This is a genomic window from Bradyrhizobium sp. WSM1253 (assembly GCF_000244935.1).
GTDB lineage: Bacteria > Pseudomonadota > Alphaproteobacteria > Rhizobiales > Xanthobacteraceae > Bradyrhizobium > Bradyrhizobium canariense.
The window spans coordinates 595,306-646,986 of the sequence record NZ_JH600073.1 but is presented as its reverse complement, the minus strand read 5'-3'; the positions used below and the strand labels follow the sequence as shown (position 1 = coordinate 646,986).

The 51,681-nt window shown below is 64.4% G+C and carries 64 protein-coding genes and 1 pseudogene (2 of these 65 cut by a window edge); 36 read left to right on the top strand and 29 right to left on the bottom strand.

Going from position 1 to position 51,681, the window contains the following annotated elements; all coding sequences use genetic code 11:
- Positions 1–153 carry the beginning of a DUF2336 domain-containing protein gene (locus tag BRA1253DRAFT_RS05000; protein WP_007591766.1) on the bottom strand. 954 nt of this gene lie to the left of the window's left edge, so only the first 153 of its 1,107 coding nucleotides appear in the window; it begins with the start codon at positions 151–153; its stop codon lies beyond the left edge, outside the window.
- A 302-nt stretch (positions 154–455) separates the two neighbouring features.
- Between BRA1253DRAFT_RS05000 and BRA1253DRAFT_RS04995 the strand changes: the two genes are divergently transcribed.
- A complete protein-coding gene (locus BRA1253DRAFT_RS04995) occupies positions 456–1,403 on the top strand; it encodes an AraC family transcriptional regulator (RefSeq protein ID WP_007591765.1) in 948 nt (315 codons plus the stop codon).
- Positions 1,404–1,453: 50 nt separating this feature from the next.
- Positions 1,454–2,044 carry an NADPH-dependent FMN reductase gene (locus BRA1253DRAFT_RS04990; RefSeq protein ID WP_007591764.1) on the top strand — a complete coding sequence of 197 codons (591 nt, stop codon included), beginning with the start codon at positions 1,454–1,456 and terminating at the stop codon, positions 2,042–2,044.
- A 104-nt stretch (positions 2,045–2,148) separates the two neighbouring features.
- Here BRA1253DRAFT_RS04990 and BRA1253DRAFT_RS04985 read toward each other — a convergent pair whose 3' ends face one another.
- A complete protein-coding gene (locus BRA1253DRAFT_RS04985) occupies positions 2,149–4,230 on the bottom strand; it encodes a methyl-accepting chemotaxis protein (RefSeq protein ID WP_007591763.1) in 2,082 nt (693 codons plus the stop codon).
- An 87-nt stretch (positions 4,231–4,317) separates the two neighbouring features.
- The gene (locus BRA1253DRAFT_RS04980; RefSeq protein WP_007591762.1) at positions 4,318–4,758 is read right to left on the bottom strand and encodes a DUF1810 domain-containing protein; all 441 of its coding nucleotides are present in this window, start codon (positions 4,756–4,758) and stop codon (positions 4,318–4,320) included.
- A 222-nt stretch (positions 4,759–4,980) separates the two neighbouring features.
- Here BRA1253DRAFT_RS04980 and BRA1253DRAFT_RS04975 point away from each other — a divergent pair, with 222 nt between their 5' ends.
- The 3 genes from BRA1253DRAFT_RS04975 (at position 4,981) to BRA1253DRAFT_RS04965 (ending at position 7,529) form a co-directional block, all read left to right on the top strand.
- Positions 4,981–5,931, top strand: a complete 951-nt coding sequence (locus tag BRA1253DRAFT_RS04975) for a DUF2778 domain-containing protein (RefSeq protein WP_007591761.1) — start codon at positions 4,981–4,983, stop codon at positions 5,929–5,931.
- A gap of 94 nt (positions 5,932–6,025) precedes the next feature.
- Entirely contained in the window at positions 6,026–6,283 is a 258-nt protein-coding gene (locus BRA1253DRAFT_RS04970) for a hypothetical protein (RefSeq protein ID WP_007609546.1), read from the top strand.
- 154 nt (positions 6,284–6,437) lie between these two features.
- Complete coding sequence (locus BRA1253DRAFT_RS04965) at positions 6,438–7,529, top strand: TRAP transporter substrate-binding protein (protein ID WP_007591753.1); 1,092 nt, start codon at positions 6,438–6,440, stop codon at positions 7,527–7,529.
- A 122-nt stretch (positions 7,530–7,651) separates the two neighbouring features.
- Here BRA1253DRAFT_RS04965 and BRA1253DRAFT_RS04960 read toward each other — a convergent pair whose 3' ends face one another.
- The 6 genes from BRA1253DRAFT_RS04960 to BRA1253DRAFT_RS04935 all read right to left on the bottom strand — a co-directional run bounded on the left by BRA1253DRAFT_RS04960 (position 7,652) and on the right by BRA1253DRAFT_RS04935 (position 12,863).
- Positions 7,652–8,434 (bottom strand): ABC transporter ATP-binding protein, encoded by a 783-nt coding sequence (locus BRA1253DRAFT_RS04960; RefSeq protein WP_035992801.1) that lies wholly within the window; start codon positions 8,432–8,434, stop codon positions 7,652–7,654.
- Complete coding sequence (locus tag BRA1253DRAFT_RS04955; RefSeq protein WP_007591750.1) at positions 8,422–9,477, bottom strand: dihydrodipicolinate synthase family protein; 1,056 nt, start codon at positions 9,475–9,477, stop codon at positions 8,422–8,424. The genes BRA1253DRAFT_RS04960 and BRA1253DRAFT_RS04955 overlap by 13 nt, the downstream gene beginning before the upstream one ends.
- A 6-nt stretch (positions 9,478–9,483) precedes the next feature.
- Positions 9,484–10,305: a GNAT family N-acetyltransferase gene (locus BRA1253DRAFT_RS04950; RefSeq protein WP_007591748.1), complete on the bottom strand. Its 822-nt coding sequence runs from the start codon at positions 10,303–10,305 to the stop codon at positions 9,484–9,486.
- Positions 10,292–11,329, bottom strand: a complete 1,038-nt coding sequence (locus BRA1253DRAFT_RS04945) for an NAD(P)-dependent oxidoreductase (RefSeq protein ID WP_007591746.1) — start codon at positions 11,327–11,329, stop codon at positions 10,292–10,294. Before BRA1253DRAFT_RS04945 ends, BRA1253DRAFT_RS04950 begins: the two co-directional genes overlap by 14 nt.
- 31 nt (positions 11,330–11,360) lie before the next feature.
- On the bottom strand, positions 11,361–12,131 hold the full coding sequence (locus BRA1253DRAFT_RS04940) for an ABC transporter permease (RefSeq protein ID WP_035994923.1): 771 nt from the start codon (positions 12,129–12,131) through the stop codon (positions 11,361–11,363).
- Between the two features lie 84 nt (positions 12,132–12,215).
- Complete coding sequence (locus tag BRA1253DRAFT_RS04935) at positions 12,216–12,863, bottom strand: TetR/AcrR family transcriptional regulator (protein WP_007591743.1); 648 nt, start codon at positions 12,861–12,863, stop codon at positions 12,216–12,218.
- 101 nt (positions 12,864–12,964) lie between these two features.
- Here BRA1253DRAFT_RS04935 and BRA1253DRAFT_RS04930 point away from each other — a divergent pair, with 101 nt between their 5' ends.
- The 5 genes from BRA1253DRAFT_RS04930 to BRA1253DRAFT_RS04910 all read left to right on the top strand — a co-directional run bounded on the left by BRA1253DRAFT_RS04930 (position 12,965) and on the right by BRA1253DRAFT_RS04910 (position 16,390).
- Positions 12,965–13,981: an ABC transporter substrate-binding protein gene (locus BRA1253DRAFT_RS04930; RefSeq protein ID WP_007591742.1), complete on the top strand. Its 1,017-nt coding sequence runs from the start codon at positions 12,965–12,967 to the stop codon at positions 13,979–13,981.
- 235 nt (positions 13,982–14,216) lie between these two features.
- On the top strand, positions 14,217–14,915 hold the full coding sequence (gene minC / locus BRA1253DRAFT_RS04925; protein ID WP_007591741.1) for a septum site-determining protein MinC: 699 nt from the start codon (positions 14,217–14,219) through the stop codon (positions 14,913–14,915).
- A gap of 19 nt (positions 14,916–14,934) precedes the next feature.
- On the top strand, positions 14,935–15,750 hold the full coding sequence (minD, locus tag BRA1253DRAFT_RS04920; RefSeq protein ID WP_007591740.1) for a septum site-determining protein MinD: 816 nt from the start codon (positions 14,935–14,937) through the stop codon (positions 15,748–15,750).
- Entirely contained in the window at positions 15,747–16,028 is a 282-nt protein-coding gene (gene minE / locus BRA1253DRAFT_RS04915; protein WP_007591739.1) for a cell division topological specificity factor MinE, read from the top strand. Before minD ends, minE begins: the two co-directional genes overlap by 4 nt.
- Before the next feature lie 176 nt (positions 16,029–16,204).
- Positions 16,205–16,390 carry a hypothetical protein gene (locus BRA1253DRAFT_RS04910; protein WP_007591738.1) on the top strand — a complete coding sequence of 62 codons (186 nt, stop codon included), beginning with the start codon at positions 16,205–16,207 and terminating at the stop codon, positions 16,388–16,390.
- A 28-nt stretch (positions 16,391–16,418) separates the two neighbouring features.
- Here the strand turns inward: BRA1253DRAFT_RS04910 and BRA1253DRAFT_RS04905 are convergent, their stop codons facing one another.
- The 4 genes from BRA1253DRAFT_RS04905 to BRA1253DRAFT_RS04890 all read right to left on the bottom strand — a co-directional run bounded on the left by BRA1253DRAFT_RS04905 (position 16,419) and on the right by BRA1253DRAFT_RS04890 (position 18,892).
- A complete protein-coding gene (locus BRA1253DRAFT_RS04905) occupies positions 16,419–16,670 on the bottom strand; it encodes a hypothetical protein (RefSeq protein ID WP_007591737.1) in 252 nt (83 codons plus the stop codon).
- A 110-nt stretch (positions 16,671–16,780) separates the two neighbouring features.
- The gene (locus BRA1253DRAFT_RS04900) at positions 16,781–17,170 is read right to left on the bottom strand and encodes a hypothetical protein (protein ID WP_007591729.1); all 390 of its coding nucleotides are present in this window, start codon (positions 17,168–17,170) and stop codon (positions 16,781–16,783) included.
- Positions 17,171–17,262: 92 nt separating this feature from the next.
- Entirely contained in the window at positions 17,263–17,493 is a 231-nt protein-coding gene (locus BRA1253DRAFT_RS04895; RefSeq protein WP_007591727.1) for a hypothetical protein, read from the bottom strand.
- Positions 17,494–17,866: 373 nt separating this feature from the next.
- Positions 17,867–18,892, bottom strand: coding sequence for a hypothetical protein (locus tag BRA1253DRAFT_RS04890; protein ID WP_007591726.1), 1,026 nt, complete (start codon positions 18,890–18,892; stop codon positions 17,867–17,869).
- A 355-nt stretch (positions 18,893–19,247) separates the two neighbouring features.
- On the opposite strand from BRA1253DRAFT_RS04890, the gene BRA1253DRAFT_RS04885 reads away from it, so the two are divergent.
- A complete protein-coding gene (locus BRA1253DRAFT_RS04885) occupies positions 19,248–19,865 on the top strand; it encodes a L,D-transpeptidase (protein ID WP_198288227.1) in 618 nt (205 codons plus the stop codon).
- 6 nt (positions 19,866–19,871) lie between these two features.
- On the opposite strand, the gene BRA1253DRAFT_RS04880 is transcribed toward BRA1253DRAFT_RS04885, so the two are convergent.
- Positions 19,872–20,300: a hypothetical protein gene (locus BRA1253DRAFT_RS04880; protein ID WP_007591722.1), complete on the bottom strand. Its 429-nt coding sequence runs from the start codon at positions 20,298–20,300 to the stop codon at positions 19,872–19,874.
- A 120-nt stretch (positions 20,301–20,420) separates the two neighbouring features.
- A complete protein-coding gene (locus tag BRA1253DRAFT_RS04875; protein ID WP_007591720.1) occupies positions 20,421–20,885 on the bottom strand; it encodes a MarR family winged helix-turn-helix transcriptional regulator in 465 nt (154 codons plus the stop codon).
- 103 nt (positions 20,886–20,988) lie between these two features.
- Here BRA1253DRAFT_RS04875 and BRA1253DRAFT_RS04870 point away from each other — a divergent pair, with 103 nt between their 5' ends.
- From BRA1253DRAFT_RS04870 to BRA1253DRAFT_RS04860, 3 genes are all read left to right on the top strand, one after another.
- Positions 20,989–22,911 (top strand): FAD-binding monooxygenase, encoded by a 1,923-nt coding sequence (locus BRA1253DRAFT_RS04870; RefSeq protein WP_007591718.1) that lies wholly within the window; start codon positions 20,989–20,991, stop codon positions 22,909–22,911.
- A gap of 162 nt (positions 22,912–23,073) precedes the next feature.
- Entirely contained in the window at positions 23,074–24,084 is a 1,011-nt protein-coding gene (locus tag BRA1253DRAFT_RS04865; RefSeq protein ID WP_007591716.1) for an SH3 domain-containing protein, read from the top strand.
- A gap of 174 nt (positions 24,085–24,258) precedes the next feature.
- Entirely contained in the window at positions 24,259–24,537 is a 279-nt protein-coding gene (locus BRA1253DRAFT_RS04860; RefSeq protein WP_007591715.1) for a hypothetical protein, read from the top strand.
- A gap of 19 nt (positions 24,538–24,556) precedes the next feature.
- Here BRA1253DRAFT_RS04860 and BRA1253DRAFT_RS04855 read toward each other — a convergent pair whose 3' ends face one another.
- The gene (locus BRA1253DRAFT_RS04855; RefSeq protein WP_007591714.1) at positions 24,557–24,835 is read right to left on the bottom strand and encodes a DUF3551 domain-containing protein; all 279 of its coding nucleotides are present in this window, start codon (positions 24,833–24,835) and stop codon (positions 24,557–24,559) included.
- Between the two features lie 139 nt (positions 24,836–24,974).
- Here BRA1253DRAFT_RS04855 and BRA1253DRAFT_RS43395 point away from each other — a divergent pair, with 139 nt between their 5' ends.
- Positions 24,975–25,154 (top strand): hypothetical protein, encoded by a 180-nt coding sequence (locus BRA1253DRAFT_RS43395; protein ID WP_035992796.1) that lies wholly within the window; start codon positions 24,975–24,977, stop codon positions 25,152–25,154.
- Positions 25,155–25,179: 25 nt separating this feature from the next.
- Positions 25,180–25,539 (top strand): hypothetical protein, encoded by a 360-nt coding sequence (locus tag BRA1253DRAFT_RS04845; RefSeq protein ID WP_245285862.1) that lies wholly within the window; start codon positions 25,180–25,182, stop codon positions 25,537–25,539.
- A gap of 66 nt (positions 25,540–25,605) precedes the next feature.
- Here BRA1253DRAFT_RS04845 and BRA1253DRAFT_RS04840 read toward each other — a convergent pair whose 3' ends face one another.
- Entirely contained in the window at positions 25,606–25,950 is a 345-nt protein-coding gene (locus tag BRA1253DRAFT_RS04840; RefSeq protein ID WP_007591712.1) for a multidrug efflux SMR transporter, read from the bottom strand.
- A gap of 184 nt (positions 25,951–26,134) precedes the next feature.
- Positions 26,135–26,800, bottom strand: a complete 666-nt coding sequence (locus tag BRA1253DRAFT_RS04835; RefSeq protein ID WP_007591711.1) for an O-methyltransferase — start codon at positions 26,798–26,800, stop codon at positions 26,135–26,137.
- A 97-nt stretch (positions 26,801–26,897) separates the two neighbouring features.
- On the opposite strand from BRA1253DRAFT_RS04835, the pseudogene BRA1253DRAFT_RS04830 reads away from it, so the two are divergent.
- From BRA1253DRAFT_RS04830 to pdxY, 3 genes and pseudogenes are all read left to right on the top strand, one after another.
- Positions 26,898–27,541 (top strand): annotated as a pseudogene (locus tag BRA1253DRAFT_RS04830) (TetR family transcriptional regulator).
- 92 nt (positions 27,542–27,633) lie between these two features.
- Positions 27,634–28,275, top strand: coding sequence for an FMN-binding negative transcriptional regulator (locus tag BRA1253DRAFT_RS04825; RefSeq protein ID WP_007591710.1), 642 nt, complete (start codon positions 27,634–27,636; stop codon positions 28,273–28,275).
- Positions 28,276–28,324: 49 nt separating this feature from the next.
- On the top strand, positions 28,325–29,137 hold the full coding sequence (gene pdxY, locus BRA1253DRAFT_RS04820) for a pyridoxal kinase (protein WP_007591709.1): 813 nt from the start codon (positions 28,325–28,327) through the stop codon (positions 29,135–29,137).
- A gap of 10 nt (positions 29,138–29,147) precedes the next feature.
- Here pdxY and BRA1253DRAFT_RS04815 read toward each other — a convergent pair whose 3' ends face one another.
- Positions 29,148–30,458 carry a hypothetical protein gene (locus tag BRA1253DRAFT_RS04815; RefSeq protein ID WP_007591708.1) on the bottom strand — a complete coding sequence of 437 codons (1,311 nt, stop codon included), beginning with the start codon at positions 30,456–30,458 and terminating at the stop codon, positions 29,148–29,150.
- Between the two features lie 327 nt (positions 30,459–30,785).
- Here BRA1253DRAFT_RS04815 and BRA1253DRAFT_RS04810 point away from each other — a divergent pair, with 327 nt between their 5' ends.
- The 3 genes from BRA1253DRAFT_RS04810 (at position 30,786) to BRA1253DRAFT_RS44310 (ending at position 31,791) form a co-directional block, all read left to right on the top strand.
- Entirely contained in the window at positions 30,786–30,989 is a 204-nt protein-coding gene (locus BRA1253DRAFT_RS04810; RefSeq protein WP_007591707.1) for a hypothetical protein, read from the top strand.
- A gap of 151 nt (positions 30,990–31,140) precedes the next feature.
- Positions 31,141–31,395, top strand: coding sequence for a hypothetical protein (locus BRA1253DRAFT_RS04805; protein ID WP_007591705.1), 255 nt, complete (start codon positions 31,141–31,143; stop codon positions 31,393–31,395).
- 249 nt (positions 31,396–31,644) lie between these two features.
- A complete protein-coding gene (locus BRA1253DRAFT_RS44310; RefSeq protein WP_007591703.1) occupies positions 31,645–31,791 on the top strand; it encodes a hypothetical protein in 147 nt (48 codons plus the stop codon).
- A 4-nt stretch (positions 31,792–31,795) separates the two neighbouring features.
- Here BRA1253DRAFT_RS44310 and BRA1253DRAFT_RS04800 read toward each other — a convergent pair whose 3' ends face one another.
- Complete coding sequence (locus BRA1253DRAFT_RS04800; RefSeq protein WP_007591702.1) at positions 31,796–32,344, bottom strand: bifunctional transcriptional activator/DNA repair enzyme AdaA; 549 nt, start codon at positions 32,342–32,344, stop codon at positions 31,796–31,798.
- A 354-nt stretch (positions 32,345–32,698) separates the two neighbouring features.
- On the opposite strand from BRA1253DRAFT_RS04800, the gene BRA1253DRAFT_RS45045 reads away from it, so the two are divergent.
- Positions 32,699–32,917, top strand: a complete 219-nt coding sequence (locus tag BRA1253DRAFT_RS45045; protein WP_245285861.1) for a nuclear transport factor 2 family protein — start codon at positions 32,699–32,701, stop codon at positions 32,915–32,917.
- An 80-nt stretch (positions 32,918–32,997) separates the two neighbouring features.
- Complete coding sequence (locus tag BRA1253DRAFT_RS04790) at positions 32,998–33,915, top strand: DMT family transporter (RefSeq protein ID WP_007591700.1); 918 nt, start codon at positions 32,998–33,000, stop codon at positions 33,913–33,915.
- Positions 33,916–34,042: 127 nt separating this feature from the next.
- Here BRA1253DRAFT_RS04790 and BRA1253DRAFT_RS04785 read toward each other — a convergent pair whose 3' ends face one another.
- Complete coding sequence (locus BRA1253DRAFT_RS04785; RefSeq protein ID WP_007591698.1) at positions 34,043–34,393, bottom strand: zinc ribbon domain-containing protein YjdM; 351 nt, start codon at positions 34,391–34,393, stop codon at positions 34,043–34,045.
- A 214-nt stretch (positions 34,394–34,607) separates the two neighbouring features.
- Between BRA1253DRAFT_RS04785 and BRA1253DRAFT_RS04780 the strand changes: the two genes are divergently transcribed.
- Entirely contained in the window at positions 34,608–35,144 is a 537-nt protein-coding gene (locus BRA1253DRAFT_RS04780; RefSeq protein ID WP_007591691.1) for a helix-turn-helix domain-containing protein, read from the top strand.
- A 301-nt stretch (positions 35,145–35,445) separates the two neighbouring features.
- Entirely contained in the window at positions 35,446–36,093 is a 648-nt protein-coding gene (locus BRA1253DRAFT_RS04775) for a hypothetical protein (RefSeq protein WP_007591689.1), read from the top strand.
- Positions 36,094–36,096: 3 nt separating this feature from the next.
- Here BRA1253DRAFT_RS04775 and BRA1253DRAFT_RS04770 read toward each other — a convergent pair whose 3' ends face one another.
- Complete coding sequence (locus tag BRA1253DRAFT_RS04770) at positions 36,097–36,342, bottom strand: hypothetical protein (protein WP_007591687.1); 246 nt, start codon at positions 36,340–36,342, stop codon at positions 36,097–36,099.
- 284 nt (positions 36,343–36,626) lie between these two features.
- On the opposite strand from BRA1253DRAFT_RS04770, the gene BRA1253DRAFT_RS41115 reads away from it, so the two are divergent.
- A complete protein-coding gene (locus BRA1253DRAFT_RS41115) occupies positions 36,627–36,902 on the top strand; it encodes a hypothetical protein (RefSeq protein ID WP_083869795.1) in 276 nt (91 codons plus the stop codon).
- A gap of 107 nt (positions 36,903–37,009) precedes the next feature.
- Here BRA1253DRAFT_RS41115 and BRA1253DRAFT_RS04765 read toward each other — a convergent pair whose 3' ends face one another.
- Entirely contained in the window at positions 37,010–37,804 is a 795-nt protein-coding gene (locus BRA1253DRAFT_RS04765) for a transglycosylase SLT domain-containing protein (protein WP_007591683.1), read from the bottom strand.
- A 204-nt stretch (positions 37,805–38,008) separates the two neighbouring features.
- Between BRA1253DRAFT_RS04765 and BRA1253DRAFT_RS04760 the strand changes: the two genes are divergently transcribed.
- A complete protein-coding gene (locus tag BRA1253DRAFT_RS04760; RefSeq protein WP_007591681.1) occupies positions 38,009–39,019 on the top strand; it encodes an acyl-CoA desaturase in 1,011 nt (336 codons plus the stop codon).
- Between the two features lie 177 nt (positions 39,020–39,196).
- Positions 39,197–39,667, top strand: coding sequence for an SMI1/KNR4 family protein (locus BRA1253DRAFT_RS04755; RefSeq protein WP_007591679.1), 471 nt, complete (start codon positions 39,197–39,199; stop codon positions 39,665–39,667).
- Positions 39,668–39,769: 102 nt separating this feature from the next.
- On the opposite strand, the gene BRA1253DRAFT_RS04750 is transcribed toward BRA1253DRAFT_RS04755, so the two are convergent.
- Positions 39,770–40,825, bottom strand: coding sequence for a hypothetical protein (locus BRA1253DRAFT_RS04750; protein WP_007591677.1), 1,056 nt, complete (start codon positions 40,823–40,825; stop codon positions 39,770–39,772).
- 345 nt (positions 40,826–41,170) lie between these two features.
- Between BRA1253DRAFT_RS04750 and BRA1253DRAFT_RS41110 the strand changes: the two genes are divergently transcribed.
- Positions 41,171–41,461 (top strand): hypothetical protein, encoded by a 291-nt coding sequence (locus BRA1253DRAFT_RS41110; protein WP_007591676.1) that lies wholly within the window; start codon positions 41,171–41,173, stop codon positions 41,459–41,461.
- A gap of 380 nt (positions 41,462–41,841) precedes the next feature.
- Entirely contained in the window at positions 41,842–42,348 is a 507-nt protein-coding gene (locus BRA1253DRAFT_RS04745) for a hypothetical protein (protein WP_007591674.1), read from the top strand.
- 135 nt (positions 42,349–42,483) lie between these two features.
- Here the strand turns inward: BRA1253DRAFT_RS04745 and BRA1253DRAFT_RS04740 are convergent, their stop codons facing one another.
- From BRA1253DRAFT_RS04740 to BRA1253DRAFT_RS04715, 5 genes are all read right to left on the bottom strand, one after another.
- Complete coding sequence (locus tag BRA1253DRAFT_RS04740) at positions 42,484–42,999, bottom strand: ParB N-terminal domain-containing protein (RefSeq protein ID WP_007591672.1); 516 nt, start codon at positions 42,997–42,999, stop codon at positions 42,484–42,486.
- Positions 43,000–43,291: 292 nt separating this feature from the next.
- Positions 43,292–43,540 carry a DUF2442 domain-containing protein gene (locus BRA1253DRAFT_RS04730; protein WP_007591670.1) on the bottom strand — a complete coding sequence of 83 codons (249 nt, stop codon included), beginning with the start codon at positions 43,538–43,540 and terminating at the stop codon, positions 43,292–43,294.
- Positions 43,521–43,766: a DUF4160 domain-containing protein gene (locus tag BRA1253DRAFT_RS04725; RefSeq protein WP_007591667.1), complete on the bottom strand. Its 246-nt coding sequence runs from the start codon at positions 43,764–43,766 to the stop codon at positions 43,521–43,523. Before BRA1253DRAFT_RS04725 ends, BRA1253DRAFT_RS04730 begins: the two co-directional genes overlap by 20 nt.
- Before the next feature lie 31 nt (positions 43,767–43,797).
- Positions 43,798–47,562 (bottom strand): vitamin B12-dependent ribonucleotide reductase, encoded by a 3,765-nt coding sequence (locus tag BRA1253DRAFT_RS04720; RefSeq protein WP_007591665.1) that lies wholly within the window; start codon positions 47,560–47,562, stop codon positions 43,798–43,800.
- 61 nt (positions 47,563–47,623) lie between these two features.
- On the bottom strand, positions 47,624–47,818 hold the full coding sequence (locus BRA1253DRAFT_RS04715) for a hypothetical protein (protein ID WP_007591663.1): 195 nt from the start codon (positions 47,816–47,818) through the stop codon (positions 47,624–47,626).
- Positions 47,819–48,322: 504 nt separating this feature from the next.
- On the opposite strand from BRA1253DRAFT_RS04715, the gene BRA1253DRAFT_RS04710 reads away from it, so the two are divergent.
- The 5 genes from BRA1253DRAFT_RS04710 to BRA1253DRAFT_RS04690 form a co-directional block, all read left to right on the top strand.
- Entirely contained in the window at positions 48,323–49,219 is an 897-nt protein-coding gene (locus BRA1253DRAFT_RS04710; RefSeq protein ID WP_007591662.1) for a DMT family transporter, read from the top strand.
- Positions 49,220–49,380: 161 nt separating this feature from the next.
- Positions 49,381–49,734: a hypothetical protein gene (locus BRA1253DRAFT_RS04705; RefSeq protein WP_007591660.1), complete on the top strand. Its 354-nt coding sequence runs from the start codon at positions 49,381–49,383 to the stop codon at positions 49,732–49,734.
- 92 nt (positions 49,735–49,826) lie between these two features.
- Complete coding sequence (locus BRA1253DRAFT_RS04700) at positions 49,827–50,234, top strand: FixH family protein (RefSeq protein ID WP_007591658.1); 408 nt, start codon at positions 49,827–49,829, stop codon at positions 50,232–50,234.
- Positions 50,231–51,646, top strand: a complete 1,416-nt coding sequence (locus BRA1253DRAFT_RS04695) for an efflux RND transporter periplasmic adaptor subunit (protein ID WP_007591656.1) — start codon at positions 50,231–50,233, stop codon at positions 51,644–51,646. Before BRA1253DRAFT_RS04700 ends, BRA1253DRAFT_RS04695 begins: the two co-directional genes overlap by 4 nt.
- A protein-coding gene (locus BRA1253DRAFT_RS04690; protein ID WP_007591654.1) for an efflux RND transporter permease subunit crosses the window boundary here: on the top strand, positions 51,643–51,681 show its start. The gene runs 3,147 nt beyond the window's last position; 39 of the gene's 3,186 nt are visible here — the first part of the coding sequence; its start codon is at positions 51,643–51,645; its stop codon lies beyond the right edge, outside the window. Before BRA1253DRAFT_RS04695 ends, BRA1253DRAFT_RS04690 begins: the two co-directional genes overlap by 4 nt.

Below are 51,681 nucleotides of genomic sequence, written 5' to 3'. Positions count from 1 at the left end.
GACCACGTTGACGAGCAATTCCCGGCACTGGCCGCGGCTACCAGTGAGCAACTGCACCATGCCGGAGAGAATGCGTGCGCAACGCTCCGCCGGGCACGTTGCGACCGTCTCTTCCAATTCAGCGAGAATATCAGCAGGCGAATTTGCCATCATGGCAGGGGCCTGACCTAAAATTAATTTGGACTATCGAACTGCTTCTATTCCGCTCGACAAACGTTAATTTGAAATTTTGATTTTGCTCGTCTAGGTATATGTGCACCGCTGGCCACACGGGAAACGCTATCGAAAATTGGCGAGATTTGATGCGCCGGCTTGTCCTTGGACTTCGACGCTCGCCAACTGGTCAACATAGTTCGAAGTGATTCTTTCAGACTTAAGGGACACCGGAACGGGGAAGTTGGGCCGGCATCGTCGCCGGACGCGCGTGTGTTGCGACGCGAAGTTTCACATTTGCCATGAACAGAACTGATGATGCGCCGACGCTAGCGCCGAAGGTATTTCGTTTCACCGACGTCGATGAATTTCGAAGTGCCATACGAGGCCTGAACTTCGAGTTCACGCCTTTCGTACGGAGGATTTCGGCCGAGCAGACCATTCTGTCGCTGCCCGGCTGCGACGTGAACTTGACGCGGGCATTTCCGCGGGTCGTCGACGCACAGCTCGTCGAGAATTGTACCGCGATCGGATTCACGATGGACGATTTGGACGTGCCGGTTCGATTCAACGGCACGCAGCGCACACGACCCGTCATCGTCATGGGCAGCGGCGGCGCAACCTACACCACCATCGAGGAAGTGCCGCGGCAAATCGGCTCGGTGGTGTTCAGGCCGGAGGTGACGGATCGCGGCTGGCCACAAGCAGCCCTCTGCTTCAACATCTTCGAAACGACCGCCGCGGGCTTGAACCGGCTCCGCGGTGTGGTTCGGGAGGTGCTGGCAGCCGCTTCGGGGCCGGTCGATGCACCCGACGTGCCGCTGAAGGCTGCCGCCATGAGGGAGACCTTGCTCGGCGCTGTGGACGCAATTTTCCACAATATGGGTCCCGCGCGATGGACCCTGCGCCCCAATGACGAGCGCAACTTCAAGGTCTTTCAGGACATCCGCGCGCTGCTTTCCGACGACATCTCCCAGCCCATCTACAGCGACGAGATCGCGCGCAAGCTCGGCTTGTCCGTTCGCACCATGCACGATGTCGTCCGCCGCTATCGCGGCATGAGCCTGCACCGCTATCTACGTCTGCGGCGGCTGTGGCTGGTGCGTCAGCGGTTGCTCGCCGGTGCCGACAGCGTCAAGGCCGTCGCGCTGGCGTTCGGCTTCTGGCATCTCGGCGACTTCTCCAGAAGCTATCGTGACAGGTTCGGCGAGACACCGTCGCAAACGCTCGAGCACGGACGGCGAACCTAGCGCGTCAAAACGTTGAGGCCGGCCTGCTGATCCGTGCTATACTACCGGCCATGAGCAATCGCATCCTCGTCCTCTACGGTTCCTACCGTTCCGATCGCATGGGCATACGCCTTGCGAATTTCGTCATCGATCGCCTGCGCGGTCGCGGCGACGACGTCGTGTTCATCGACGCCAAGGCGATCGGCCTGCCGATGCTCGATCGTATGTACAAGGAATATCCCAAGGGCTCCGCACCTGAGGCGCTGGAGAAGCTGGCCGGAGAGATCCGCGGCGCCGATGGCTTTGTCTTCGTCACCGGCGAGTACAATTGGGGCATCCAGCCGGGCCTGAAAAATCTCACCGACCACTTCCTCGAGGAGTGGTTCTGGCGTCCGGCCGCGATCGTGAGCTACTCGGCCGGCCGCCTGTCCGGCGCGCGTGCCTCGACCGCCTGGCACGGCACGCTGTCGGAGATGGGTATGGTGGTGGTGTCGAGCACCATCGGCGTCGGCCCGATCGCACAGACGCTGTCGGAGGCGGGCGAACCGATCGGCGAAGGCGGCAAGGCGTTGGAACGCTCGTTCCCGCGCTTCGCCGACGATCTCGCGTGGTGGATCGAGGCCGCCAAGGCGCAGCGGGCGCGCAAGGCGCCGCCTTATTGACGGTCCCGTAGCCCTGATGGAGCGCAGCGCAATCCGGTGCCGTCGGTGTTTGCGGCACGATTCCCGGATTACGCTGCGCTCCATCCGGGCTACGAATTTGGATGCTACGCCGACCTGACCTCGCCGAGGAAGCGGTCGAACTGTCCGGCGAGATCGCGCGACTGGGTCGAGAGCTGCTCGGCTGCGCCCAGCACCTCTCTTGCGGCCGTGCCGGTATCGCCGGCGGCGCGCTGCACGCCTGAAATGTTGGTGTTGACCTCCTGGGTGCCGCGCGCGGCCTCCTGGACGCTGCGGGCGATCTCCTTGGTCGCCGAGCCCTGTTCCTCGATCGCGGCCGCGATCGCGGTGCCGATCTGGTCGATTTCGCCGATGACGTCGGCGACGTTGCGGATCGCGGTCACGGTCTCGTCGCTCGCGGCCTGGATCGCCGCAATCTGCTCGGAGATTTCGGTGGTGGCCTTGGCGGTCTGGCCCGCGAGCGATTTCACCTCGGCAGCAACCACCGCAAAGCCGCGGCCGGCGTCGCCGGCGCGGGCAGCCTCGATGGTCGCGTTGAGCGCCAGCAAATTGGTCTGCTCGGCGATGCTCTGGATCAGCGTGACGACGTCGCCGATCTTCTGCGCGCCCTCGGCCAGCGCACGGGCGGTGTCGCCGGTGCGGCGGGCGTTGTCGACGGCGCGGGCGGCGATCTCGGTGGATTGGGCCACTTGACGGCCGATCTCCGAGATCGAAGAGGTCAGCTCTTCGGTGGCGCTCGCAACAGTCTGCACGTTGCTCGATGTTTGCTGTGAGGCGGCGGCGACGACCGCGGCCTGGCTGTTGGTCTGGGCTGCCGTCGAGGTCATCGACTGCGCCGTGCTTTCCATAGTGGAGGAGGCTTTTGACAGTCCGCCGACGAGCTCGGTGACCTTGGCTTCGAACGCGCGGGTGATCCCGTCGAGCGCCTGTGCGCGGCGCATCTTGCCGTCGTTCTCGGCCTGCTTTTCGGCCGCGAGGCTGTCAGCCCGGATCATGTTGTCCTTGAAGACCCGGACAGCCGCGGCCATCGCGCCGATTTCATCGGAACGTTCGGCGCCGGGAATCTCTTCCGCGACTTCGCCGTCGGCGAGCCGCGACATCCGCGTTGTCAGATTGACGATCGGGGCGCAGACGCGGCGGCGGACCGTGACGATGAGGCCGGCGCTGGCGATCAGCACGGCGAGAAGGCCCGCGAGAGCGATGGTGAAGCTGGTGTGGGCCGCAGTGGAGGCACCGGCGAGAATGTGCTCGGCGTTGTCGTAGAAGGCGTCGCGGACCTCGATGATGGTGCCGAGGCCGCGCTGCGTGGCGGTGTAATAGGTGTCCATGTCGTGTTCGTACTTGCCGCTGACCGCACCCTCCTTCACCAGCTTGAGCTCGCGGCCGAACTCTTCGATGTAGATCGCGTTGAATTTCTCCAGTGCGGCGGCGATGTTCGCCGGCGTTGCGGGATTGCCGCGCAGCTCCAGCAGCGACATCACGATCTGATCGTTGCGGCCCTGCGAGCGGCTGATCTCGGCCTTCTCGGTATCGGTCGCTGGTTTCTTGCCCCCGACGAGGTTCTTGTGCAGGCTGGAGTTGAAGCCGCCGACGTCGCGCAACGTCATCGCGATGTTGGCGTAGCTGGCCTGCCGGTAGGCGTCGCCATTGAGGATCGCCATGCGGCGGACCTGCTCGTTGAGCAGCGCAGTCACGCTGGCGTTGAGCACGGCGTTGTCGGCGACGATCTTCTTGGCGGCGTCCTTGCGCGCCTCAGGCGGGCCCGACATCGCCTTGTCGATGGCCTCGCGCAGCGACGTGAATTTCGAATTGATGGCGTCGATGTTGCCGCCGGTGGTGTTGCCGTCGTCGAACGGGCCCGGCAGGTCCTTGCGCAGCGCGTTCATCCTGTCGCGGGCGGCATCGGTCTGCTTGCGCAGCTTGTGCTGTTCGGCCAGCAGCGCCGGGTCGACGGCGGGAGGGCCATAGAGGATGTTGGTGGAAAAGCCGCGCTCGGGATTGAGGTAGCGCGGGATGTCGCTGACGGCGCGGACGGTCGCCAGCCGCCCCTGGGCTTCGGTGATTCGCTCCATCGTCTGGTATTTCGTTACGGCGACGTAGACGGCGAGGCCGCCGCCCACGGTCGAGAGCGAGACGATCGCGGTGGTCAGGAGCGTACCGATTTTCATGAGTCTGTCCGGCAACTGGCGCGGGAAATAATTTGCACGGACAATAGGCAGGCGATGTTAATCCCGGGTTTACGCTGGTGGCCGCGGTCACTTGGGCTGTCGGTCGAGGACCGCGAGGATATCGAGCGTTGCCTGATCGCGCTTGCCCGAAAAATACCGGGCGAGCGCCTGGTCGAAAACGGGTTCGTCGGACACCGCGTCGAACAGCGTCATCGACGAGCGGAATTTGGCATCATCGGGCGCGCCGAGGATCGCGTTGATGGTCCGGCCTTCGACGGCAAGCACGAGGCGGGTGCATTCGATCAGGCGCGGACCGAGGATGGGGTGGGCGAGATAGGCCTTGGCCTCCGCGCGGGAGGCGATGGCGTAGCGCTGCGACATGGCGCTGAAGCCGAGGCCGGCGACCTGCGGGAAGACGAACCACATCCAGTGGCTCTGCTTTCGGCCCCGGGTCAGCTCCCCCTGAACGTCGCCATAGACCGGGTCCTGGGCCCGGACAAAGCGTTCTAGATCGAACGGATCGGTCATAAGATACCTTGGAATACCCCGGAATGGCTTGCCGGAGCCTTGCCAGACGCCTGCCGGCCCCGATTATGCCTAACTTTTGGCTCCCAATGTGGTAGCTGGTATAGAGTCTCCGGGTGGGGGTGGGTCCCCCCGGGGGTCGATTTTGGGGAGCTGATGGTTTCCGACCGGGCACAAGCCGAGAGGCTATTGTCGCGCCGCCGTATTGGGCGAGCCGAGACGATATTGCTGTCTCTGGCCGCCGTCGCGCTGGCACTAGGCGCTGCCGCCTGGGTCGCGGATATCGGCGCTCCGGCCTCGCTGGTCACCGCCGCACTGCCGCCGGCCAATGCGCCTTCGTTCGATGATCGTTTCGCTTCGGCGTCCGGCAATCCGCCCGCCCGCGAGCTTGGGCTGCGGACGCTGGAGCGCTCCGCGGTGAGTGCAGTCCAGCTCAAATTGCGCGACGCCAAGGCGATGCTCGCCCAGAAGCTCCAGGGCGATGACTGGCGCTCCACTCTGACCGACGACGACCGGCATATGTCCGAGGAGACGAGACAATCGCAGCGTGCTGACGCCATCCCGATGCCGCGCTCGCGCCCGCCCCAGGCCGACATCTCCGCCCAGATCGCCTCGAGCCAGGCTTATGCCGAGACCAACCCCAGGGTCGACAACCGCAACTTCTTCGAAAAATTCACCGACAAGATCAAGCTGGCCTCGCTGACGCCCGACAGCGGCCTGTTCGGCAAGGCGCCGGATCTCGCCGCGCTCGGTTACGATTCGCGCACCGCGGTCTACGACATCTCGGCCAAGGCGCTTTACCTGCCGAGCGGCCTCGCGCTGGAAGCGCATTCAGGCATGGGCGCGCTGATGGACGACCCGGAGCACGTCGACCAGCGCATGGTTGGCGCGACCCCGCCCGCGACCTACGACCTGAAGCCCCGCGAAAAACTGTTTCACGGCGTCCGCGCACTGCGCTTGACCCCCACCGAGGGCACCAGCGCGCTCGGCCGCGTCGGCCTGCTCACCCACAATTACATGCTCGGGCCCCGTGGCGACTCCAACGGCTGCGTGTCGATCAAGGACTACGATCGTTTTATGAAGGCCTACGATAACGGTGAGTTCAACCGTCTGGTCGTGGTGCCGAAGTTGAGCCCATCGGCGACCGCCTCGCAGCGCGCGAGCACCGAGTCCTGATATCTGCTCCTGATATTTGCCTGCCACGGCGGGCTGCCGTTTTCCCTTCGTTAAGCCGTCATCGTGCAGAAGCAGCCCATGAGTGATCCGCAAAGTGAGTGATCCGCAAAGTTCCGAGACCCCGCTGCGCACGACGTTCAAGATCAAGCTGAACGGCGACACGCTGGCGATTGCGACCGTCGGCCAGGCCTATCAATTCCTCACCAATTTCAAATCGGTCGAGTGGATGGAATTCCGCTCCTTGCATGAAGATGCGGTCGCAGCGCTCGAAGGCGCCGCCGAGAACGCCATGCTCGTGGTGCAGGCGACCAACGCCGTGCGCGCGCTGTTCGTGAGCGCCAAGCTGCTCTGAGAGTGACGCGGTAGATATTTGGGGGATCCCGGGATTGCGCTGCGCTCCATCCGGGCTACCGCTCACAACTTGAACTCCGCTATAGGAACGGCAATAGCTCGCGAAGATCGCGCTCAAGCCGAGACGTTGAAACATAGTTCAGGGAGAGACCATCATGAAACGCCGTACGTTCCTCAAGGGCGGCGCCATGGCCGGCGCGACGACGCTGGTTGCCGCACCTGCGATCGCGCAAGGCGCGCCCGAGATCAAATGGCGCCTGACCTCCAGCTTCCCGAAGTCGCTGGACACCATCTACGGCACTGCGCAGACCTTTGCGAAATATGTTGCCGAGGCCACCGACAACAAATTCCAGATCCAGACCTTTGCGGCCGGCGAGCTCGTCCCGGGCCTGCAGGCGCTCGATGCCGTCAGCACAGCCTCTGTCGACATGGCGCAGACCCCGCTCTATTTCTACATCGGCAAGGAGCCGGCGCTGGCCTATGCGACCGGCGCGCCGTTCGGCATGAACCATCGCCATCAGGAATCCTGGTGGCACTTCGGCGGCGGCGCCGACCTCACCAACGAGGCGCTGAAGCCATTCAAGGCGCACGCCATCCTATGCGGCAATTCCGGCACCCAGATGGGCGGTTGGTTCCGCAAGGAGATCAAGACGGTCGACGATCTCAAGGGTCTCAAATTCCGCATCGCCGGCATGGGCGGTCATGTACTGGCGCGGCTCGGCGTGGTCCCGCAACAGATCGCGGGCGGCGACATTTATCCGGCGCTGGAAAAGGGCACGATCGACGCGGTCGAATTCGTCGGACCCCATGACGACGAAAAGCTCGGCTTCCAGAAGGTCGCAAAATACTACTACTTCCCCGGCTGGTGGGAAGGCGGCGCCATGCTGCACATGATCGTCAACGACGAGAAGTGGGCGTCGCTGCCGAAGCAGTACCAGGCGATCGTCAACCAGGCCGCGTCGGCCGCGGGTGCCTGGATGCTCGAGAAATACGACAGCGTGAATCCGGCAGCGCTGAAGCGGCTGATCGCCAATGGCGCGGAGCTGAAGGCGTTTCCGCAGCCGGTGCTGGAGGCCTGCTACGCCGCGACCCAGGAGCATCTGAACGAGCTCGCCACCAAGAGCGACCTGTTCAAGCGCACCAAGGAAAGCCACGACGCCTATATGAAGGAGCTGCTGTTCTACACGCAGATCGCGGAGAATTTTTACGATAATTATCTGCTCGGCAAGATGCGCAACAAGACCTGATCGCGCAAACTCCCGTAGGGTTGGCAAAGGCGCACTTGCGCCGTGCCCACCACTGCTTGCATGACTCGCCATGGTGGGCACGCTTCGCTTTGCCCACCCTACAGCATCTATCGTGCGGTGAATTAAGCCGCGCCCAGACCCAGCTTCTCGTAAATGCGCCTTGCATAGGCGCCGAACGCGTCCGTCGTCTTGAGCGGCAGAGCCCGCGGGAAGGGCAGGTCGATCGGAAAATAATCGGCCATCTTTGCCGGGCCGGCGGTCAGCACGGCGCAGTGCGAGGACAGGAACACGGCTTCCTGAATCGAGTGCGTGATGAAGATGATGGTCTTGCCGCTCTCGCGCCAGATCCGCAGCATCTCCAGATTCATCTGCTCGCGCGTCAGCGCGTCCAGCGCGCCGAACGGCTCGTCCATCAGGATCAGTTTCGGGTCGTGAATGAAGGCGCGCGCGATCGCGGTACGCTGCTGCATGCCGCCGGACAGCGCTCGCGGATATTTCTGCTCGTAGCCGGCAAGACCCACCAGATTGAGCAGATCGCGCGCCCGCTCGCGCGCGGCCCTCATGGGAAGGCCGACGATCTCCGCCGGCAGCAACACATTGTCCAGGATCGTCCGCCATTTCAGCAGCAGCGCCTGCTGGAATACCATGCCGATGTCGCGGGTCGGATCGAACGGGCTTTTGGCATTGCCGATCTTCACCGTGCCGCCGTCGGCGCCGTGCAGGCCGGCCAAGATCTTCATCACTGTGGTCTTGCCGCAGCCGGACGGGCCGACCAGCGAGACAAGCTCACCCTCCTGCACGTCCATGGTGACGTCGGACACCGCCAGGAATTCGGCGCCGCCGCTACGATAGACCTTGCGGACGCCTTGCAGGCTGATGAAGGGGTTTGAGCTCATGCCAGCCATTTGTTCAAGTTTGCGGCCACGAAGGCGTCGTCGCTGAGATCTGAATGCTCGCGAGTGACGCGGTCGATCTCGTCCTTCTGGCCGGGACTCATGCCCTCGTTCGGATCGAGGCACCACAAGCCCTGCATCAGGCCCTGCCGTCGCAGCACCTCATGGCAGCCGGCGATGCAACCGTGAAAATCGTTGGCGACGTCGAAGAAGGCGCTGTTGCAATCGGTGACGCGGGCATCGAGCGCGAGCAAATCGGCCGGGACGCTGTCCTTGTGCCGTGCCGCCTTGCAGCGCTCGAATTGCTTGATCGCGCTCGCCGTCCAGACCGACCAATGGCCGAGCAGACCCCCCTTGAAGTAGGTCCGCGTGGTGATGCCGTTGTCGCGGAGGTCGAACGGCAGCATCAAATCGAGCAGGATGTGGTCGTCATTGCCGGTATAGAGCGCAACGCGGTCGAGCGCGCCAGCCGCCGCGACGCCGCGCAGAACATCAAGGGTCCTGTAGCGGTTGAACGGCGCGATCTTGATCGCGATGACATTGTCGATCGCGGCAAAGCGCTGCCAGAACCGGCTCGACAGGACCACGCCGCCGACTGCCGGCTGAAGATAGAAGCCGACCAGCGGAATCTCGGCCGCGACCGCTGTGCAATGCGCGATGATCTCGTCTTCGGACGCGCTCTTCATCGCAGCGAGACTGAGGAGCCCTGCGTGGTAGCCGATGTCGCGCGCGGTGCGGGCTTCAGCGGTGGCCTGCTGGGTCGGGCCGGCAAGGCCCGCGACCAGCGCCAGCGGACGCTTGGTCCAGTCCGCCGCCGTCTCGGCAGCGAGCTCCAGCACGGGACGATAGAGGCCGACATCGCGGATCGCAAACTGCGTGGTGTGCACGCCGACGGCAAGGCCGCCGGAGCCGGCGTCGATGTAATAGCGCGTCAGCGCGCGCTGATGCGTTTTGTCGAGCTGGCGTTCGGCGGTGAGCGCGAGGGGATGCGCTGGCAGCACGGTGCCGTCGGCGATCAGCTTGCGGATATCGCTGTTGATCTGACTGTGGTGCATGATGTCCTATCCGAATTCAGGGCCGGCGACGGCGAATGGCATGTCCTCACCCGCGGCTGTGGCGGGGCCGAACCGCATGCGCTGGAACGGCCGTTCGATGCTCCAGCCCGACGCGGTCAATCCGTCAGGGAACGCGGCTTGCGACGCGACGGCGTCGAGCAGCAGCGGCCCGGTTTCCGATCGTGCGATGGCATCCACCAGGGTCAGCGCTGCTGCCGTGTTGTCGGCAAATAGCGGGCCGATATGGCGCGCGGTGCGTCCGTCGCGAACCAGCGCGATGGCTCCGTTCGCGGAGACGATGCGTGAGCCGGGACGCCGAGCGAAGTTGGAGAGCAGGGCGGTTCGATCGAAACCAGTGGCGCGCCGGTCACGCATGCGGAGCGCGTCGAGCGTCGCGGATGAAGGTGCCTGCCCGGACGTTGACGCGGGTTTCACCAGTTTGAGGCGGCGCAATTGCAGGGTCGGCGTGAACCCGAGCGGCCCATAGACGGCAGCACCATCCGGCGTTGCGTCGAGCCAGCTCGTCAGGCCGTTCCTGCGGGCGGTTTCCAGGCAGGCATCGACGAGGCGCGTTGCAAGGCCGCGGCGGCGATGGGTGCCTGATACCAGCACCATGCTGATCCAGGCATTTTTGCTGGAGTAGGGCAGCAGGGCCGCGGTTGCCACCAGCCGTCTGCCGTCACGGATGCCGAACACGATTCCATCGTGCAGGAAGATGCGCCAGTCCTCCTCGGTCTGGTTCCAGCGTGCTTCCGTCGACAGCACGAGCCCGGCGATCGCATCGTCGACGCCGAGCTTGATGATGGCCGGCTCGTCAGTAGCGTCCATCGCGCACCTCGTATTTGGTGGGCTTGCCGAGGCTCGGCATGGCGCGGGACACCCAATCCGCGGTCCAGGCGATCAGCTGCTCGGTGTCGACGACCGGCAGGCCGAACAGCTCGACGGCCTTGGACGTGTCCGTCAGCCACGCCGTCGGCTGTTCGTTTCCTGTCAGCACCGGCGCGCGGCCGAACCTGGCGCCGAATCGTGCTGCGAGGTCGCGTACCGCCAAGATCTCGTGGCCGCTGACATTGATCGGCGAGGTCGGCGTCGTGCAATGCGCGAGACAGCGCAGCGCCTGGGACGAGGCATCGCCCTGCCAGATGAAATTGACATGACCGATGCTGACGTCGATCGGCGTGCCCGTGAGCACCTTCGATGCGATGTCGTGGAGCACGCCATAGCGCATGTCGATCGCGTAATTGAGGCGGAACAGCCGCCCGGGCGTTCCGAATTTGCGCGAAAAAAACTCGAACATGCGCTCGCGGCCGACGCAGGATTGGGCGTATTCGCCGGGCGGGTTCGGCGCCATGTCCTCGCGCGAGCCTTTGCCGTCGACGGGGACGAAGGGATAGATGCAGCCGGTCGAGAACGCCACGATCCGCGACGAGGGGAAGGCCTGCGCGACCAGCGCCGGCACGTGCGCATTCATCGCCCAGGTCAGCGACAGATCGCCCTCCGCGCCGAATTTGCGGCCGGCCATGAAGACGATATTGGGCGCCTTCGGCAGCGTCTGAATCGCGGTCTCGTCCATCAGGTCGCAATTGATGGTCTCGACGCCACGCCCGTGCAGCCAGTCCTTGACGCCGGCGTCGCTGAAGCGGGCGACGCCAATGACGCGGCGATCGGGCGCTGCGGCTTTGGCAAGCCCCGCCAGCGTCGGCCCCATCTTGCCGGCGACGCCAAGGATCATGATGTCGCCCTCGACCCTGGCGAGGTCGTCGATCAATGCCTGGGTCGGCCGGCACAGGAGATCGTCGAGCGCAGCGATATCAGGGATGGTCTTCGGCAGTGTCTGGCGGGTCAGGAGCATGGTTGTGGTCCCTGGTCTTGGCTTTGACGTTTCAGGTCGGTGTTGCGTCACCGACCACGAATATGCGTTCGAGGGCGAGCACGAAGCCGTAAAGCGCGACGCCGAGCAGCGTCAGCAGCACGACGGCCATCACCATCGCGGGCGTGTCGAGCGATGACTGCACCTGGATCATGAGGTAGCCGAGCCCGCGCTCGGAGGCGATGAACTCGCCGACGATGGCGCCGGCGACCGCGAGGATGGCGCCGACTTTCATGCCGGAGAAGATGTAAGGCAGCGATCCCGGCAGCTGGATCTTGCGGAACAGCGTCCAGCGCGAGCCGCGCAGCGATTTGACCAGGTCGAGCAGATCCGGCTCGACCTCGCGCAAGCCCCGCGCGGTGGTGAGCAGGATCGGGAAGAAGCAGATGCTGAAGGCGATCAGGATGTTCGGCACGATGCCGTAGGAGAACCAGACGATGAGGAGCGGGCCGAGCGCGACCTTCGGGATCATGTTCAGCGTCACGAACAGCGGCAGCAGCACGAGGCTGATCAGCGGCGCCCAGCTGAAGATGACGGCCAGCGCCACGCCGACGAATGCGCCGAGCGCAAAGCCGCCGAGGATCTCGATCGCCGTCACCAGCGTATTGGCGCCCCAGGCGTAGCTCGCGGTTCCCAGCGTCTGGATTGTCGCGAGCGGCGAGGGCAGGATGAACTTCGGCACGTGGAAGGCATCGACCAGGACCTGCCAGAGCACGAGCACGGCGAGGTGCACGATCAGGACGATCGCAAAGCTGCGCGTATTGCGGGCGCCGTCTCCTGCCACCAGTTGCTCCCTGTTGCCAGCGGCCACCTTGCCGCTGGTCGCAAGCCTAACCGGCATCGAGGGAAGTTTCAACCAGTTGGTTGATTACGGCCGGAGCGAATGCAGCACGAGATCGGCGACGTGCCGACGGCGGGCGCGGCGCGCGGCCCGGCTCGACAGGTCCTTGCCGAAGATCGCCGAGAGCGTCGGTGTGTTGGAGAGATAAAAATAGCTGAGGCCCGCGATGGAGATATAGAGCTGGATCGGGTCGATTCCCTTGCGGAACATGCCGGCGCGGACGCCCTCGTGAAGGATGTGGGACACGCTCTTCACCAGCGGTGAATGCATCGCCTCCAGCCGCGTCGAGCCGCGGACGTGGCGGGCACCGCCGCGGTTCTCGTCGTTCAGAAGCACGATGAAATCGGGGTTCGTCGCCAGGTAATCGAACGAGGCTTCGATCAGTTTCCGGATCGCCTTTTCCGGCGGCAGGCCTTCGAGATTGAGCTGGCGTTCCTGCTCGCGGATATCGGCGTAAACCCATTCGAGCACGGCGAGATAGAGCGCGTCCTTGTCGCCGAAATAATGGTAGACGAGCTGCTTGTTGACGCCGGCGCGCTCCGCGATCTCGTCGACGCGGGCGCCGGCAAAGCCGTGCCGGGCGAACTCCTCGCGCGCCGCGGTGAGCAGCTTCTTGCGTGTGGCGACCGGGTCGCGCCGCTGCGGCACGGTGTCGCCTGAACGTTTTGCGGGCATTTCCAACCAAACAGTTGACAAGTTGAGGGCGGCCTTGTTGCATTGGTATCCTCACAGGGGGAGAGCGACAAGCCGGGTCGCGGGCAACGAGGAGAGATGCGATGAAGCGTTTGCAGGCGGCGGGCTCGGCCCTGGCTGTGGCCCTGATGCTCGGATCACCAGTCGTGCCCGCGACCGCGGGCGAAGCGGTCAATCTGATCCTGAACTGGGCGCCGACGGCCGATCACTCGCCCTATTATTACGCCAAGGCGCAAGGCTGGTACGAGAAGGCGGGCATCGATCTGACCATCGAGGTCGGCAAGGGCTCCGGCGTCTCCGCCGCAAAGGTCGGCTCCGGTGGCTCGCCCTTCGGCGTCGCCGATCTCGCCACCATGCTGGTGGCGAAGAGCAAGGGCGCTGACGCTGTTGCCGTAATGAGCGTCTACGCCAACACCGGGCAGACCTTCTACTGGCTGAAGAGCTACGGCGTGAACGGGGTGAAGGATTTTGCCGGCCACAAGATCGGCAATCCGCCCGGGGACGCCTCGCGCGTGATGTGGCCGGCTTTCGCCAAGGCTGCAGGGCTTGCACCCGACTCTGTCGGCTTCGTCAATGTCGGGCCGACCGCGAAGATCGCCGCGCTGAAGAGCCATACCGTCGACATCATCAGCGACTTCTACAACGAGCACGATTTGAAGGTGATCGAGTTCGGAAGCGATCTCGGCTACGTCAACTGGAAGGACATCGGGCTCAACCCTTACGGCAATTCGCTGATCGTGAACGGCGGCTATCTGCAGAAGAATCCCAAGCTGGTCGAGGAGTTCGTGCGCGTCACGCAAAAGGCCTTTGCGACCTGCGTCGCCGACGCCGCACCCTGCCTGAAGGCGTTGCTCGACCAGGTCTCCGGTCTCGACAAGGAGAACCAGGAGCGCCAGTGGGAGCGCATCAAGTTTTTGATGACGGATGAGTTCACCACGACGAAGGCGCTCGGCTGGATCGACGGCGAGCGGATGAAGAAGGACTACGAACTGGTCCAGACCTATCTCGGCATGGAAAAGCCGTTCGACGTCACGACGGCGTTCACGACCAAGATGCTCGATCCCGCCGTCAAGATGGATGCGAGCAAGGTGAAGAAGTAGGGGGCGAAGAGCCGTCGCGCCGCCCCACACACCGGTGTCATGCCCCGCGAAAGCGGGGCATCCAGTACGCCGCGCCCTGTCGATTGACCCACAACCGTCTCGGAGTCCTGGATCGCCAGCTTTCGCGGCCGATGACAGTTGGGACGGGCACGTAACCCCACGGAGAAATTAACCGGCCATTAACCATATCGGCGGCATCGTTAACCATTCAATAACAGGGAACGAGTCGGCCGCTATGGAGGCTGCAGTAAAACCTCAACGCCAAATGGTTCGCCTGCGCGGGCGCTCCTATGTGGCCTTCGTGTTCGTGCCGACGGTTCCCATCCAGGACTGGCTGCAGGAGATCGACACCACCATCGCGCGCTCGCCGGGCTTCTTTGCCGGCCGCCCCGTGGTGATCGACCTGTCCTCGGTCGATCTCAGCCAGTCCGGCATCGGGCATCTGCTCACCAGCCTTCAGGACCGCAACATTCGCGTGCTCGGGATCGAGGGCGTGGAGGAGGGCCGGTTGACCCCCATGATGCCGCCGCTGCTTTCGGGCGGGCGGAGCTGCGTCATCGAACCGAGCGCTCCCAAGAAGGTTGAGGCGAAGGTCGAGACCAAGCCGACCTCCTTGCTGCTCGAAAGCCCCGTTCGGTCGGGCCAGACTGTGATCTTCCCCGAAGGCGACGTCACCATTCTCGGCTCGGTCGGCTCCGGCGCCGAAGTCGTCGCCGGCGGCTCCATCCACATCTACGGCGCGCTACGCGGCCGCGCCATGGCGGGCGTGAACGGTCACACGAGCGCACGCATCTATTGTCAGAAGATCGAAGCCGAACTGCTTGCAATCGATGGCTTTTACCAGACCGCCGACGATATCGACGCGGCCCTGCGCGGCAAGCCGGCTCAGGCCTGGCTCCAGGGCAACACCATGCGAATTACTGCGCTGAACTGACCAGAAGGAGATTTCAGAGATGGCCAAGGTACTGGTCGTGACGTCAGGCAAGGGGGGCGTCGGCAAGACCACGACGACCGCCGCACTGGGGGCTGCGCTCGCGCAACGCGGCGAAAAGGTCGTGGTCGTCGATTTCGACGTCGGCTTGCGCAACCTTGACCTCGTGATGGGAGCCGAACGCCGCGTCGTGTTCGACCTCATCAACGTGGTGCAGGGCGTCGCAAAGCTGCCGCAGGCCCTGATCAAGGACAAGCGGTTGGAGAACCTCTGGCTGCTGCCGGCCTCGCAAACCCGCGACAAGGACGCGCTGACCGAAGAGGGCGTGGGCAAGGTCATCGACGATCTGCGCAGCCGTTTCGACTGGGTGATCTGCGACAGCCCGGCCGGCATCGAACGCGGCGCCTCCATGGCGATGCGCTTTGCCGACGAAGCCGTGATCGTCACCAATCCCGAAGTCTCCTCGGTGCGCGATTCCGATCGCATCATCGGCATGCTCGATTCGAAGACGGTGCGGGCCGAGAAGGGCGAGCGGGTCGAGAAGCACATTCTCATTACCCGCTATGATCCCTCGCGCGCGGCGCGCGGCGAGATGCTGACCATCGAGGACATTCTCGAAATTCTTGCAACACCCTTGCTCGGCATCATCCCGGAGAGCCAGGACGTGCTGCGCGCCTCCAACGTCGGCACGCCCGTGACGCTGTCGAACGCGGAAGGCGCACCGGCGCGGGCCTATATCGACGCCGCCCGCCGGCTGTGCGGCGACACCGTGCCGATGCAGGTGCCGACCGAGCGCAAGGGCTTCATGGACCGCCTGCTGCGACGGAGGGCCGCATGAGCATGGGTCTGCTTCGGCTTCTCCGCGGCAACAAGGCCTCTGCACCCGTCGCACGCGAACGGTTGCAGATCCTGCTTGCCCATGAACGCGGACTGCGCGGCCAGCCCGACCTGCTCGGTGTGCTGCGTGAGGAAATCCTCGCGGTCGTTTCCAGGCACGTCACGCTGGACCCGACCAAGGTCATCGTCCGGCTCGATCGCGGCGACGAGGTCTCGACCCTCGAGGTCGATATCGAGGTGCCCAACGATTTCGAACGCAAGCGCGCGGCGGCCGGCTAGGGACCTCGGCCGCGACGCTTCAAATTTGGGGTGGGTGAAAAGGCGGTCCGCTGGGCATAGCGGGCCGCCTTTTTGCGCGCCGACGGGAACGCTGCGGAACGAGGTCAGGGCTCAATCGTTGTGAAAACCCGCGGCGGCGCGATGCACCGCGGTTTCGTCAAAACGGGAGAACGCCCATGATGACCGAGGTCCAGGTCCACACCGTCGCGCGCCAGATGCTGGAACAGCATGGTTTTGCTGCGATCGCGAAGGCCGCCGAACAGGCCAGGGCTTGTGAGGACCGCGGCGAGGGCGATGAGGCCAAAGAGTGGCGTCACATCGCCGACGCGATGAAGATCATCCGCGGTCCGCACCAGAGCTGACACCCTCGCGCGTCAAGGTTCCCCGCCTTCAACGCTCCCCGCGGTCGGCGCCCTGCGGCGACGTGCGATGCTGCGTCTGCGGCTGTGAGCGCTCGCCGGTCTCCTTGCAGGGGAGCGGCTCCCACGAGCCGTCCGGCGCCTGCTGATAGGCGCTACACGATGAGGACGAGGTCGATTTGTCCTCGCCCTTCTGGGCGTCGGAATTCTTCGCCAGCACGGGCGCGGTCGTCACCGTTGCGAGGGCAAACGCGACGGTAAGGAGGACATGGTTGATCCGCATGGGGCTCCCCTGTTCGAATTCGAAGAGAGCCGCATGCTGGCGAGGATTGTGACGATTATTGGCCGAAGCAAAAGTTCCGGCACAGCGTGCTTAACGCCGCGCGATGAGCGCTAACCGCCCTTGCTGCGGATCAGGCCGGCGAGGTTGGTCTTCTGGGCCTCGCACCAGCTGGGCATGCCGAGGCGGCGTTGGTTGAGGTCGGTCGCCTGGGTGGCCACCGCGACCTCGGCCATCAGATCGTCGTCCTGCTTCTCGCCCAACTTGCCGCCGGTGTGCATCCAGGCGATCGCCTTGCGGACCTTCTCGGTGGTGCCTTCGGGCAGCTGCATCTGCTCCGCCTTCTGCACCAGATCCTGGTAGACGATATCGGTCCCGGGACATTCGACCTTGGCGGCGAAGGCCTGCAAGACCAGCGTGACATAGGTCGAACGTGGATGGTCGGCCGCCTGGGCCGGCGCCGCCAGCAGCAACAGGGCCGTCATCAGAAAACCAGTCCGCATCCTTGGTACCTCCCCGAATTTTCGGGAAGGCTAGCGGCTGCCGCGCCGCTCCGCAATGGGGATAGCGTGCGGCCGCGAAGACGGCCGGCGAGCTAGCGCCGCCAGGCCGGCACCGGATCAAGCGGCGTGCGATAGACCTCTTTGTGATCGCGGTCGGTGACGCGCACAGCGCAACCCTTGCTTTGCAACTCGGGCTTCACCTGCGACAGCTCGGTGGCCAGTTGGACGGCGCGATCGGAGGCGACCTCGATGTCTTCGAGGATGATACCGCCCTGGTTCTTGAACTCTTCACCAACCACGAGATCGAAGGAATAGTAAGGCATCCGAATTCCCCGGTGTGACGAATTGAGCTTCGGCTTTCAACACATGACTGATGGTACCACTGAGTCGATGTTTATCGAATGAAAGGCGCGCGCAATCTCTGTGCTTATGGCGCAGAAATGATGTGCAGCATTCAAGCGTGTTAAGATTTTATTAAATATGTCGGCGTGATCATCAGGCATGGAATTGCAGCAGAACCGGGCTCCGGGAACCGGCAGCTGCAAGAGAAGGCCGCCGGCATAGATCCCGACGGCCTTTTCTCTTCATGGGAAACGATGGAAGCATCGCTTCCCCGTAGTCACCCGGATTCAACACGCCACATCGACTCGGACACCATCGCTGGCGCGACGCGTCGTGTCCTCGCGTGACGATCGTTCAGCGCAGCGGCATTGGCGGGCGCACGACAGGTCCATCGTCGTCGGCAACGGCTTGCGTCGTCGTCACAGGCGCAGCTGGCGGTGGGACCGCGGCAGCCTGCGACGGCGGCGGCGGAGCGAGCGGCGCGGGCGAATAAGCCGGCATGTAGGTGTGCGACACGACCGGCTTCGGTTTGCGAACCGGCGCCGTCGCAGGCCGCGGCGGCAGCACGGACATTTGCGCGCGCGGATCGACGCGCGGCTTAGCATCGGCCACCGGCTTCGGCGCGGGCGGCTTCGTCATCTCGCGTGCCATCTGCTCCTGCCCGGCCTTCAACTCGGCGATGTTGGCCTTGAGCTGCTCGATCTGTTGCGCCATCGCGGCGAGATCGCGCGTCATCGACTGCACCGATTGTGCAGGATCGGATTGTGTTGCCGTGGGCACCGCTGCTGCAACCTGGGTTGCGGGCGGAGCCGCAGATTGATCTGTCGGTTGATCCGTTGCGGCCTGATCCGTTGCGGCCTGGTCCGCAGGTGGCGCGGCCTGCGCGGCGGCGACCGGTGCCGTCTGCGAGGTCGAAGGCAGCAGCGACGCCAATACCGGCGTCCATTCGGCGAGCATCTGTCTTGCGGTGTCGCCGTGTTTCTCCCAAGCGATAGTGGCGGCCGCACTTCCGCCCGCAAACAGCATCGTGACGAACGCGCCGCGCAGCCATTTGCCAGCCGAGGAGCGCTTCTGCCGGCTGAGACCATCACCGGCCGCGACGCGCACGGCAGTGTCGACCGAGGGCGCTGCCGCCTGCGGCTCCGCGACGGGACTGAACTTCGGCTCCGGATTCATTCTGGACTTCAGCGTGAACGCCGGATCTATTTTCGGCTCCGGACGGGCCGTGATCTCAGGCGCGAGCGCGGGCGCGACGCTGAGAGGGCGCGAGGCCAGCACAATGTCAGGCGAAATCTGCACCGCGTCGTGCGGGTCGTTGTTCGTGACCGTGTCCTTCACGATCTCATCGACGATTTGCCGAGAGTTCAGCGTCGCGAGCATCGCAGCTCCTTTGAAGCCCGGGTGTTTTGAAGCCCGGGCGTTGAGTAGTTGAAGTGTTGGCCGTCCGCATTCGCGCGAGCAGATCCGTTGAGGTGAGCCCGTCCAATTCCCCGAGGCCCAAGCCATGACGCACGAGTCCAGCCGGGTTTGACCAAAGCAAGGCGAGGGGATGGAGACTGTGCGACGCTCTTGCGCCCTTTGTGGTGATGGAACCCGCCTCAGAAAACACGCGTACGTGTTCCACAATGCCTTGTTTTCAGCACGATTTTGGCAGCATCTGGTGTTGCTGGGGGTGCTGCTATCGCTATCGGGGCCGGCGGTGCCAAGATCCTTATTCGTTCTATTCGTTGTTGCCATGCTTCCATTGGGCGGCTGCATGCAGACAACGCTTTCGCCATCGACGGACGCGAGCATGACGCCGCGCGACCGGCAGTTACTCGCGCATACGCCGTACGCGCAAGCGAACGTGCCCGAGCAATATCTTCGTCATATCGTCGATTATCCGCGCAAGGAGCAGCCGGGCACGATTCTGGTCGATACCGATGCGCGCTATCTCTATTTCGTGCTGCCCGACGGCAAGGCGATTCGCTACGGCGTTGCGGTCGGCGAGGAAGCCATGGCGTTCTCCGGTGTCGCGCGGGTCGGTCGTCTAGCGGAGTGGCCGGACTGGGTTCCGACGGCGGACATCCAGGCGCGGCTCGGACCCTATCCGGCGCGCGTGCCCGGCGGTCCCGCCAATCCCCTGGGTGCGCGCGGCATCTATCTCTATGCCGGCAACAAGGACACGCTCTACCGCATCCACGGCACCAACCAGCCGGAATATATCGGGCAGGCGATCTCGTCCGGATGCATCCGGATGCGCAACGAGGACGTGATCGATCTCTATGACCGGGTGAAGCTCAATTCAACGGTCGTGGTGCTGCCGCCCGGACAGAACGCGCAAGTCGAAGCGCAGCCCAGCTGGCGCGGGTAGGTCGCCCTAATTCTCGGGACGGGCAATGCGCCATTGCAGCGTCGTGGCATTGCCATTGGCCTCGCCCGGCGCCTTGTCGGCCGGCGAGGTGTAGAGCGGGCGATAGCGATATGCCCACATCTTGCTGCCGTCGTTACGGTTGATCACGGTGAAGTCGCCGACCGCCTTGGCATCGGCCGTTGCGGGCAGCGGCACCCAGCTCTCGACACATTTGCCGTTGCAGTTCGACGTCTTGCCGGTGGTATCGCGCTCGTAATAGTAGAGCGTCATGCCGTTGAGGTCGACGAGCGTGGGGCCCTGCTTGGTCAGGATGACTTTCGCCGGTGAGGTCGCGGGCTTCGGCGGAGGAGGGGCATCGCCGCCGCCATGGCCATTCGCGAGCGCCGGAGCGGTCGAGAGCGCGATGGCCGCCGCCGCAATGAGGAACCTGAACATCCGAAACTCCAGACCGGCAAAGTTAATCGCGCGTTAAACGCCGAATGCGGCGGACCCTAACAGCCGAAGGTTAGTTCCAGGTTTCGCGACATTGCGACAACGACCGGTACAATTACGGGGTTAGGCCTGCGCTTCGCGCAGCGGGGCGCGGCTGAGCTCGTTGCCGGCGGCGATGGCCTTGTGCAACAGCCGCATCAGATCCTCACTTTCTTTCGCGCTGAGGCCGCGCAGCATGATGCGTTGCGCGGATTCGACGGCCGGCGTGATCTTGCGCAGCGTGCGGCGGCCTTCGTCGGTGATCTCGAGCTCGCGGGCACGACGGTCGCGGCGCGAGGCGCGGCGCTCCGCGAGCCCCTTCTGCACGAGGCGGTCGATCACGCCGGTGATGGTGGTGCGGTCGTAGGCGATCAATCCTGCGAGCGTCACCTGGTCGAGGCCCGGGTTGGCCTTGATGGTCGCGAGCGCGGCGTATTGCACCGGCGTGAGGTCGAATCCGGCATCGCCGACCTCGGCCAAAAACACCGCCACCGCGATCTGCTGGAACCGGCGCGCCAGATGTCCGGGCATGTCGTTGTTGTCTTTCACCGAATTTCTCCGTTGGGGCAGGACGGCCGGGATCGTTGACAAGTATACTGATAGTCAGCATACTGAGCAATATCCAAACAGAACGTTTCCGGGAGAGGTGCTCATGCAATTCCATCTCAATGGATTTCAGCCGGGCGACCCTGAAATCGCCGATCCCGCCGCGCGCATTCAGGCTTCGGGCGCAACGGGGGGCGTTCCTGACGAGGTCGATGTCCTCATCGTCGGCTGTGGCCCTGCGGGCCTGACGCTCGCTGCCCAGCTTGCGCAGTTTGCTGACATCAAGACCTGCATCGTCGAGCAGAAGCCGGATCGCTTGCTGGTCGGGCAGGCCGATGGCATCGCATGCCGCACCATGGAGATGTTCCACGCCTTCGGATTCAGCGAGCGCGTCCTGAAGGAAGCTTGTTGGGTGAACGAGACCACGTTCTGGAAGCCGGACGAGCGGATGCCGGAAAACATCGTCCGCAGCGGCCGGGTGCAGGACGTCGAGGACGGTTTGTCGGAATTCCCGCACGTCATTCTCAACCAGGCGCGCATCCATGACGGTTTTCTCGACGTCATGCGCAAAGCGCCGGCCAGGATCGAGCCCCATTACAGCCGGCGCCTGCTGGACCTTCAGGTCCATCCCTCCGCGGGGCCCACCGACCATGCCGTGACGGCGCGGCTCGAACGGGTCGACCCCGAGAACGAGGGCAAGATAGAGACGATCAAGGCGCGCTACGTCGTCGGCTGCGACGGCGCCCGCAGCATGGTGCGCAAATCGATCGGTCGCGAGTTGCTCGGCGATTCCGCCAATCATGCCTGGGGCGTCATGGACGTGCTGGCGGTGACCGATTTTCCCGACATCCGCTTCAAGGCCCTGATCCAGTCGGCGAAGGACGGCAGCCTGCTGCTCATTCCGCGCGAGGGCGGCTATATGGTCCGCCTCTATGTCGAGCTCGCCAAGCTCGACGTCGGCGAGCGCGTCGCCAATCGCAACATCACCGCCGATGACGTGATCGCGAAGGCGCAGCGGATCCTGAAGCCGCATATGCTCGATGTGAAGGAGATCGCGTGGTGGTCGGTCTACGAGATCGGCCAGCGCCTGACCGACAAGTTCGACGACGTGCCGGAGACCGAGATCGCAGCGCGTCTGCCGCGGATCTTCATCGCCGGAGATGCCTGCCACACCCACAGCCCGAAGGCGGGGCAGGGCATGAACGTCTCGATGCAGGACGCCTTCAATCTCGGCTGGAAGCTCGCTGCCGTTTTGCGGAAGCAGTCTGCGCCGAGCCTGCTGCATTCCTATTCGGCCGAGCGCCAGGCGGTTGCGAAAGAGCTGATCGATTTCGACCGCGAATGGGCGGGAATTCTCGCGTCCGCCGCCAAGGCCGGCGGCGCCGATGCCGCCAGGACGCAGGACTATTTCGTGAGGCACGGTCGCTACACCGCGGGCACGGCGACGCATTACCGCCCGTCGGTTCTGACCGGAGCGACGTCCCACCAGCATCTCGCGCAAGGCTTCGTCATCGGCACGCGCTTTCATTCCGCACCGGTGATCCGGCTTGCGGATGCCAAGCCGGTGCATCTCGGTCACGCCGCGCCGGCGGATGGCCGCTTCCGCATCTACGCTTTCTCCGGCGCTGAGGATCCGGCAGCAGCCGGCTCGGCCATTCGCGCCTTGTGCAGTTTTCTCTCCGACGCCCGGGAGTCGCCGGTCCGGCGTTACACGCCAGCGGCCGCCGACATCGACAGCGTGATCGACCTGCGGGCGGTCTTCCAGCAGGATCATCGCGAGCTCGCCATGGAGGCGATGCCCGCGCTTCTGCTTCCGCGCAAGGGCCGGTACGGCCTGATCGACTACGAGAAGATGTTCTGTCCGGACCTCAAGAATGGTCAAGACGTTTTCACCATGCGCGGTATCGATCGCAAGGCCGGCTGCATGGTCGTGGTGCGGCCGGATCAGTATGTCGCGACCGTGCTGCCGCTCGATGATTTTGCTGCGCTTGCTGCGTACTTCGACGGTTTTATGCAGCAAGTGAACTGACGGGACGGCAGCGCACACCCTCTCTGCGCGCGGTGTCGATGAACAGCCAATGAATATTGAACCGCGCGCGGCATCGGTCTCGATCTTTCGACGAATGAGACCTTCGTACGCGGAACGCCCGTTCCGCTGGCGCGTTCCGACTCGAAAGAGGAGGACTACGCCATGAAATTCCGAAGCGTGTTGTTAGCCGCATTGCTGCTTGCCCCGACGGCCGCGCTGGCCGCACCGGGCATGGTCACCGTCTCGACCGGCCTGCGCGCCGGGCCGGGTCCGGGCTTTCCGCTGGTCGATCGCATCCCCGAGGGCGCCCGCGTCGACATCCATGGTTGCCTGCGCGGCAACGCTTGGTGCGACGTGAGCTTCTCGGATGACCGCGGCTGGGTGTCGTCGCAATATCTCGAATATCTCTACCGCAATCACTACGTCTATCTCCCAGACTATGTCGACGAGATCGACGTGCCGATCGTCCCCTTCGTGCTGACCTCGTACTGGTCGAGCTATTATCAGGGGCGGCCCTGGTATCGGCGGCATGCCCACTGGAATAGCTACTGGACTTCGCATCAGCGCGACGCGATGCGGATGACGATCGATCCGCGCGCGGCTCGCATCGGCCGCGCGGCAACGCGCGATGCGGCAGTCACACTCGGGCGCAACGGTGCGAATGCCAAGCAAAGTGCAAGGGAAAATGCGAAGGAAAGCCTTAGAGGCGCGGCCGCGGTCTCGGGCCGTGATGCCGCGACTTCACGGCACGACGCCGCGATCGCCAGGCGCGAGACTGCGGTGACGACGGACCGGGCCCGCGCGGGACGAAGCGACCGCATCGCGCATGAGCGGACCAATCTTCAGAGCCGCAATCCGCGCGATGCACAAGCCCGCATCATGCACGAGCAGGCCGCACACCGCGCGGCTGTTCCTGCGCAACCGATGGCACGCGCACACGAGGCGCCGCGTGTCTCAGCCGCTCCCGCAAGCCGGCCTGCGATGCCGCATGTGGCCCAGCCCAATGTGAGCCACGGCTCGCCGATGAATGCTCATGCCCAGATGCCGGCGCCGCGCGCGGCTGCGCCTGCGATGCCTCATGGCGGTGGCGGCGGCGCTCCTCACATCAACGCCGCGCCGCATCGCGGCGGTGCGCCGGCCGGCGGTCCCGGTGGCGGGCACCAAAAGCACTAGAGTTGCCAAAGAAAGCCCGGCCCTCGCGCCGGGCTTTCTGCTCGGGGCGGACCGGGTTCCGTGCGCGTACAATTTAAGAAGCTTCTTCGCGGGCAGATTTCATCGATCGTAATATGTCTACTCAAAGCTGTAAGCATTCCACTCGGGGCAGCGGGGCACGGGAGGATGACGACGATGAGACAGAACCAAGCGGAGGCGCGCCGCCATAATGTCGCGAAGCGGTCGATGACCAAGGAAGCCAAGCAGCTGTCCGGCCTGATTGCCGGATTGCGCCAATCTCTCGAGGTGATTCACAAGGAGCGATCGAGCACCAAACTCTCCGGCGCCGAGATGGGCCTTCTCGACGAACGCCGCAACAATTTGTTGCTGACCATCGCAGCCCTCGATGACCGCCTCTCGGCGGTGCAGGGGCTGATTGATCTCGGCCGTCCCCATATCATTCGCGTCCACTGATCGGAGCGCAGACCTGATGCTATCGGCTTCGTCGCGGCGGCGACGGAACCGGGCTCAGCTGCCGGCTCGGCGTGGCATAAGGATTGGCATAGCACTGGGCGGACTGCCCGGAGGCGGTCGCGGCGCACTGCGCGATTGTCGCAAAACTGCAATCGATGCTGCGGCCGTCGATCGTGTAGATCTCGATGCAGACGGGATGGCGGGGATCATAGGTCTGCGCGGCTGTCGGCGTCACGCCGAGCAAGCCCGCACCAGGCCAGCCCGCTACAAGCAGAATCGCATTCATGATGCGGCGCACGATCCATCTCCATCGTTCGGCCGGAACCAGGCACAATGCTGCCTTGGATGGCATCAAATTGCCACGCTCCCGGCGAATTGCCGCCAAAGCCCGCTGCCACGACGAGAGCGGGTGCAGGGGCAACGCAAGGGGATGCGCATTGGCCTACAAGATGGTCGCAGAACGCGACAACGAGAAGTGCAGTTTTGCCCGCGAGAGCCGTTTGCTCATCGTGGCGAAGGCGAAGGTTTGGGCAAGCGAGGGGTGGAAGGTCGTCATCACCGACCAGGACGGCAAGGCCTACGCGCCGCCCGAATTCGATCAGCTATTGGCGGCCTGACCGCAAGACGGGGCAGGGGACGACATTGATTTCGCACTTTCGACCGGGGCGCGACCTGATCACGCCCCTAGTGACTCTTGCAGCCGCGGCCGTCCTGACGACGACATTTTCCGCCGCGCAAAATCTCGATGCCGGCAAGTCGCCGCAAAAGCTTTTCGCCGATGGTTGCGCGACCTGCCATCGCAGCCCCCGCGGCCTTGCCAAGGGGCGCTTCAACCTGACGCTGTCCTGGTTCCTGAAGGACCATTACGCAACCAGTTCGGACACAGCCAGGGCGCTTGCCGCCTATCTGGAATCCGTCGATACGGCGTCCCCGCGAGCTGCGGCCAAGCCTGGCACAAAGCGATCCGGGCCGCGTGCTCCCAAGCCGTCGCAAAGCCAGTAGGCGGGAGCCGGCTGCCGCAGGGCGTCGCGAAGCAAGGCCTGCCGGTGAACACCGTGCTTGCCGGCATCAATGCACCGTGCTCGCCGAGAACAGGTTGATGACCACGACTCCGGACACGATCAGCGCGATGCCGACGAAGGCCGCAGCGTCGAGCATCTGGCGAAACAGCACGAAGGAGACCGTTGCAGTCAGGATGATGCCGACCCCGCCCCAGATCGCATAGGCGATGCTCAGGGGGATGACCCGGATCGCGACCGACAGAGCGTAGAACGAGGCGACATAGAACAGCACCATCGCCAGTGTCGGCCACAGCCGCGTGAATTGCACGGATTGCTGGAGGAAGGCGGACGCCGTGACCTCGAGGACGATAGCGAGGGCAAGCGCTGCGTAGGCATTGAAGGCGGAAGTCATCACGGGCTCGGGCGTGTTGTGCAAAGAAAGATACCGCGCGGTACGGGGAATATGACGTTTGCCCGGGTCCAGCTATCACGTGTCAGTGACGAGCCTGCGACACGGCGGAGCGCGGCACGAAACCGCCGCGCGATGGTTTGCGCGGCGGCCCATTGGGGTCGCGCTTGCTCGATGTGGCGGGGTGTCAGTTGATCCGCACCGAGAGTTCGACGTCCTCGGCAAAGGGCGTGGACATGTAGCCGCTTCCGGGCCTGCGCATGCGCGCCAGATAGTCGGGGCTGTCGTCGGCATTGTCGGCGACGATGATCGCGCCCGGCCGGAGATGGCCTTCGACCAGATCCAGGATATCGGGGTAGAGCGCCTTGGCGCCGTCGAGCAGCACGAGATCGATCGTATCAGGCAGATCGACTCGAAGCATCTTCAGCGCGTCGCCTTCGCGGATTTCGACGAGGTCCAGCAGCCCGCCGGCCGCGAGGTTCTCGCGCGCCCGGGCCGCCTTGGACGGTTCGAATTCGGTGGTGATGAGGCGGCCGCCGCCATTGTCGCGCAAGCCCGCGGCAAGGTGCAGGGTCGAGATGCCGAACGAGGTGCCGAACTCGACGATCGCTTTGGCGCGGGAGCTGCGTGCGAGCATGTAAAGCAGGTGACCGGTCTCGCGGGAGACCGCGAGCGGTGCGTCCTTCAGCCGCCCGTAGAGGTCGCGGTAAGCGGTCTTGCTCCGCATCATCCGTGCGCGGTCGGCGTCGGTCACATCGGCGAAGGCGGCTCGCATCGCGCCGCGCGCCGCTTCGTCCTGGTCGAAAAGACGATCGAGCAGTGGCGCAAGTGATGTGATGGTCGGGATGGTCATGTGTCGTCTCCAGATGTCGCCGCGAGGCGAGTGCTTGCGTGACAATGGAAATACGACTAATTCGTCGCATTCGCTATTCGCATTGCTCGAGGGCGCCATGGCCGATTGCCGAAGCCGTTCAGTTTCCACACGAAAACAGCCGCAGCAGGCCCGCTCGAACGAGCTGGTGGCGGCCATTCTGGACGCGGCTGTTCAGGTCCTGGCCAAGGAGGGGCGCAGCGTTTCACGACGGCGCGGGTGGCCGAGCGGGCCGGGGTGAGCGTCGGGTCGCTCTATCAATATTTTCCGAACAAGGCGGCGATCCTGTTCCGCCTCCAGAGCGAGGAGTGGCGGCGCACGAGCGAACTCTTGCGCGGCATCCTGGCGGACCAGGCGAAACCGCCACTGGTGCGACTGCGCGCGCTGGTCCGCGCCTTCATCCGCTCCGAGTGCGAGGAGGCTGCGATCCGCACGGCGCTCAGCGACGCCGCGCCGCTCTATCGCGATGCGCCCGAAGCACACGACGCGCGGGCCGCCGGTAAGGGCATCCTCGCGGCCTTCATGCGGGAGGCCTTGCCCGAGGCGCCGGATGCGACGCGGGAGCTTGCCGGCGAGCTGATCAAGACGACGCTGAGCGAGGTTGGCAAGCAGTTCTCGGAGACACCGCGCAACGAGGCGGAGATCGCGCGTCATGCGAACGCAATGGCCGACATGTTTTGCGCCTATATCGATGAGCTTGCGCGGCGGCGAAGTCATTCCTGACATCCGCGTTTGCGGGCCAATATCGTTTCCGACTTGACTGGATCATGAGTTAGCCTCGGTTTGTCCTCCAGCCTGTCGACGAGCGCCCCGCCATGCATGTCCTCCGCCCCCAATTCCGCATCGAGGAGCAGCAAGCGCTGGAATTCGCAAGCCAGCGCGGCTTCGGCATGATCGTCGCGGCGGATGAGCGCGGCCCGCGCGCCTCGCATGTGCCGTTCGTGCTGGAGCAACGCGAGGGGCGTGCGATCGTCCAGATCCATCTCACCGCCAGGAATCCGCTCGTTCCGCTCGCGGACGGCACGCGGCGCTTCCTGCTGATCGTTGCCGGCGACGACGCCTACATCTCCAATGACTGGTATTCTTCGCGCGACAACGTCTCGACCTGGCTTTACGAGGCCGTACACCTGTCAGGCGTGGCGCATCTGCGCGGGCTCGATGAGAACCGCGGGCACGGCGATGCGCTGCTCGCGGTCGCCGAAGCGCGAATGCCGAAGGCGCCCTGGGACCTGACACAGATGGAGCCAGACAAGCGCGAGACCATGTTGGCCGCCATTCGCGTCATCGATCTCGTGGTGGATACCGTCGAGGGGCAGGCCAAGCTCAACCAGCACAAAAGTGATGTGGATCATGTCGCGGTCGTGGACCGGCTGGCGCGGTCGGAGGAGAACGGGCATCGGCGGCTGGCGCGGAAGATGCAGGCTTTGCGGCCCGGGCTTGGGTATCACGGTTCGTGATCCGGGCTACTCTTGCGCCCTTCGGCATTTGACCCTACGGACCTCTTTCATGCTCGTCATCTCCATTCAAAGCCAGGTGGTCCACGGCCATGTCGGCAACAGCGCCGCCGCCTATGCCATGCAGGCGGAGGGCGTGAATGTCGCGGCGGTGCCGACAACGCTGCTGTCGAACCATCCGCGCTATCCGACCCTGCGCGGGCGGGTGCTGGAGACCGAGCTCGTTGCAGATCTGCTGAGAGGCGTCGAGGAGCGCGATCTTGTCGACGAGGCCGCGGTCCTCGTCACCGGCTATCTCGGTTCGCCCGGCAATGCCGCTGTCATTGCCGATTTCGTCGAGCGGGCGCTGACCCGCAATTCAAAGTTGGTTTATCTCTGCGACCCCGTGATCGGCGATGATGGCCGGGTCTATGTCGCGGACGGCATCCTGGATGTGGTCCGGCACCGGCTGCTGCCCGCCGCCAATCTGACCACGCCGAACCAGTTCGAGCTCGGGCTGCTCGCGGGCCTCGACATCTCGGATGCGCAGGGTCTGCGCGCTGCGTGCGCGACGCTGGCCGGGACCGGCCGCATTGACGTGGTCGCCACCGGTTGCACGCTCACTGATACGGCGGAAGGGCACGTGGAAACGATCTTGTGCGCCGACGGTCAGTTGTCGCGCTTTGCGACGCCGCGCCTGCCGATCCGCCCCTCAGGCACCGGCGATCTCCTCACCGGCCTGATCGCGGCGCATCTGGCCAAGGACACTGCGACCGAGGCGGCGGTGCGGCTCGCAGTCGAAACCATCTTTGCAGTGCTGGTGCGCACGCAGGAGGCCGGCGCCGCCGAGATGCGGCTCGTGCCGCTGCCGACGCCGGGACGGTAAGCCGTCATACTCAGGTCGCGCGCTTCGCGGCCGATTGCGCTGATTTCTGCGGCTTCGCGGGGACCTTCTGCTCGCGCGTCGCCTGTGCCTTCGCCTTTGGCAGCTTTGCACTTGCCACGGCCCGCGCTTTCCTCGGCTTGACGTTGGCTTCCTTGCGGTCCGACGTGCCTCGGCGCGAGACATATTCCGTACCGTCGACCGGGCCGACATGCGGGGGATCGCGGCCGAGATAGGGTCGGCCGATGCCGAGCGCCTTGCCATTGGCATCGACCCACTTCCACAGCACCTCGGTCGAGACCCAGCGCTGCGCGCGGTTGTCGCCCTTGGTGCTGACGATGTCGGCCGCCATGCCGTGGCCGTAGCCGCCGCGCGTGCTGCCGCCGTGATAGGAGCGGTCGGAGGCGGCCTTCAAGCCGCTCGCGATCGACTGGCGATAGTCGTCGCGGAACGCGCTGGTGATACCCGGCGAAAGCCCGGCAGCCTCAGCCGCGAGCAACGTGCGAAACAGCTTTTTCTTGAAACTCTTGTCCATGCCGCCGATGACGTAGTCCATCATCGACATGCCGGCGCGGTCGGCCGCCTTCGGATCCTTCCAGCCAAAGTCCTCGTCGACCAGTTTCGTGAAGCTGCGCATCACGGTCACCATCTTGCCCTTGCGCTTGACGGTGACGGCGCGGCGATCCTCGACCTTGATCGAGTCTTCCTTGGGCGTGCGCTGGTAGAGCGCCCAGAGATAGCGGTCGATGCAGGCTTCCATGACGTAGCATTCGTCGAGCACCGCGGTCGTGTCCGCAGACGGCGAGGCCTTGCTCGCCGCGGGCGCGGGGCCGGTCGCGATCGTCGCGGGCGACAGCGCCTCGGTCGTCACGATCTCGGTGGGATCGGCGGATGCGAGCTTTACCACGGGCTCCGGCGCCGGAGCCGGAGCAACCTCGCTGGCGATTGGTGTCGGATCAGGCGAAATCTGCGGCGCGAGTGGCGCTTCGGTCGGCAAGATCAGCACTGGGTCGGCCGAGGCGAGCTTGATGGCCGGAACTGGCGCCTCGGGCGCTGCCGCTTCAGCGGTGACCGCGCTTGGTGTCGCAGCGACCGCGGCGGCGATATCCGCGGTCAGGGCGACGCCGTCCTCGATGGCCGCAGCGTGCGGGATGTCGGCGAGGTCGAGCCGACCAAGATCTTTTGCGCGCGAGACGGCAGAAGCATTGGCGCCGCTGTTTTCGATCAGGGCAGGGGCGTAGGCGGACAAAGAGAGCGCCAGCCAGCCGGCGAGAACCGCCGAGGGGCAGGAGACCGCCACCAGAAGAGACCGCCGATCATTCATGATCCCTGCCTCCAAACGGTTCTATTGAACCTCGTCTTCTCCGAACAGTCTGACCAGACAGTCTTGGCCAAACAGTCTTGCACGAAAAGGCACGCCGCGCGCCGATTGTTCGGGGGACGGTGTGGCAGCGCAATGGCGCAATTCGGCGAAAGCGGGCTTTTCGACCAGGTGTTGCGCGGCGGCAACGCGGGTTCCGCGGTTCCACCGGCGCTTGCGCGCGGGCGGTGTAGAAAATTCGATAAAGACGAATATTTTGGCGCCGGCCGGCGTAAGGGTGTTTCGCCCACACGTTGCGCAACCTTGTCACGGTCGGCGCGTTAGGCGCCCATGACGCACTCCTCGCTTCGTCCGATGGACGCCTTCGACCCCACCGAGCCCGCCATCCTGCACGACCAGCTCTCCGATACGATCATCACCTGGAGCGCTGAGCAGGCCGATGATTTCAGGCGGGCCAGCCGGCCAGGCGGTGACGGAACCGTGATCTGGAAGGACTACGTTTTCGACGGCTGGGGTCATGTGCTCGGCGGCTGACCGCCGCTCATAACAGCGTCATGTCGCGCCGGGGCGCGCATTAAACATATTGCCATGCACTCGGCGCGTTGTTGCGTTGCAGCAGTGCATGTCGCAATGCAGCAAAATGCGCTTAGATGTGCTCCGAACGTTTCATTCAGGAGCATCACCCATGAACAAGAAGACTCTGTCGATCGCCGCCGCCATCCTGACGATCGCTGGCAGCACCGTGGCTTTCGCCGCCGAGCTGCCGACTTACGAGGCCAACGGTTTTCCGGTGTCCCCGATGCAGGTGCGCGTGCTCGGTGCCGCGCATGTCGAGCAGCAGGCCTCGGCGCCCACCACGATCGCTTCGGTCCACCAGACCCGCGTTCTGTCGCCGCGCAAGATGAAGACCGCTGATGTCACGACGGGCAGCGCCCGCTGATTTGGGGGCGCCACTAGCCAACATCAAGTCAACGTGATGCAGGCTCGTTTTCTCCGAGCCTGCCCGGACCGCGTTCCCTTTCGGGAGCGCGGTCTTTTTTTTGGCGCAGCGAGTGATGATCACGTGCCACTTGTGTACGGCCGTTCAAAGCGAGTGTGATCTCTTTAATAGTTGCTTTGCAGATCGGAGCGCTTGATGCGGCCGCGGCTTATTGAGCAGCCAAGAATCATTTTTCATAATGGAGTAGTCATGCCCATTGCACAGAAAGCCGTTGTTGCAAGCGTCTCGCCGCGCGCGTTCATTCTCAGGCATCTCGCGTTGTTCGCAGCTGCCGCGCTGTTCGTGTTCGTGCTCAGCCTGACATACGGGCTCGATCTCAGCCCCGGGTTTTTCTGACGGGCTACGCATGCTTCGATAAGCGCAGGCTCGACGGCGAGCGGCCGTAGAGCTCTGCGAAGGCGGCGTTGAAACGGCGCAGGCTGCCGAAGCCGGCCTGGAATGCGATGTCAGTCATCGTGTGATCGCCGGCATCGAGCAGGCGTTTTGCGCGCTGGACGCGCAGCGTCTTCGCAAGCTGCTGCGGCGTGGTGCCGACGTGACGCTCGAACAATCGCGCCAGATGACGCGAGGAGATGCCGAGCCGCATCGCGAAAGACACCACCGAATCCTCGTCGAGCGCGCCCTCATTGATGAGCTTCACCGCGCGTGCGACCGTCGAGCGCGTGCCGTTCCAGGCCGGGCAGAACGGTGCGGTCTCGGGACGGCATCGCAGGCAAGGGCGGAAGCCTGCGGCTTCGGCCGCGGCGGCTGACGGATAGTAGGAGACGTTGCGCGTCAGCGGCTGCTTGGCCGGACAGACCGGGCGGCAATAGATGCCCGTGGTCTTCACCGCCGTGAAGAAGCGGCCGTCAGCGGGGATCGCGGCGCAGGCGCGCTGCATTGCAGACATCAAAGCTCAGCATGGCCTGATGATAGCGCATGGCCGCGCAGGCGAAAGGGCCGCGGGATGACCGAGTCCGATTGCGGCGAGCCGCGATGGGCAGGGCGGCTTAGAAAGCCGCCCTCGACGCAAGCCCCCCTGCGATGCCAGTCTTGGAGCCCGGCGTGACCAGCCCGAAAGACACCGTCCTCAACGCCTGGAAGATTGTTTCAGTATGCGACTCGATGCGCATCGCCGCGCTGTTCACCGACGACGCTGAGTGGATCGCGCCGAAGGGCAACGCCACCGCGGTCGCGCTCGATTACACCGACCACATGATCCGCGCGCAAGCGATCGCGCGCTTCATCGCAGGAGATGCACAGGATGTTCTCCGGGATCGATATCGGCTTTCGCGGCGTCTATGCCGACGGCGATGTCGTGATCGTGGAGGAGCGGATGCGCGCTACACTTGCCGGGGGAGCGCGTTACGAGAATGACTATAGCTTCGTGTTCACGGTGGCCGGCGACAAGATCCGCGAGGTGCGGGAATACGTGGACACGCGCAAGAGATGGCGGATGGTGTTCGGCGAGGAGGCTCGATGAGCAGGCATATTTTCCGCCGCGTGCCAGCCCTGCAACCGCATGGGTTGAGCCTCGTCGCTTGCTGACATAAGGCATGCTCCATGGATCAGCGAACGAGCGCCGACGCTCTCATTCGGAGGAACGATCAGGCGCCGGCCCTTGTCGGCGTGCTCTGCGGCCTCGCCGCGGCGGTGTTCTGGGCGCTTGGCTTCGCCGGCACGCGGCACGGCCTCAAGGTCGGCTTCACGCCGGTCGATCTGCTCGTGCATCGCTATGTCTGGTCCGGCATCGCATTCCTGCCGTTGGTGGTACGCGGCGGAATCTCCGATCTCTGCGGCATCGGTTGGGGCAGGGGCCTTGTGCTGATGGTGCTCGGCGGCCCGGTGATGTCGCTGATCTCCTACACTGGTTTTCTGTTCGTGCCGCTCGGCCATGGCAGCGTGATCCAGCCCTCCTGTGCGACGCTCGGCGGCCTGCTGCTCGCGGCCCTGTTCCTGAAGGAGCATGTTTCCGCGTCGCGCATCGCCGGCGCTGTCGTCATCGTCGGCGGGCTCGGTGTGATCGGCGCGGAATCGATCGGCCATATCGGCGTCGACGGCGTGCTCGGCGATCTGACCTTCGTGCTGACCGGATTGATGTTCGCAGGTTTCGGCGCGCTGCTGCGCCACTGGCGTGTCTCCGCCGTGTCGGCTGCGCTCGTCATCAACGTGCTGTCGCTGCTGCTGTTGCCGATCTACCTCATGACCGGCGGGCTCGCGCGGATCGCGGCGATCGGTATCGGTGAGAACGCCATTCAGGCGCTGGCGCAGGGCGTGCTTGCAGGTCCCGCTGCGCTTTATCTGTTCGCCGTCTCGGTCCAACGCCTCGGCGTGGCCCGCGCCGCCGTTGTCCCCGCCTGCGTGCCGGCGCTGACGGTGCTCGCCGGCTGGCTCCTGCTCGGCGAGCCACCGACACTATTGCAGACGGCGGGATTGGTGACGGTGCTGTGCGGATTCTATCTGGCGCAGCGGCAGCGATAGATTGCGGCCTCCGCACGGCGCTTACCATTCGATGGCGGTAAACTTGACGCCGCGACAGGTCAGCTCCCGCCCGAGCCGCTCGGCGCGTTCGCTAGCGGATTTGCCCTGGCGAGTCCGGGGGCTCGGCTTACGCCTTCCTCACGAACTCCGATTTCAGATTCATCGCGCCGATGCCGTCGATCTTGCAGGCGATGTTGTGGCCGTCGGTGGCGTCCTGCAGGCGGATGTTGCGGACCTTGGTGCCGCCCTTGACGACGGAGGACGAGCCCTTGACCTTGAGATCTTTCATCACGATGACGCTGTCTCCATCGGCGAGCGCATTGCCGTTGGCATCGCGCACGCCGGCCTCCTGCGCGGCATCCGCGGCGGCCTCCGCCGTGCCGCTCCATTCATGGCCGCATTCCGGGCAGACCCAGAGGCCGCGATCCTGATAGGCGTGCTCGGAGTTGCAGGTCGGGCATTTCATCGCGTCGGTCATCGTTCGCCTCGTCGCCCGTCACGGGCGCGCCGCACGCTTTCCGCCGGAAAAAGATGGATTGGGAGCAAATCCTTTACCATGGCTTTCAGTCCTTGGGGAACCCTTGGAAATTTAGGAGTTCAGGAAAAAATCTGCGGTATCGAGGTCCGGGATTTTTGCGGCTGCGTCGGTTCGACGTCGCTGCGCAAGGAGCGTCCAGGAGCCACGTCCCGTCATGAGCGAGCACCGCGCCGCAGTCAGACATCACATTTTGCGGACCGGCATTGTCGAGTTCGACAACGGCACCGGCAAGACCATCAGCGCACCCTGCACGATTCGCGATGTCTCCGGCACCGGCGCGCGCCTCGGCCTCAACGCCTCGCTCTGGGTGGCCGAGCAGTTCACGCTGGTCTTCAGCAGCGGACTGCGCAAGGACTGCCGGGTCGCCTGGCGCAAGGGCAGGCTGATCGGCAGCGCGTTCGTGGACGGCTATGCAAGCGCGGATGAGCAGGCCGTGATGATGACCGCGGACGAGCAGTCCCGGCACCGGCTCGGGATCGGTGCGCGCCTCAAGGCTGCGCGCGAAAAGCGCGGCTACACGCAAGGCCAGCTCGCCGAGCTCGTCGGCGCCACGCCGGCCTTCGTGTCGCTGGCCGAGCAGGGCCTCGCGGACATTCCGCTCTACCAGCTGATGCACATCGCCGATCTGCTGATGGTCGGCCTCGACGGGCTCGTCGCGGGGCCGGCGCCGGAGGATGTCGACGCGGCGTAATCGGCACCGCTTCAAAACAAAAACGTCGAAAACAACCCCATGCACAGTAGAAATCCCGAGGGATTTCAGAGTGTTGGAAATCCGAAAAGTCGTCGGTGTTGGGCCGTAGCCCGGATGGAGCGCAGCGCAATCCGGGAATCCTGCGGGGGCACCGGTCCCGGATTACGCTGCGCTCCATCCGGGCTACGGCCTCAAATCCACTTCGGCGATACCGAATCGAATTTGACTCGTCGGGCAAAACAGGAGCAGTATGGCATGATGGCGCCGCTGGAAGCTGGTGGCTCGCCAGCTGCGGAGCGACATGCCGAAAAAAGCAAAACCAAAAAGAAAACTGAAGACCTTCCAGACGTCGCTCGGCTTCTACGACCAGGCGATCGCCGCGCCCTCGATGAAGGCAGCGCTGGACGCCTGGGGCGCCAGGTCCAATCTGTTTCATCAGGGCGCCGCGAAGGAGACTGACGACCCCGACATCGTCGCGGCGACCATGGAGAAGCCGGGCGTGGTGCTCAGGCGTCCGGTCGGATCGGATGGGGCGTTCACCGAGCATTCCGAGTTGCCGACCGATCTCGCTGACGACGCGGCCAAGCCGAAGCGCAGGCCGAAATCCAAGCCGAAAAAGAGTCCTTCAAACGCTGCAAAGCAACCATCCCGCAAGATCGACGATCAACAGGCGCGCAAGGCCGCCGCGGCGTTCGCGAAGGAAGAGCGCCGGCGGGAAGCCGAGCGCCGCAAGGAGGAGATCGCTCGCGCCAAGGAGCGCGCGCGCCGCGAGAAAGCGGTCGCGAGTGCACAGGCGGCGCTGGACGAGGCGAGGCGGGAGCACGAGGAGCGGGCGGAGGCGATCGACGCGGAGCGCGCTGCGCTCGATGGGCGTGCCGAGGCAGAGCAGAGCCGGTGGGACAAGCAGCGGATGAAGCTGACGGAGGCGGTGCGACGTGCGCGGGAGTAGGGCTCAGCCGCGCGCTTCGAGGCAAGCGCGGACCTTGTCTGCCTGCGCGCGGGGCACGGCATGGGCGCGCCACTGCTCGCGCGTGGCGCCCGCTGCGGTCAGGCACCGGCCGATGTTGCGATCGTAAGCGTCCTGGGACATGCGCTCGCGCTTGGCCTGGCACGCAGCGTTGCCGCCACACTCGTAAACGGGGGCAGCCTTGGCCATCGAGATACCCAGGGACAAAAACGCCACGACGAAAAATGCCATCGGCTTGTACATATCCCCCAGAGGCTGGAATCGATTTGCTTCAATCGCCAGACGTTTAGCGTGTTGGATCGCTGTTTGCAATCCTGGGGAGAGCGGAGTCGATCAAAGCGCAGCACGCTGCGCTGGAGAGCGCGCCGAGGCGGAGCAGAGCCGGTGGGACAAGCAGAAGGATGAAGCCGACGGAGGCGGTGTGGCCGGCATCGGTCATTCCGGCAAAGCTTGATCGCAAATTCGCTTGCCTTGCTTGGCGTCCTTTTGCACTCTTGGGGCAAGGAGACCAACGCATGAAGATCATGACTGTCGCGTGTGCGCTCGGAACCGCCCTGGTGCTGTGCAATCTCGGAATATCGGATGCCGACGCCCGGACGCGGAAGGCTCGCGTGGTGGATGAACAACGGCTGAGGGTGGATGTCCCCGTGCTCAGGCCGACGCCGTGGGATTACAATATTGTTCCGCGTTATCGTTATCGCCCGGAAGATGACCGGGTCGATCCGTACGGACCGCCTTTGGTGTCGTCGTGGGTGCGGTATGAGGGTTGGCGGTGGCCGTATTGGTGGTGATCCCGTAGCCCGGATGGAGCGAAAGCGTAATCCGGACCATCCGCATCGCACGATCGCCCGCATGGCACGAATCCCGGATTTCGCTTGCGCTCATCCGGGCTACGTCCTTAATCGTCGTCGGCCGCAAGCCGCTGAAACTGCCGCTTCATCGCGTTGACCCTGGCGATATAGCTCGCGACGAGGTGATCGCCGCAACGCTCGTCGGCGATCATCGCAAACTTGCGGCGTGCGTAGGCCGTGGCGGGGCCGGCGCCGCAGAGATGGATGAAGGCGGCCAGATCCTGCCGCTCGCGCGCGCTCGCCTTCACATCACCCGCACGGGCGAGAACATCGGCGACATTGCGATCGAGATACACCGATGCGAGCTCGATGGCGTGGCTCGGAATCGCGCGGACATAGAGGAAGGGAGAGCCGCAGCCGGCTTCCGTGACCGCGTTACTGCGAATACAGAACCGCGCGGCGTCGGCATAGGCTGCGTCCAGCATCTGGAAGAGGCCGACGGCGCTGGAGGCGGGCCGGTAGATCGCGAGCGGATTGAGGCTCCATTGCCAACGCCAGTAGGTGCGCGCGAGCGGATTGCCTGAACTCTCGACCTGCGCCAGTGCGGCCAGCAATTCGGGCGTGATCGTCGCGGTGGCATGCTTGCGGAACAGCGGCCCGTATTGCCGCCAGGTCTCCGATGGCTCCTTGTCGAGCGCGTGGCCGACAAGGACGAACAGCTCGGTCGGCTTGCGCATGGTTTGATAGGCGATGTTCACGAGCACGACGACCGCCAGCAGCATCGCCACGCCGCTCGCGATCCGAACCATGCGCGGTGCGCGGGCGAATGTCTTTCGCAGCCATCGCGCGCGTCGCCTGAGCTTGCGAAGGCGAGAGAGGAGGGGCTTGCTTCGTGCTGGCATCGGTCTTCTGGGAGTGCATTGCGGAGGCTTTGTAGCTGGTTAACGCGGTCACCAGCCCTTGAAATCCGGCTTCTTTTCTCTCTGGTCGCGTCTTTTCAAGTCGCCGCTCCGTACTCCCACGGCAGCTCGTATCCTTGATGGAAATAACCCGAGGTTGTACTGTGCGCCGCAACAGGGTTAATTTTGTGTGAATGGATCGTTGGAATGACCGTCATTGAAAGCGTGGTGTCGGCGGAAGTTGCGGAGCGGAAAATGCCGCCGGGCGTGCTGGTCGAAGGGCCGGTGGTCGAGGCCAAGTTTCGCGATTCCTACATCTCCTTCGTCATCATGATCGGCGGTTCGATCGCGGCGCTGGTCTGGGCGTTCTGGCAAGGCATCGGCTGGGTGGAGGTTTCGGTCTTCGCCGGCACGTTCGCGCTATCCACGGTCGGGATCGGCTTCATGCATCGCTACTTCGTCCACCGCAGCTTCCGCTGCGGTCCGGTGATGCGGACGTTGTTCGCGGCCATCGCCACCATGGCGGTGCAGGGCTCGATCCTGAAATGGGTGAGCAATCATCGCCGGCACCATCTTCACTCCGACAAGCCGGGCGACGTCCACAGCCCTTACTATGACGGCGACGGCAATCCCTATGTCACCTTCGCCAAGGGGATGATGCATGCGCAAGGCGGCTGGGTGTGGGATCAGGCCACCACCGATGCCGGATACTACGCCAAGGATATCCTGGCCGATCCGATCGCCATGTTCTTCACCAGGACGCGCTGGTACTGGTACGCGCTCTCGGCGGTGATCATTCCGGGCGCGATCGGCTACGCCTTTGGCGGCGTGCACACGATGACCGGCTGCATCCTGTTCTCCGGCCTGTTCCGCAGCTACCTCATGACCATGGCGACATCGCTGGTCAACTCGGTCTGCCACAGCGACGGCCGCTACGGCTACCGCCGCTTCGATCTCGACGACGGCACCACCAACGAGTTCGTGACCACGATCCTCACCTTCGGTGAAGGCCTGCACAACAACCATCACCGGTTTCCGCGCGACGCCTACATTTCGCACGCCTGGTACGAGATCGACATCAACGGCCTGATCATTCTGGGACTCGGGAAGCTTGGCCTCGTGCACGACATTTTCGCGGCTGGGAGCAGGACGCGTCCCTCTGGCGGTTCAGACGGCGGAGAACGTTCAGTGGCAGATACCGAAGCGATCAGGCCGTAGATGGGTAGAGCGGAAGCGACCCACCAATCGCCGTCATCGCACGATGGGTTTCGCAAGTGCTCTACCCATCCTTCGGGCTCGGTGCTCGACTACGCCATGGATTTGGCCACACCGATCTAGTGGTGTGCTCACTAGCGCGGGCGCTTTGATGGCCCACGGGGCACGAAGTTTAGGCCGATGAACTATCTGGATCTCATGGACGACCGACGGACACCGGCGCCCTCCAACGCCATCCGCGCGTTGGAGCAACACATCGGTGCGCCGTTGCCCGCGCCCTACAAGGAGCTGCTGGCGCAATCGGACGGCGGCGGCTTCGACCGCTGCGGCGTCGAGCTGCCTTGGCGCAACGACCGCACCGTTTTGGACGTGCTATTCACGACGCATCCGACCGACAGCTACGGCGTCATCGACAATTACGATGTGTATCGGAGCATGAATCGAATCCCCCGGCTGAGCTGCCCCTTCGCACCCGATCCCGGCGGCGACCTGTTCCTGCTGAGTCTGGAGGAGGACAGTTATGGGCAGGTCTTCTACTGGGATCACGAGCATGAACCGGTGGACGGTGGCGACATGTTCGCCGATTTCCCGAACACAAACGAACTCGCGCCCGATCTTGAAACCTTCATCCTCGGCTTGGGAGAGGGGTGAATGGATATGCAGCTAGTAGGATGGGTTGAGCCCTTGCGAAACCCATCGCTTCTGTCGATTGGCTAGCGATGGGTATCCCTTCGCTCCACCCATCCCGCGGGCTCACCAATCCGGATCGCCGTAGTAGGGATCGACCATATAAGGCGGGGGCATCCAGGGCCCGCGCGACGGCGGCCTGGGCCGCCGGGGTGCGGCCGCCTGCGCGTGCGGCCGGGCAGGCGCAGCGGTATCGTTGTTGATTGCGCTCCGCACGGCGGGTTTCGCGGGTGCGGATGAAGATGCGGATGACGTCGTCGGCTCCTTTTGCAGCGCCTGGACCTGTGCGGCGAGGCGTGCGTTAGCCGCCGCATCCTTCTCCTGCGCCGCCTTGAGCTGTTGAATGGTGTCGGCCTGCTCGCGCAGCGTCTGCTCGTTGCGGCTCTTCAGTTGCTCGAGCTTTCCTTTCATGCTCGCAAGCTCGCTGGTGATGGTCTTGAGCGATTGCGCGAGATCGGACGACGAGGGGTCAGGTGCTGTGGCGCCAGTTCTTGAAGCGTCGGGCCTTGGAGCGTCGGGTCTTGAAGCGTCAAACCCTGCATTGCTCTCAGTGTCCTTGCCGACCGGCGGCGCGGGCACCGTGCCGGGCTCATCCGCGGCAGCCAGCTGCACGGCCGCCGGTTGCGCCGGACTTTCAACCGCGGACGCTTGCGGAGGCCGAGTGGCGGCCGGTGGAGCCCATCGCGCCATGATCGATTTGGTCATCGACCTGGCCTGATCGCTATATTGCGAAGCGAAGGCTGCACCGAGAATGCCGATCGCCAGCACGAGACCGACCAGAGCACGCAGCATGGGCCGATCTCCCTTCAGGCCTTGGTTGCGAACCTCGCTATCTGGCGCCGGCGCCGCGGCCTTGGGAGTCTTGTCCTCGGGAATCTTGTCCTTGGGAGCCTGGATAGTCTCCGCACCGGCGCTTGCTCGCGAGACCCGCGGGCCTTCGCTGCCGCGTTCCATTCCGGAAACCAGCCGGTCCAGCCGCGCAAGGTCTTGCTCTGCGCTCTTGATCCGGTCGTAAGCCCGCGCCAGCCCGCCATCGGCGCGCACCTCGTCCGGCTTGGGAGCGTCCGGCTTAGGGGCATCAGGCTTGTGGTCGTCAGGTTTGGGGTCGTTCGTCTCGGGCACCGATGCGCTCTCGATCCAGTCGGGCGTCAATGGGAGTGCGGCAGTCCGATCGGAACGATAGGACTCGCCGCCGTCCAACACAACGCGCGTGCGAAGGAGAAATTATGGCGGGCTCGGGGGCGGGCGTGGGCGTTGCCGAACCGGCATGCGTCGGGAGCGTCAGGTACATGAGCGAAATCGGTGTGGCTCCCGCTGATGCCCTATGTAGGTCAGCGTGACAGTTTCGCTGTCTCGTTATGAACTCGGCCGCCAGATCGCAACGGCCCGCATTGTTCTAAATCAACAAAACCCGCTGATTGGAGAATTACGCTGACGCACCGTTCCAATCCAGGAAGGAGAGTGGACATGTCGCGCCGAACCATCGTTTCACTTACCGCATCCGCAATCATTGGCATCGCCTGCATCGCGACTGTTTCGACCGACGCCTTCGCGTATCGAAGAGGCGTCGGGGTTGGTCGAGTTGGTGTTCATCACGGCGGTGTCTATCGCGGTGGCGTCTATCGTGGTGCAGCCGTGCGCCGCGGAGTTGCCGTGGGCGTCGGAGCTGCTGCGGTTGGTGCGGCAGCTTACGGGGCTTACGGAGCCTACGGCGGCTATCGCCGCTGCGGCTACGAACCTTACCCGCCCTGCTACTAGCCGGTCTTGTAGCCGGTCTTGGCGCAGCGGCCAGAGCACCGATGGGTCGGCTGTGCGCGGAGCACCTCTCTCCGAGCGGGGAGAGGTGATCCGAGTTCCGGGCCCGCACACACGGGATCCGGGCTGTGCTCGCTTCACCGTGCGTATTGGCGCGTCTGTTGCTCGACAGCTCGACTTCTAGCGAGGCGTGCGTGCCATCTTCGCCGGCCGCCACCATGAGAGGTTGAACGCCGAAAAGTCGATCGCTGCGTGCATTCGCGGCGACCGGGAAAAAGCGGCAAAATTGCGGCTGTCAAGGATACATCAGGGTAGAACGGAGCTTATCCCCGTAATAAACCCAATGCTGTTAGGGGTTCTGGGTGCGTATGGGAGGATCAATAATGGCAAATGTCGAACAATTGCGCAGGCGGGACGGAGTGAACCTGGTCCAGCTTGAGGAGGACATTGCATCGATACGCTCGGGAAGCTCTCTTGCTTCCATTGCGCTGCCTGATTACGTCGAGCACACCGCGGGCGTGACGCGCGTCGGCGCGCTCAGTGCAGAGGCGGTCGTTCGGGACTATGAGTCCGCTGCAAAAGAGATCGAGGCCATGGGCACCGAGTTGATCGACGCCGCGCAAAAATGCGAGGCGCTGACAGCCCAGGTCCATGATGCGATCGCCTTCATGCGAGAAACGGCGGCGGAGTATCGTGAAGAGGGTCGGAAGATCTTCAGGCGCATCGAAGAATGTGCGCTGTTCACCGAAGACGTCCGCAAGACATGCGAACAGGTCAAGCGCAGAATGGTCGACGTCTCGCTAGGCTCATCGTCCAACGAGGAGTTCGCATCGCAACAGCCCGAGTTGAACGGGATCGCCGCCAAGGTGTCGATGAGCGAGATACGGTGAGGCGGGCGTAGATAGCGCGTAGGGTGGGTTGAGCTCAAGGTCGTAGGATGGGTTGAGCCCTTACGAGACCCATCATCTCTCGCCGATCGAGCGGTGATGGGTATCGCTTCGCTCCACCCGAGCTGGAGCCAACAATCAATAGCGGCCGCCGTGGCCCTTTTGCTGCGTGATCCAGTCCGACAATGTTTTCGGTGTCGATCCCACGGTCCGGCCCGGTGATGCCTTCGGATTGTCGCGAACGCCTTTCGTCGGACGGGTGCGCGGCGGTTCCGTTCCGTTGACGCTCTTTGAGCCAGCCATAGATGCTTCCGCAGCTTCCTTCTCGAGGCGCAGCTGTTTCAATCGCGCCATCTTGATGCGCTCTGCCTCGACTGCGGGTCCTTCGGAGAGCAGCGGCCTGTGTTGAGCGACCTCCGCCGGGACGATGACACCGATTATCGTCGTCTCGCCGAGCGCCTTGCAGGCTTCGAGCCGATGCAGTCCCTCGACCAGAACGAGGCGGTCTCCGTCGAGCCGGACGGAAATGGGTTCCTGTTGTCCGATGTCCAGCATACTTTCAGCGATCTCTCCGACGGTCTCGGGCTTGATGGCTTTCTTCTGCTTCGTGGGAACGAAGATCTTCTCGATCGGGAAGCTTTCCGGTTTGGGCATTACTTGACTCCGCTTCTACCGGGCCCGTCGGAACCGATGCCGGCGGTGGTCGGAGTTTAGGAGGGAAGGGCTCGACCGCAAAGGTAATTTCGGCGGCAGGGTGTTGATGAGCTCGTAGGATGGGTTGAGCCCTTGCGAAACCCATCCCTTCTGGGGATTTGGCGGCGATGGGTATCGCTTCGCTCCACCCATCCTACGTGCTGTCGCCGCAATACCGAGCACATGTCGCTGTCGTAGACCTCGGGCTTGCCTGCAGCTTCCGGGCGACGCATCCGCAGGGCGGATCGGCCACTTAGGCGGCGTGTTCCGGGGAGCGGGTGACATCGCCGCGTCCCGCGAGAAGGCCGGCAACGGAGATATCTTCGTCAAGTGCTTCCCAGTGCAGGCCGACGCGGCTGAGCTCGACCTGGTTGCGTTCGTCTGGCGTTGCATGGAGCAGGCGCGGAAACCACGCAAGCGGGATCCCGAGTGTCCTTCCATCGGACAGTTCGACCCACATCGTGTGTTCGTCGAAGCGAACGCTAGTTGCCGAAATGGTCATGCCAGGCCTTCAGGAGAAGATCGCGATTGTCTTCCACGACGCGCAGGATATTCGAAAGTTCCCGCGGATTGAAGCCATAACTGTCGGCTATTGATATGCCAGGCTCAAGCCAAATCTTGGCGTCCCGGCCGCCGCCTTTGACATGAATATGGGGCAGCTCGGGTGGCTGCCCCTCATTTGAGAAGAAGTAGTAACGCAAGCCGCCCTGGCGTAATGCAACTGGCATCAATGCCTCCGGGCGGCTTGCGCTATTGGTATCAGCTGCACCCCGTCGTGCTGCCGCACGTATCGCACTTCATGCACGTGCCATTCCGCACCAGCGTGAAGTTGCCGCACTCGCTGCACATCTCGCCCTCATAGCCCTTGGCTTTGGCTTCCGCGCGGCGCTCGGCCTTGCTGGGCACTGCGACTTGCGCGCTGCCGGCCTTGCTCCATTGCAGGGCTTCCAACTTCTCGGTGGGCGAGAGGTCGTGGGCCACTTCCTGCTTCAGCGCGACCGCGCCTTCCAGGACGTCGCCGGCACGGCCCGCGCCGTGGGAGGCGAGCGAGGTGACCTTGCTGCCGCCCGCCGGTGCGCTGTCGTTGCCTTGCGCGACCGCGGTCGAGCCGCCGCGCATCACCACGAGGTTGTCGGTGCGGGAGCGGGTGAGGCCGCGCGACACCAGCTTGGAGGCGCGCTGGCCGTGATCATCAGGCTCCTTGCCTTCCTCGACGCCCTTGCCGAGCACGTCGAACCCGGTCTCACTGGGATCGACATGGGCGAGGTCGAAGCGGCTGAGATAGCTCACCGCCAGCTCGCGGAAGACGTAGTCGAGGATCGAGGTCGCATATTTGATGCTGTCGTTGCCCTGCACCGGGCCCGCCGGCTCGAAGCGGGTGAAGGTGAAGGCGTCGACATATTCGTCGAGCGGCACGCCGTACTGGAGACCCAGCGACACCGCGATGGCGAAGTTGTTGATGAAGGAGCGCAGTGCGGCGCCTTCCTTGTGCATGTCGATGAAGATCTCGCCGATACGGCCGTCGTCATACTCGCCGGTGCGCAGATACACCTTGTGGCCGCCGACGACCGCCTTCTGGGTGTAGCCCTTGCGGCGATCCGGCATCTTCTCGCGCTCGCGCATCACGATGATGCGCTCGACCAGCTTCTCGACGATCTTTTCCGAGACCTGGGCGGTGCGGGCCGCCATCGGCTTGTCGTAGAGATGATCGACCGCATCGTCCTCGTCCTCATCATCGCTGATGAGCTGCGAGTTGAGCGGCTGGCTGAGCTTGGAGCCGTCGCGATAGAGCGCGTTGGCCTTCAGCGCCAGCTTCCACGACAGCATGTAGGCGGACTTGCAGTCCTCTACAGTTGCGTCGTTCGGCATGTTGATGGTCTTGGAGATCGCACCCGAGATGAAGGGCTGCGCCGCCGACATCATGCGGATGTGGCTCTCGACCGAGAGATAGCGCTTGCCGACCTTGCCGCAGGGGTTGGCGCAGTCGAACACCGGATAATGTTCGGCCTTGAGGTGCGGGGCACCTTCCACCGTCATCGCGCCGCAGATGTGGACGTTGGCCGCCTCGATCTCGCGCTTGGTGAAGCCGACGGCTTGGAGCAGGTCGAAGCCGGGGGCCGCGATCGCCTCTGCGCCGATGCCGAGCTGGTCGCGGATGAAGTCCTCGCCAAAAGTCCATTTGTTGAAGGCGAACTTGATGTCGAACGCGGTCGGCAGCGCCTTTTCGACCTTGGCGATGGCTTCGTCGGTGAAGCCCTTGGCCTTCAGCGTCGAGGCGTTGATGCCCGGCGCGTTGGAGAGCGAGCCGTGGCCGACGGCGTAGGCCTCGATCTCCGCGATCTCGCTCTCGCGATAGCCGAGCGCGCGCAGCGCTGCGGGGACCGCGCGGTTGATGATCTTGAAGTAGCCGCCGCCGGCGAGCTTCTTGAATTTCACCAGCGCAAAATCAGGCTCGATGCCGGTGGTGTCGCAATCCATCACGAGGCCGATCGTGCCGGTCGGCGCGATCACCGTGGTCTGGGCGTTGCGATAGCCGTGCTTCTCGCCGAGCTCGAGCGCCGCATCCCAGGCCGCTTGCGCATGGGTGACGAGGTCGGTCTGCGGGCAGGACACCAAGTCCATCGGCACCGGATTGACGCTGAGCGCCTCGTAGCCGTTGGACTGGCCATGGGCGGCGCGGCGGTGATTGCGGATCACGCGCAGCATGTGCGCGGCGTTCTTCTTGTAGCCGGGGAAGGTGCCGAGCTCGGACGCCATCTCGGCCGAGGTCTTGTAGGTGATGCCTGTCATGATCGCGGTCAGCGCGCCGGCGATCGCGCGGCCTTCCTTCGAGTCATAAGACAGGCCCATGGTCATCAGGAGGCCGCCGATATTGGCGTAGCCGAGGCCGAGCGTGCGGAACTCGTAGGAGAGCTCGGCGATCGACTTCGACGGGAACTGCGCCATCATCACCGAGATTTCGAGCACGATGGTCCAGAGCCGGCAGAGGTGCTCGTAGCCTTCGACGTCGAAACGCTTGGAGGGGATGTCGTAGAACGTCAGCAAATTGGCGGAGGCGAGGTTGCACGCCGTGTCGTCCAGGAACATGTATTCCGAGCACGGATTGGAGGCGCGGATGTCGCCGGACGCCTTGCAGGTGTGCCAGTCGTTCATGGTGGTGTTGAAGTGCAGGCCCGGGTCGGCCGACGCCCAGGCGGCGTAGCCGATCTTTTCCCAGAGGTCGCGCGCCTTCAGCGTCTTGGTGACCTTCTTCGTGGTGCGTCCCACGAGATTCCAGTCGCCGTCGGTCTCGACCGCGCGCAGGAAGTCGTCCTTGAGCGAGACCGAGTTGTTGGAGTTCTGGCCGGATACCGTGAGGTAGGCTTCCGAATCCCAGTCGGTGTCGTAGACGTCGAACTGGATGTCCTTGTAGCCCTGCTTGGCGAACTGGATGACGCGCTTGATGTAGTTGTCAGGCACGAGGCTGCGGCGCGCCAGCTTGATCTCGCGGCGGAGCGCCGGGTTCTTCTCGGGGTCGAAGCAATCGTCGCCCGAGCCTTCGCAGTTGACGCAGGCCTTCAGCACCGCCTTGAGGTGCTTCTGGTTGATCTTGGAGCCGGTGACGAGAGCCGCGACCTTCTGCTCCTCCTTCACCTTCCAGTCGATATAGGTCTCGATGTCGGGGTGATCGACGTCGACGACGACCATCTTGGCGGCGCGGCGCGTGGTGCCGCCGGACTTGATCGCGCCCGCGGCGCGGTCGCCGATCTTGAGGAAGCTCATCAGGCCGGACGAGCGGCCGCCGCCGGAGAGGCGTTCGCCTTCGCCGCGCAGGCGCGAGAAGTTGGAGCCGGTGCCGGAGCCGTATTTGAACAGGCGGGCTTCGCGGACCCAGAGGTCCATGATGCCGCCCTCGTTGACGAGGTCGTCACCGACGCCCTGGATGAAGCAGGCGTGCGGCTGCGGATGCTCGTAGGAGGATTTCGACCGGGTCAGCTTGCCGGTGAAGGGGTCGACGTAATAATGGCCCTGGCCGGGGCCGTCGATGCCATAGGCCCAGTGCAGACCGGTGTTGAACCATTGCGGCGAGTTCGGCGCGACCATCTGCATGGTCAGCATGTAGCGGAGCTCGTCGTAGAAGGTCTGGGCGTCCTCGTCGGAGGAGAAGTACTTGCCCTTCCAGCCCCAATAGGTCCAGCAGCCGGCGAGACGGTCGAACACCTGCTTGGCCGAGAGCTCGCTGACGAAGCGCTCTTTCTCGGGCAGGAGGGCGAGCGCCTCGGTGTCGGGCACGGAGCGCCACAGGAAGGAGGGAACGGATTCTTCCTCGACCTTCTTCAGGCGCGCGGCAACGCCGGCCTTGCGGAAGTACTTCTGGGCGAGGACGTCGGAGGCGACCTGCGACCACGCGGTCGGCACCTCGACATTGTCGAGCTTGAACACGACCGAGCCGTCGGGATTCCTGATCTCCGACGTGGTCAGCCGGAACTCGATGCCGGCGTAAGGTGACTGTCCCGAAGTGGTGTGGCGCCGCTCAATCCGCATGGTCTTGCCCCGTCCTATCTTTGACCAGACCGCCTCCGTTCAGGCGTGCCGGGTCATCATTTCATTTCGCGGTGCTCGAGGCCGCCTGGCCCTTGGCATCGCAGTTCAGCCGGTAGACCCGGCCCATTTTCTCCCGACGCGATTGCTCGATGCGCGCACCGATCATCCGCCGGCACGTCCAGACCCATCCGCCCCAAAGGGATGAGCCCGACATGCGTTCAACGCCCCACAACGTCACGTCTTCAACCATTGCCATCCGAGCCTGTTTCCAGCCCGTTCAGGCGCCCGAAAGATCCGCTCTCGCCGGGCAGACAAGCCCGTATCCCGCTGCCTTTGTCTGGCTTGGCGGAGTGCTGTTTTGCAGACCCTTTGGGGGAGTGCCGGCGGGACGCAAACACACTCGCGCCGAACGGATCGAAAACTAGGACTCTCCGTTACGCCCGTCAAGAACTAGTGCGAGTTCCTGAATCAAATACTAAATATGGTGGATTGTGGGGGATAACAGGGGGCAGGCCCGCGCCTGTTATTGAGCCAAGTATCAGTGAGTCCTCAGGGATTCCCAACCGAAAAAATTTCCATCTTGGGGCGCCGCTGAGGCTTCACCCCGCTGTTCACAGGGCAGGTATATTTTTGAATGGCGGGCTTGCCTCCGGGGGACTCACGTAGGGCTACGGAAGGTGAGGGCAGGCATGCCCGCCGGGGTGGTGGTGGGAGGGGCGAATCCGCGCCAAGCTCGATCAGATTTTGCCGGACTACCCACATGCTTGATTCGACTCGGCCGGTGCTGCGAGCGCGCATCGCCCCGGCCGGCCTGATGTTCCTCGCCATCACCTCGGTGGGCTGGGGCTTCAACTGGCCGGTGACGAAATTCCTGTTGTCCGAGCTGCCGCCGCTGACCTTGCGCGGGGTGACGGGCGTGCTCGGCGCGGTGCTGCTGGCGGCGTTGGCGCTGATGCGCGCTGACAGCCTCAGCGTCCCGCGCGCGATCTGGCCTCGGCTCGTCACCGCCGCGCTCCTCAACGTCACCGGCTGGATGGTGCTGATGGGCCTGGCGCTGCTGTGGCTGCCGGCGAGCGAAGCCGCGCTGATCGCCTACACCATGCCGGTCTGGGCCTCGCTGATCGCCTGGCCGGTGCTGGGCGAGCGGCCGACCTTGTTGCGCACCATCGCGTTGGTGATGGCCTTTGCCGGCCTCGCCTCGATCATGGGCGGCAACGGCTTTGCCGCCACCGCGGACAAGCTGCCGGGCATCGTCATGGCGCTGTGCGGCGCGCTCGGCTTCGCGCTCGGCACTGTGTTTTCGAAGAAGTACCCGATCCGACTGCCGCCGATCACGGCCGCGGCCTGGCAGATCGGGATCGGCTGCCTGCCGATCACGATCATCGGCCTCGCCGTCGAGACCACGCATCTGGAGCTGGTGACGCCGGTCGGATGGTGGCTCCTGGTCTATTCGACCGTGGTGCAGTTCTGCATCGCCTATGTCAGCTGGTTCGCTGCCCTTGCGCGCCTGCCGGCCTCGGTCGCCGCGATCGGGACCATGGCAGTGCCTGTCATCGGCGTCGTGGCATCCGCGATCGCGCTCCACGAGCCGCTGGGCGCGGGACAGATCGCAGCACTGATCTTCACGCTGGCGGCGGTGGTGCTGGCGACGCGGTAATAGGATGCGGACTCATGAAGCGGCTGGCCGCCTGATGTCCGGTTTACCGCGAACATCGGCCTCGACTGCTGCGTCTTCTGCAGCCTTGCTGCGGCTGACGATTTCGAACATGTGAAGGCGGCGAGCTTTCAAAGTTCCGCTCCCCGTGGGATGTTGGGACCATGAATCTGCGGCGAGTGCTCAGAGTTGCGTTCGCGGTCTTGGTGACCGTCGGTTTGACGTTGGCGCCCTTGGCGGCGCCGGCGGCCGCTGCGCAAGCTCGTCTTGACGGCATGAGCGACATGTCGATGTCGGCCGACATGCCCTGCTGCCCCAACGACCAGAAGAGCAATGACTGCCTGGACTGCCCGCTGGTTGCGATGTGCGTCCTGAAGACGACCCAGGCGGGACCCTCCGAGGCCGTCGCTTTGCCGCTGCGACACGCGATCCGGACCACCCACTCGGTGGCGGACGATTTGGTCGGCGACGGTTTGGTCCGTCCACCTCCCGACCAACCCCCTCGAACCCTGGCCTGAGCGGCGCTTGACGCCGATCGCGTCCGTGCGCCTCGCGCGCGCGGATGACGCGCGCCGCCTCGGCGGCGAATTCAGGACATCGAGGATACAACATGAAGACGTCTACCTTCGCGCGCGCCGTCCAGGCCGCGTTGATCGCTGCGGCCATCGGCGGCGCAAGCTCGGCCGCATTGGCCGACATCAAGGACTATAAGTTCGAGCTCGTCGACCAATCGGTGCAGGCCGGGCCAGACAAGGTCGTCACCGTCCGGCTCGTGAACACCAAGACCGGCAAACCGGTGCCGGATGCGGTGATCTTCGCCAGCCGTTTGGACATGGCTCCGGACGGCATGCAGGAGATGGCGACCAAGGTCGCGCCCATGCCGGGGACGGAGCCGGGCACGTACCGCTTCAAGGCGACCTTCGGCATGGCGGGGCGGTGGCAGCTTTCGCTCGGAGCCAAGGTCCAGGGCGAGACCGGCACCGTCGAGAACAAGCTCGTCATCACGGCGCAGAAGTGACCCGCCCCATCGCAGCAAGCCTGGCCGCCGCGTTGATCGCGGCGGCGGGCATCGCGTTCGTCGTCGCCGGCCCGCAGCGGCCGACGGCGCGAATCGCCGCCGTGATCGGCCCCGCTGCGGCCGAGGAGAGCGGCGCCGCGATCTACTACCAGGATCCGGACGGCAAACCGTCGTACTCGCTGGTGCCGAGAAAGACCCGGGATGGCCGGGATTTCCGCGCGGTGCCCGCAGGCGCCGACGTCGGCTTCGACGACGAGCAGGTGGCAGCCCCGCCGCCGGCGACACCGGCCGGCGCCTCCGGAGAGCGCAAGATCAAATACTACCGCAATCCCATGGGCCTGCCGGACACATCGCCGACGCCGAAGAAGGATTCGATGGGAATGGACTACATCCCCGTCTACGAGGGCGACGACAGCGACGACGGGTCGATCAAACTCTCGCCCGGCAAGATCCAGCGGACCGGCGTCAAGTCGGAGCCCGCAGCGATGCGCGTGATCCGGACCGTCATCAGGGCGCCGGGCACGATCGCGCTGGACGAGCGGCGGATCTCCGTCGTCGCCATGCGGGCGGAAAGCTTCATCCTGAAGGTCGCCGACGTCACGACCGGATCTCACGTGATCAAGGGGCAGCCGCTGATGGAGGTCTACAGCCCATCCGTCTCCTCTGCTGCCGCCGAGTACCTCACCACCATCACCTCGAAGACGACCAGCGGCGACGTTCAGTATGGCCGTGGATCGCGCCAGCGCCTGATGAATCTGGACGTGCCCGATGCTGCGATATCGGCGATCGAGAAGAGCCGGACCGTGCCGACGTCGATCGGATGGACTTCGCCGCGCGACGGCATCGTGCTGGAGCGCAACGCCATCGAGGGCATGCGCGTCGAGCCGGGCGGCGTCCTGTTCCGGATCGCTGACCACTCGATGGTGTGGGCCCTGATCGACGTCGCCGAACGCGACCTCGGCATGATCGCCACGGGCCAGCCCGTCACGGTCAAGGCGCGGAGCTTTCCGGGACGGGAGTTCACGGGAAAGGTCCAGGTCATCTACCCCGAGATCAACAAGGAGACCCGGACGGCGCGCGTGCGGATCGAACTGCAGAATCCGGACCTGATCCTGCTGCACGACATGTACGTCGACGCCGACATCGACACCGGCAGCGGCGATGCCGTCCTCGCAGTGCCGGAGAGCGCGGTGATGGACACCGGCAGCCGGCAAGCCGTTTTCGTCGATAAGGGCCAGGGTCGGCTGGAGCCTCGTGAGGTCAGGCTCGGCCACCGGGGCGGCGGCTTCGTGGAGGTCCGTCAGGGTCTCGCGGAGGGCGAGGCCGTGGTGGTCTCGGCGAATTTTCTGATCGATGCCGAAAGCAACCTGAAGGCCGCGCTGAAGGGCTTTACCGAGGGGGCGCAGCAATGATCGCGCGTCTCATCGCCTGGTCCGCCCGCAACCTG

Coding starts and splice junctions, on each gene's coding strand:
- BRA1253DRAFT_RS04725 (WP_007591667.1), bottom strand. CDS start 43,766: ATGCCAGTTGCATTACGCCAGGGCGGCTTGCGTTACTACTTCTTCTCA.
- BRA1253DRAFT_RS04930 (WP_007591742.1), top strand. CDS start 12,965: ATGAAGCGTTTGCAGGCGGCGGGCTCGGCCCTGGCTGTGGCCCTGATG.
- BRA1253DRAFT_RS04990 (WP_007591764.1), top strand. CDS start 1,454: ATGAGCAATCGCATCCTCGTCCTCTACGGTTCCTACCGTTCCGATCGC.
- BRA1253DRAFT_RS04710 (WP_007591662.1), top strand. CDS start 48,323: ATGCTTGATTCGACTCGGCCGGTGCTGCGAGCGCGCATCGCCCCGGCC.
- BRA1253DRAFT_RS04870 (WP_007591718.1), top strand. CDS start 20,989: ATGCAATTCCATCTCAATGGATTTCAGCCGGGCGACCCTGAAATCGCC.
- BRA1253DRAFT_RS04890 (WP_007591726.1), bottom strand. CDS start 18,892: ATGCTCGCGACGCTGAACTCTCGGCAAATCGTCGATGAGATCGTGAAG.
- BRA1253DRAFT_RS04705 (WP_007591660.1), top strand. CDS start 49,381: ATGAATCTGCGGCGAGTGCTCAGAGTTGCGTTCGCGGTCTTGGTGACC.
- BRA1253DRAFT_RS04960 (WP_035992801.1), bottom strand. CDS start 8,434: ATGGCTGGCATGAGCTCAAACCCCTTCATCAGCCTGCAAGGCGTCCGC.
- BRA1253DRAFT_RS04815 (WP_007591708.1), bottom strand. CDS start 30,458: ATGAATGATCGGCGGTCTCTTCTGGTGGCGGTCTCCTGCCCCTCGGCG.
- BRA1253DRAFT_RS04905 (WP_007591737.1), bottom strand. CDS start 16,670: ATGCGGATCAACCATGTCCTCCTTACCGTCGCGTTTGCCCTCGCAACG.
- minC (WP_007591741.1), top strand. CDS start 14,217: ATGGAGGCTGCAGTAAAACCTCAACGCCAAATGGTTCGCCTGCGCGGG.
- BRA1253DRAFT_RS04760 (WP_007591681.1), top strand. CDS start 38,009: ATGACCGTCATTGAAAGCGTGGTGTCGGCGGAAGTTGCGGAGCGGAAA.
- BRA1253DRAFT_RS04700 (WP_007591658.1), top strand. CDS start 49,827: ATGAAGACGTCTACCTTCGCGCGCGCCGTCCAGGCCGCGTTGATCGCT.
- BRA1253DRAFT_RS04715 (WP_007591663.1), bottom strand. CDS start 47,818: ATGGCAATGGTTGAAGACGTGACGTTGTGGGGCGTTGAACGCATGTCG.
- BRA1253DRAFT_RS04785 (WP_007591698.1), bottom strand. CDS start 34,393: ATGACCGACGCGATGAAATGCCCGACCTGCAACTCCGAGCACGCCTAT.
- BRA1253DRAFT_RS04805 (WP_007591705.1), top strand. CDS start 31,141: ATGAACAAGAAGACTCTGTCGATCGCCGCCGCCATCCTGACGATCGCT.
- BRA1253DRAFT_RS04765 (WP_007591683.1), bottom strand. CDS start 37,804: ATGCCAGCACGAAGCAAGCCCCTCCTCTCTCGCCTTCGCAAGCTCAGG.
- BRA1253DRAFT_RS04770 (WP_007591687.1), bottom strand. CDS start 36,342: ATGGCATTTTTCGTCGTGGCGTTTTTGTCCCTGGGTATCTCGATGGCC.
- BRA1253DRAFT_RS04720 (WP_007591665.1), bottom strand. CDS start 47,562: ATGCGGATTGAGCGGCGCCACACCACTTCGGGACAGTCACCTTACGCC.
- BRA1253DRAFT_RS04895 (WP_007591727.1), bottom strand. CDS start 17,493: ATGCCTTACTATTCCTTCGATCTCGTGGTTGGTGAAGAGTTCAAGAAC.
- BRA1253DRAFT_RS04900 (WP_007591729.1), bottom strand. CDS start 17,170: ATGCGGACTGGTTTTCTGATGACGGCCCTGTTGCTGCTGGCGGCGCCG.
- BRA1253DRAFT_RS45045 (WP_245285861.1), top strand. CDS start 32,699: ATGTTCTCCGGGATCGATATCGGCTTTCGCGGCGTCTATGCCGACGGC.
- BRA1253DRAFT_RS04780 (WP_007591691.1), top strand. CDS start 34,608: ATGAGCGAGCACCGCGCCGCAGTCAGACATCACATTTTGCGGACCGGC.
- BRA1253DRAFT_RS04800 (WP_007591702.1), bottom strand. CDS start 32,344: ATGTCTGCAATGCAGCGCGCCTGCGCCGCGATCCCCGCTGACGGCCGC.
- BRA1253DRAFT_RS41110 (WP_007591676.1), top strand. CDS start 41,171: ATGTCGCGCCGAACCATCGTTTCACTTACCGCATCCGCAATCATTGGC.
- BRA1253DRAFT_RS04775 (WP_007591689.1), top strand. CDS start 35,446: ATGCCGAAAAAAGCAAAACCAAAAAGAAAACTGAAGACCTTCCAGACG.
- BRA1253DRAFT_RS04840 (WP_007591712.1), bottom strand. CDS start 25,950: ATGACTTCCGCCTTCAATGCCTACGCAGCGCTTGCCCTCGCTATCGTC.
- BRA1253DRAFT_RS04835 (WP_007591711.1), bottom strand. CDS start 26,800: ATGACCATCCCGACCATCACATCACTTGCGCCACTGCTCGATCGTCTT.
- BRA1253DRAFT_RS04860 (WP_007591715.1), top strand. CDS start 24,259: ATGAGACAGAACCAAGCGGAGGCGCGCCGCCATAATGTCGCGAAGCGG.
- BRA1253DRAFT_RS04810 (WP_007591707.1), top strand. CDS start 30,786: ATGACGCACTCCTCGCTTCGTCCGATGGACGCCTTCGACCCCACCGAG.
- BRA1253DRAFT_RS04740 (WP_007591672.1), bottom strand. CDS start 42,999: ATGCCCAAACCGGAAAGCTTCCCGATCGAGAAGATCTTCGTTCCCACG.
- BRA1253DRAFT_RS44310 (WP_007591703.1), top strand. CDS start 31,645: ATGCCCATTGCACAGAAAGCCGTTGTTGCAAGCGTCTCGCCGCGCGCG.
- BRA1253DRAFT_RS04755 (WP_007591679.1), top strand. CDS start 39,197: ATGAACTATCTGGATCTCATGGACGACCGACGGACACCGGCGCCCTCC.
- pdxY (WP_007591709.1), top strand. CDS start 28,325: ATGCTCGTCATCTCCATTCAAAGCCAGGTGGTCCACGGCCATGTCGGC.
- BRA1253DRAFT_RS04790 (WP_007591700.1), top strand. CDS start 32,998: ATGGATCAGCGAACGAGCGCCGACGCTCTCATTCGGAGGAACGATCAG.
- BRA1253DRAFT_RS04980 (WP_007591762.1), bottom strand. CDS start 4,758: ATGACCGATCCGTTCGATCTAGAACGCTTTGTCCGGGCCCAGGACCCG.
- BRA1253DRAFT_RS41115 (WP_083869795.1), top strand. CDS start 36,627: ATGAAGATCATGACTGTCGCGTGTGCGCTCGGAACCGCCCTGGTGCTG.
- minE (WP_007591739.1), top strand. CDS start 15,747: ATGAGCATGGGTCTGCTTCGGCTTCTCCGCGGCAACAAGGCCTCTGCA.
- BRA1253DRAFT_RS04945 (WP_007591746.1), bottom strand. CDS start 11,329: ATGCTCCTGACCCGCCAGACACTGCCGAAGACCATCCCTGATATCGCT.
- BRA1253DRAFT_RS04825 (WP_007591710.1), top strand. CDS start 27,634: ATGCATGTCCTCCGCCCCCAATTCCGCATCGAGGAGCAGCAAGCGCTG.
- BRA1253DRAFT_RS04880 (WP_007591722.1), bottom strand. CDS start 20,300: ATGTTCAGGTTCCTCATTGCGGCGGCGGCCATCGCGCTCTCGACCGCT.
- BRA1253DRAFT_RS04865 (WP_007591716.1), top strand. CDS start 23,074: ATGAAATTCCGAAGCGTGTTGTTAGCCGCATTGCTGCTTGCCCCGACG.
- BRA1253DRAFT_RS04985 (WP_007591763.1), bottom strand. CDS start 4,230: ATGAAAATCGGTACGCTCCTGACCACCGCGATCGTCTCGCTCTCGACC.
- BRA1253DRAFT_RS04935 (WP_007591743.1), bottom strand. CDS start 12,863: ATGCCCGCAAAACGTTCAGGCGACACCGTGCCGCAGCGGCGCGACCCG.
- BRA1253DRAFT_RS04965 (WP_007591753.1), top strand. CDS start 6,438: ATGAAACGCCGTACGTTCCTCAAGGGCGGCGCCATGGCCGGCGCGACG.
- minD (WP_007591740.1), top strand. CDS start 14,935: ATGGCCAAGGTACTGGTCGTGACGTCAGGCAAGGGGGGCGTCGGCAAG.
- BRA1253DRAFT_RS04950 (WP_007591748.1), bottom strand. CDS start 10,305: ATGGACGCTACTGACGAGCCGGCCATCATCAAGCTCGGCGTCGACGAT.
- BRA1253DRAFT_RS04955 (WP_007591750.1), bottom strand. CDS start 9,477: ATGCACCACAGTCAGATCAACAGCGATATCCGCAAGCTGATCGCCGAC.
- BRA1253DRAFT_RS04730 (WP_007591670.1), bottom strand. CDS start 43,540: ATGACCATTTCGGCAACTAGCGTTCGCTTCGACGAACACACGATGTGG.
- BRA1253DRAFT_RS04745 (WP_007591674.1), top strand. CDS start 41,842: ATGGCAAATGTCGAACAATTGCGCAGGCGGGACGGAGTGAACCTGGTC.
- BRA1253DRAFT_RS04910 (WP_007591738.1), top strand. CDS start 16,205: ATGATGACCGAGGTCCAGGTCCACACCGTCGCGCGCCAGATGCTGGAA.
- BRA1253DRAFT_RS04995 (WP_007591765.1), top strand. CDS start 456: ATGAACAGAACTGATGATGCGCCGACGCTAGCGCCGAAGGTATTTCGT.
- BRA1253DRAFT_RS04885 (WP_198288227.1), top strand. CDS start 19,248: ATGCTTCCATTGGGCGGCTGCATGCAGACAACGCTTTCGCCATCGACG.